Source organism: Gordonia araii NBRC 100433 (assembly GCF_000241265.1).
GTDB lineage: Bacteria > Actinomycetota > Actinomycetes > Mycobacteriales > Mycobacteriaceae > Gordonia > Gordonia araii.
In genome coordinates this window covers 57672-114140 of the sequence record NZ_BAEE01000068.1, presented here as the reverse complement: position 1 = coordinate 114140, position 56469 = coordinate 57672, and the positions used below count along the sequence as shown (strand labels likewise).

55 protein-coding genes (2 of these 55 running past the window's edge) are annotated in these 56469 nt (G+C 68.8%); 36 read left to right on the top strand and 19 right to left on the bottom strand.

Annotation, left to right across the window (positions count from 1 at the left end; translation table 11 throughout):
* Both GOARA_RS16325 and GOARA_RS16320 read right to left on the bottom strand, forming a co-directional pair.
* A protein-coding gene (locus GOARA_RS16325; protein ID WP_007323524.1) for a bile acid:sodium symporter family protein crosses the window boundary here: on the bottom strand, positions 1–531 show its 5' portion. The gene continues 459 nt to the left of window position 1, outside the view; the window shows 531 of its 990 coding nt (coding positions 1–531); its start codon is at positions 529–531; the stop codon falls past the left edge of the window.
* Positions 532–535: 4 nt separating this feature from the next.
* Entirely contained in the window at positions 536–1069 is a 534-nt protein-coding gene (locus tag GOARA_RS16320) for an SdpI family protein (RefSeq protein ID WP_050947323.1), read from the bottom strand.
* Positions 1070–1116: 47 nt separating this feature from the next.
* Here GOARA_RS16320 and leuS point away from each other — a divergent pair, with 47 nt between their 5' ends.
* Positions 1117–3990: a leucine--tRNA ligase gene (gene leuS, locus GOARA_RS16315; protein WP_007323522.1), complete on the top strand. Its 2874-nt coding sequence runs from the start codon at positions 1117–1119 to the stop codon at positions 3988–3990.
* Between the two features lie 178 nt (positions 3991–4168).
* The gene (locus GOARA_RS16310) at positions 4169–4552 is read left to right on the top strand and encodes a VOC family protein (protein WP_007323521.1); all 384 of its coding nucleotides are present in this window, start codon (positions 4169–4171) and stop codon (positions 4550–4552) included.
* A gap of 98 nt (positions 4553–4650) precedes the next feature.
* On the opposite strand, the gene GOARA_RS16305 is transcribed toward GOARA_RS16310, so the two are convergent.
* Positions 4651–5319, bottom strand: a complete 669-nt coding sequence (locus GOARA_RS16305; RefSeq protein WP_007323520.1) for a hypothetical protein — start codon at positions 5317–5319, stop codon at positions 4651–4653.
* Between the two features lie 47 nt (positions 5320–5366).
* Between GOARA_RS16305 and GOARA_RS16300 the strand changes: the two genes are divergently transcribed.
* On the top strand, positions 5367–6143 hold the full coding sequence (locus tag GOARA_RS16300) for a methyltransferase domain-containing protein (RefSeq protein WP_007323519.1): 777 nt from the start codon (positions 5367–5369) through the stop codon (positions 6141–6143).
* A 3-nt stretch (positions 6144–6146) separates the two neighbouring features.
* Here GOARA_RS16300 and rnhA read toward each other — a convergent pair whose 3' ends face one another.
* The gene (gene rnhA / locus GOARA_RS16295; protein ID WP_050947330.1) at positions 6147–6575 is read right to left on the bottom strand and encodes a ribonuclease HI; all 429 of its coding nucleotides are present in this window, start codon (positions 6573–6575) and stop codon (positions 6147–6149) included.
* 140 nt (positions 6576–6715) lie between these two features.
* Between rnhA and GOARA_RS16290 the strand changes: the two genes are divergently transcribed.
* Genes GOARA_RS16290 through GOARA_RS16270 form a run of 5 tightly spaced genes read left to right on the top strand, consistent with a single transcriptional unit; the run spans position 6716 to position 11467 of the window.
* Complete coding sequence (locus tag GOARA_RS16290; protein WP_007323517.1) at positions 6716–7978, top strand: glycoside hydrolase family 183 protein; 1263 nt, start codon at positions 6716–6718, stop codon at positions 7976–7978.
* Complete coding sequence (locus GOARA_RS16285) at positions 7975–8508, top strand: DUF1697 domain-containing protein (RefSeq protein ID WP_007323516.1); 534 nt, start codon at positions 7975–7977, stop codon at positions 8506–8508. Before GOARA_RS16290 ends, GOARA_RS16285 begins: the two co-directional genes overlap by 4 nt.
* A gap of 46 nt (positions 8509–8554) precedes the next feature.
* Complete coding sequence (locus GOARA_RS20305) at positions 8555–8872, top strand: hypothetical protein (RefSeq protein ID WP_007323515.1); 318 nt, start codon at positions 8555–8557, stop codon at positions 8870–8872.
* Complete coding sequence (locus GOARA_RS16275) at positions 8872–10419, top strand: alpha/beta hydrolase (RefSeq protein WP_007323514.1); 1548 nt, start codon at positions 8872–8874, stop codon at positions 10417–10419. Before GOARA_RS20305 ends, GOARA_RS16275 begins: the two co-directional genes overlap by 1 nt.
* Before the next feature lie 13 nt (positions 10420–10432).
* A complete protein-coding gene (locus GOARA_RS16270; protein ID WP_007323513.1) occupies positions 10433–11467 on the top strand; it encodes a DUF8017 domain-containing protein in 1035 nt (344 codons plus the stop codon).
* Here the strand turns inward: GOARA_RS16270 and GOARA_RS16265 are convergent.
* Positions 11453–12763, bottom strand: a complete 1311-nt coding sequence (locus tag GOARA_RS16265) for an MFS transporter (protein WP_007323512.1) — start codon at positions 12761–12763, stop codon at positions 11453–11455. The genes GOARA_RS16270 and GOARA_RS16265 overlap by 15 nt on opposite strands.
* A complete protein-coding gene (locus GOARA_RS16260) occupies positions 12760–13881 on the bottom strand; it encodes a PLP-dependent cysteine synthase family protein (protein ID WP_007323511.1) in 1122 nt (373 codons plus the stop codon). The genes GOARA_RS16265 and GOARA_RS16260 overlap by 4 nt, the downstream gene beginning before the upstream one ends.
* Positions 13882–13992: 111 nt before the next feature.
* Between GOARA_RS16260 and GOARA_RS16255 the strand changes: the two genes are divergently transcribed.
* Genes GOARA_RS16255 through GOARA_RS16245 form a run of 3 tightly spaced genes read left to right on the top strand, consistent with a single transcriptional unit; the run spans position 13993 to position 16480 of the window.
* Entirely contained in the window at positions 13993–14730 is a 738-nt protein-coding gene (locus tag GOARA_RS16255) for a response regulator transcription factor (RefSeq protein ID WP_007323510.1), read from the top strand.
* On the top strand, positions 14717–15847 hold the full coding sequence (locus GOARA_RS16250; protein ID WP_007323509.1) for a sensor histidine kinase: 1131 nt from the start codon (positions 14717–14719) through the stop codon (positions 15845–15847). The genes GOARA_RS16255 and GOARA_RS16250 overlap by 14 nt, the downstream gene beginning before the upstream one ends.
* A 30-nt stretch (positions 15848–15877) precedes the next feature.
* Entirely contained in the window at positions 15878–16480 is a 603-nt protein-coding gene (locus GOARA_RS16245; protein ID WP_007323508.1) for a class I SAM-dependent methyltransferase, read from the top strand.
* Here GOARA_RS16245 and GOARA_RS16240 read toward each other — a convergent pair whose 3' ends face one another.
* Together GOARA_RS16240 and GOARA_RS16235 are read right to left on the bottom strand one after the other, a co-directional pair.
* Complete coding sequence (locus GOARA_RS16240) at positions 16481–17338, bottom strand: alpha/beta fold hydrolase (RefSeq protein ID WP_040523809.1); 858 nt, start codon at positions 17336–17338, stop codon at positions 16481–16483. It abuts the gene before it with no gap.
* 71 nt (positions 17339–17409) lie between these two features.
* Positions 17410–19389 (bottom strand): M13 family metallopeptidase, encoded by a 1980-nt coding sequence (locus GOARA_RS16235; RefSeq protein ID WP_007323506.1) that lies wholly within the window; start codon positions 19387–19389, stop codon positions 17410–17412.
* 128 nt (positions 19390–19517) lie between these two features.
* On the opposite strand from GOARA_RS16235, the gene GOARA_RS16230 reads away from it, so the two are divergent.
* From GOARA_RS16230 to GOARA_RS16225, 3 genes are read left to right on the top strand one after another with little or no spacing between them, the layout of a single operon-like run.
* Positions 19518–20276: a pirin family protein gene (locus GOARA_RS16230; RefSeq protein WP_007323505.1), complete on the top strand. Its 759-nt coding sequence runs from the start codon at positions 19518–19520 to the stop codon at positions 20274–20276.
* Positions 20277–20300: 24 nt separating this feature from the next.
* A complete protein-coding gene (locus GOARA_RS20780) occupies positions 20301–20429 on the top strand; it encodes a hypothetical protein (protein ID WP_280985249.1) in 129 nt (42 codons plus the stop codon).
* A gap of 59 nt (positions 20430–20488) precedes the next feature.
* Positions 20489–22117, top strand: coding sequence for an NTF2-like N-terminal transpeptidase domain-containing protein (locus GOARA_RS16225; RefSeq protein WP_040523744.1), 1629 nt, complete (start codon positions 20489–20491; stop codon positions 22115–22117).
* Positions 22118–22247: 130 nt separating this feature from the next.
* On the opposite strand, the gene GOARA_RS16215 is transcribed toward GOARA_RS16225, so the two are convergent.
* Together GOARA_RS16215 and GOARA_RS16210 are read right to left on the bottom strand one after the other, a co-directional pair.
* Positions 22248–22685, bottom strand: coding sequence for a DUF3054 domain-containing protein (locus GOARA_RS16215; RefSeq protein ID WP_007323503.1), 438 nt, complete (start codon positions 22683–22685; stop codon positions 22248–22250).
* Between the two features lie 5 nt (positions 22686–22690).
* Positions 22691–23938, bottom strand: a complete 1248-nt coding sequence (locus GOARA_RS16210; RefSeq protein WP_083834905.1) for a lysylphosphatidylglycerol synthase transmembrane domain-containing protein — start codon at positions 23936–23938, stop codon at positions 22691–22693.
* 54 nt (positions 23939–23992) lie between these two features.
* Between GOARA_RS16210 and GOARA_RS16205 the strand changes: the two genes are divergently transcribed.
* Genes GOARA_RS16205 through GOARA_RS16195 form a run of 3 tightly spaced genes read left to right on the top strand, consistent with a single transcriptional unit; the run spans position 23993 to position 27062 of the window.
* Positions 23993–25147, top strand: a complete 1155-nt coding sequence (locus GOARA_RS16205; RefSeq protein WP_007323501.1) for an AI-2E family transporter — start codon at positions 23993–23995, stop codon at positions 25145–25147.
* Positions 25144–26412: a MacS family sensor histidine kinase gene (gene macS / locus GOARA_RS16200; protein ID WP_007323500.1), complete on the top strand. Its 1269-nt coding sequence runs from the start codon at positions 25144–25146 to the stop codon at positions 26410–26412. The genes GOARA_RS16205 and macS overlap by 4 nt, the downstream gene beginning before the upstream one ends.
* The gene (locus GOARA_RS16195) at positions 26409–27062 is read left to right on the top strand and encodes a response regulator (protein ID WP_007323499.1); all 654 of its coding nucleotides are present in this window, start codon (positions 26409–26411) and stop codon (positions 27060–27062) included. The genes macS and GOARA_RS16195 overlap by 4 nt, the downstream gene beginning before the upstream one ends.
* 12 nt (positions 27063–27074) lie before the next feature.
* On the opposite strand, the gene GOARA_RS16190 is transcribed toward GOARA_RS16195, so the two are convergent.
* From GOARA_RS16190 to trmB, 3 genes are all read right to left on the bottom strand, one after another.
* Positions 27075–30104, bottom strand: coding sequence for an MMPL family transporter (locus GOARA_RS16190; protein ID WP_007323498.1), 3030 nt, complete (start codon positions 30102–30104; stop codon positions 27075–27077).
* A gap of 156 nt (positions 30105–30260) precedes the next feature.
* Positions 30261–30950 carry an NYN domain-containing protein gene (locus GOARA_RS16185; protein ID WP_040523739.1) on the bottom strand — a complete coding sequence of 230 codons (690 nt, stop codon included), beginning with the start codon at positions 30948–30950 and terminating at the stop codon, positions 30261–30263.
* Positions 30947–31729 (bottom strand): tRNA (guanosine(46)-N7)-methyltransferase TrmB, encoded by a 783-nt coding sequence (trmB, locus tag GOARA_RS16180; RefSeq protein ID WP_007323496.1) that lies wholly within the window; start codon positions 31727–31729, stop codon positions 30947–30949. The genes GOARA_RS16185 and trmB overlap by 4 nt, the downstream gene beginning before the upstream one ends.
* 24 nt (positions 31730–31753) lie before the next feature.
* On the opposite strand from trmB, the gene GOARA_RS16175 reads away from it, so the two are divergent.
* The 7 genes from GOARA_RS16175 to GOARA_RS16145 all read left to right on the top strand — a co-directional run bounded on the left by GOARA_RS16175 (position 31754) and on the right by GOARA_RS16145 (position 39784).
* Entirely contained in the window at positions 31754–32905 is a 1152-nt protein-coding gene (locus tag GOARA_RS16175) for a hypothetical protein (protein WP_007323495.1), read from the top strand.
* Between the two features lie 52 nt (positions 32906–32957).
* Positions 32958–33269, top strand: coding sequence for a DUF6802 family protein (locus GOARA_RS16170; protein WP_007323494.1), 312 nt, complete (start codon positions 32958–32960; stop codon positions 33267–33269).
* Positions 33270–33391: 122 nt separating this feature from the next.
* Positions 33392–35221 carry a phosphoenolpyruvate carboxykinase (GTP) gene (locus tag GOARA_RS16165; RefSeq protein ID WP_007323493.1) on the top strand — a complete coding sequence of 610 codons (1830 nt, stop codon included), beginning with the start codon at positions 33392–33394 and terminating at the stop codon, positions 35219–35221.
* A 45-nt stretch (positions 35222–35266) separates the two neighbouring features.
* A complete protein-coding gene (locus GOARA_RS16160) occupies positions 35267–36172 on the top strand; it encodes an ABC transporter ATP-binding protein (protein WP_007323492.1) in 906 nt (301 codons plus the stop codon).
* Positions 36173–36186: 14 nt separating this feature from the next.
* A complete protein-coding gene (locus GOARA_RS16155) occupies positions 36187–38742 on the top strand; it encodes an ABC transporter permease (protein ID WP_040523800.1) in 2556 nt (851 codons plus the stop codon).
* A 52-nt stretch (positions 38743–38794) separates the two neighbouring features.
* Positions 38795–39442, top strand: a complete 648-nt coding sequence (locus GOARA_RS16150; RefSeq protein WP_007323490.1) for an MmpS family transport accessory protein — start codon at positions 38795–38797, stop codon at positions 39440–39442.
* A gap of 3 nt (positions 39443–39445) precedes the next feature.
* Positions 39446–39784 carry a hypothetical protein gene (locus GOARA_RS16145; RefSeq protein ID WP_007323489.1) on the top strand — a complete coding sequence of 113 codons (339 nt, stop codon included), beginning with the start codon at positions 39446–39448 and terminating at the stop codon, positions 39782–39784.
* A gap of 9 nt (positions 39785–39793) precedes the next feature.
* Here GOARA_RS16145 and GOARA_RS16140 read toward each other — a convergent pair whose 3' ends face one another.
* A complete protein-coding gene (locus tag GOARA_RS16140; RefSeq protein WP_007323488.1) occupies positions 39794–41107 on the bottom strand; it encodes an MFS transporter in 1314 nt (437 codons plus the stop codon).
* Positions 41108–41135: 28 nt separating this feature from the next.
* A complete protein-coding gene (locus tag GOARA_RS16135; protein ID WP_007323487.1) occupies positions 41136–41603 on the bottom strand; it encodes a MarR family winged helix-turn-helix transcriptional regulator in 468 nt (155 codons plus the stop codon).
* 956 nt (positions 41604–42559) lie between these two features.
* Between GOARA_RS16135 and GOARA_RS16125 the strand changes: the two genes are divergently transcribed.
* The 3 genes from GOARA_RS16125 to GOARA_RS16120 are packed head-to-tail and all read left to right on the top strand — an operon-like array spanning position 42560 to position 43488.
* A complete protein-coding gene (locus GOARA_RS16125) occupies positions 42560–42796 on the top strand; it encodes a hypothetical protein (RefSeq protein ID WP_007323485.1) in 237 nt (78 codons plus the stop codon).
* The gene (locus GOARA_RS20300) at positions 42793–42963 is read left to right on the top strand and encodes a hypothetical protein (RefSeq protein WP_170265466.1); all 171 of its coding nucleotides are present in this window, start codon (positions 42793–42795) and stop codon (positions 42961–42963) included. The genes GOARA_RS16125 and GOARA_RS20300 overlap by 4 nt, the downstream gene beginning before the upstream one ends.
* Positions 42964–42999: 36 nt before the next feature.
* Complete coding sequence (locus GOARA_RS16120; protein WP_007323484.1) at positions 43000–43488, top strand: hypothetical protein; 489 nt, start codon at positions 43000–43002, stop codon at positions 43486–43488.
* Between the two features lie 40 nt (positions 43489–43528).
* Here GOARA_RS16120 and GOARA_RS16115 read toward each other — a convergent pair whose 3' ends face one another.
* Positions 43529–43963 (bottom strand): hypothetical protein, encoded by a 435-nt coding sequence (locus GOARA_RS16115; protein WP_007323483.1) that lies wholly within the window; start codon positions 43961–43963, stop codon positions 43529–43531.
* Positions 43960–46854, bottom strand: coding sequence for a hypothetical protein (locus GOARA_RS16110; RefSeq protein ID WP_007323482.1), 2895 nt, complete (start codon positions 46852–46854; stop codon positions 43960–43962). The genes GOARA_RS16115 and GOARA_RS16110 overlap by 4 nt, the downstream gene beginning before the upstream one ends.
* 103 nt (positions 46855–46957) lie before the next feature.
* Between GOARA_RS16110 and GOARA_RS16105 the strand changes: the two genes are divergently transcribed.
* On the top strand, positions 46958–47641 hold the full coding sequence (locus GOARA_RS16105) for an SDR family oxidoreductase (RefSeq protein WP_007323481.1): 684 nt from the start codon (positions 46958–46960) through the stop codon (positions 47639–47641).
* 351 nt (positions 47642–47992) lie between these two features.
* Here the strand turns inward: GOARA_RS16105 and GOARA_RS16100 are convergent, their stop codons facing one another.
* On the bottom strand, positions 47993–48388 hold the full coding sequence (locus GOARA_RS16100) for a nuclear transport factor 2 family protein (protein WP_007323480.1): 396 nt from the start codon (positions 48386–48388) through the stop codon (positions 47993–47995).
* Positions 48389–48544: 156 nt separating this feature from the next.
* On the opposite strand from GOARA_RS16100, the gene GOARA_RS16095 reads away from it, so the two are divergent.
* The 8 genes from GOARA_RS16095 (at position 48545) to GOARA_RS19975 (ending at position 55668) form a co-directional block, all read left to right on the top strand.
* Positions 48545–49597: a hypothetical protein gene (locus tag GOARA_RS16095; protein ID WP_138947738.1), complete on the top strand. Its 1053-nt coding sequence runs from the start codon at positions 48545–48547 to the stop codon at positions 49595–49597.
* Complete coding sequence (locus tag GOARA_RS16090) at positions 49594–50280, top strand: DUF4129 domain-containing protein (RefSeq protein ID WP_007323478.1); 687 nt, start codon at positions 49594–49596, stop codon at positions 50278–50280. The genes GOARA_RS16095 and GOARA_RS16090 overlap by 4 nt, the downstream gene beginning before the upstream one ends.
* On the top strand, positions 50277–51548 hold the full coding sequence (locus GOARA_RS16085; RefSeq protein WP_138947737.1) for a DUF4350 domain-containing protein: 1272 nt from the start codon (positions 50277–50279) through the stop codon (positions 51546–51548). Before GOARA_RS16090 ends, GOARA_RS16085 begins: the two co-directional genes overlap by 4 nt.
* Entirely contained in the window at positions 51545–52525 is a 981-nt protein-coding gene (locus tag GOARA_RS16080; RefSeq protein ID WP_007323476.1) for an AAA family ATPase, read from the top strand. The genes GOARA_RS16085 and GOARA_RS16080 overlap by 4 nt, the downstream gene beginning before the upstream one ends.
* Positions 52525–53937 carry a DUF58 domain-containing protein gene (locus GOARA_RS16075; protein ID WP_007323475.1) on the top strand — a complete coding sequence of 471 codons (1413 nt, stop codon included), beginning with the start codon at positions 52525–52527 and terminating at the stop codon, positions 53935–53937. Before GOARA_RS16080 ends, GOARA_RS16075 begins: the two co-directional genes overlap by 1 nt.
* Positions 53938–54045: 108 nt before the next feature.
* Positions 54046–54372, top strand: a complete 327-nt coding sequence (locus GOARA_RS19985) for a hypothetical protein (RefSeq protein ID WP_007323474.1) — start codon at positions 54046–54048, stop codon at positions 54370–54372.
* 307 nt (positions 54373–54679) lie between these two features.
* Positions 54680–55189 (top strand): hypothetical protein, encoded by a 510-nt coding sequence (locus GOARA_RS19980; protein WP_007323472.1) that lies wholly within the window; start codon positions 54680–54682, stop codon positions 55187–55189.
* Positions 55186–55668 carry a hypothetical protein gene (locus GOARA_RS19975; protein ID WP_007323471.1) on the top strand — a complete coding sequence of 161 codons (483 nt, stop codon included), beginning with the start codon at positions 55186–55188 and terminating at the stop codon, positions 55666–55668. The genes GOARA_RS19980 and GOARA_RS19975 overlap by 4 nt, the downstream gene beginning before the upstream one ends.
* Before the next feature lie 35 nt (positions 55669–55703).
* Here GOARA_RS19975 and GOARA_RS16065 read toward each other — a convergent pair whose 3' ends face one another.
* Positions 55704–56469 carry the 3' portion of a stage II sporulation protein M gene (locus GOARA_RS16065; protein WP_040523787.1) on the bottom strand. It continues 230 nt past the right edge of the window, so 766 of the gene's 996 nt are visible here — the last part of the coding sequence; its start codon lies off the right edge, out of view; it ends in the stop codon at positions 55704–55706.

The following is a 56469-nucleotide window of genomic DNA, read 5'->3' as shown; positions in this document are numbered from 1 at the left end:
CGCCATGATCTTGAGGATCGCCGAACCGTCGATGTGCATCCCGGACTGCGTGCTCATCAGCGCCACGACCAGCACCGGAGTCAGAAACACTCCGAGCAGGTTCGAGAGCGAGGCGCTGACGATGGCTCCGGGAACGTTCCCCCGGGCAATCGAGGTGAACGCGATCGACGACTGGACCGTCGACGGGACGAGGCAGGTGAACAGCAGGCCCAGGTACAGGCTCTCTCCGACGAGGGGCTCGACGACCGGGCGCATGGCTACGCCCAAGATGGGGAAGACCACGAACGTGAAGGTCAGGATGATGAGGTGCAGACGCCAGTGGGTGAGACCCGCGAGCGCCTCGCGTGGATGCAGTCGCGCGCCGTAGAGGAAGAACAGCAGGGCGATGGCAGCGATGACCACCCAGTCCATGACCTCGGCGAAGGTGCCGCGGGCCGGAAGGAATGCGGCGACCACGACCGCCGCGAGAATCGCGAGGACGAAGCCGTCGATCGGGGATTTGGCGAGCAGAGCGCGCGGCGAGAAGCCCACGCCGTCAGGCCCTGGCGCGCTCGGCGTCGTCGAAACAGGCGTCGCGCATCTCACAACTCCCGCACGTCGTACCGGTGCCGCAGATGTCGGGCTCATCGTCGGCGCGTGCTTCGGTGTCGTCCGCGTCCGGACCGGATTGTCCGCCGCAGCCGCATTCGGAACCGCATCCCGCGGGCTGGTCGTCGTCGGGCACGGGGACGGCGGCCGCGGCCTTGATAGCCGTGCCGGAAAGGAGGCCGACGAGGGCCAGCGCGACGACCGTGCCGATCACACCGAGCACGATGCCGGCGAGACCGCGTTCGGAGACGGCGAGCCCGGCTGCGACGAGTGCCAACAGGCCGGTGGCGATGAGCCCGGGTGCGACGACCCGATTCGCCGTCGCGAAGGCCTGTTCGCTGCGCATGGTTTCGGCGCTGCGGATGCCGAAGTAGCGGTTGCGACGCAAGATTCCCGTCCAACCGGCGATGCCCAACACGATCCAGGCGAGGCCGCTCACGGCGGCGATCGTCGCCACGACGAGTGCGAAGACGTCAACCACGGCTACCACTCTACGTCGTGGTGCGGGCCACCATTTACGCTGGTCGGGTGACTGGATCGAAGCCCAATGCCGCCGAGCCCGCTGCCGCGCACCGCTATACCGCGCAGCTGGCGAACGAGATCGAGGCGCGCTGGCAATCGGAGTGGAATGAGCGCGGCGTCTACCAGGCGCCGAATCCGGTCGGACCGCTCGCCGGCGACGTGAGCGCCTACTCCCCCGACGACAAGCTGTTCATCCAGGACATGTTCCCCTACCCGTCGGGCGCGGGGCTGCACGTCGGTCACCCGCTGGGCTTCATCGCCAGCGACGTGTTCGCCCGGTTCTCCCGGATGTCGGGCCGCAACGTGCTGCACACGATGGGGTTCGACGCGTTCGGTCTGCCCGCCGAGCAGTACGCGGTGCAGACCGGAACGCATCCGCGCACCACGACCGAGGCCAACATCGAGCGGTACCTGAGTCAGATCCGGCGGCTCGGACTCGGGCACGACGAGCGTCGTCGCATCGCCACCACCGACGTCGAGTTCTACCGGTGGACGCAGTGGATCTTCCTGCAGATCTACAACGCCTGGTTCGACGAGGAGGCCGGCGAAGCGCGGCCCATCGCCGAGCTGATCACCGAATTCGATTCCGGCGCAAGGACTCTCGATGACGGGCGGTCGTGGGCGGAGCTGACCGCCGACGAGCGTCGCGCTGTCGTCGACGATCATCGTCTGGTCTACCTGAGCAACTCGCTGGTCAACTGGTGCCCCGGATTGGGCACCGTGCTGGCCAACGAGGAGGTCACCGCCGACGGGCGCAGCGAGCGCGGCAACTTCCCCGTGTTCCGCAAGAACCTGCGGCAGTGGATGATGCGGATCACCGCCTACTCCGACCGTCTGCTCGACGACCTCGAGTTGCTCGACTGGCCGGAGAAGGTCAAGACGATGCAGCGGAACTGGATCGGGCGGTCGCGCGGCGCGCACGTCGACTTCGCCCTGCCCGGGCAGAACGCGATCAAGGTGTTCACGACCCGTCCGGACACGCTGTTCGGGGCGTCGTACATGGTGCTGGCCCCCGAGCACGAGCTCGTCGATGAGATCGTCGCGGATGCGTGGCCCGCCGACGTCGACCCGCGGTGGACCGGTGGCGGAGACAACCCGGCCGAGGCTGTCGCCGACTACCGTGCGTCGATCGCGGCGAAATCCGATCTGGAACGCCAGGAGAACAAGGAGAAGACCGGTGTCTTCACCGGTGCCTACGCCACGAATCCGGTGAACGGCGAGCAGATCCCCGTCTTCATCGCCGACTACGTGCTCCTCGGCTACGGCACCGGCGCGATTATGGCGGTGCCCGCCCACGACACCCGCGACTACGAGTTCGCGACCGCGTTCGGGCTGCCGATCCGCGAGGTCATCGGCTCCGAGCAAGGCGTCGGCGAGGCTGCGTGGACCGGTGACGGACCGCTGGTGAACTCGGGGTTCCTCGACGGGCTCTCCGTCGACGACGCGAAGACGGCGATCATCGAGAAGCTGGAAGCCGACGGCACCGGCGTAGGCACGGTCCAGTACAAGCTGCGGGACTGGCTGTTCGCCCGCCAGCGGTACTGGGGCGAGCCCTTCCCGATCGTCTACGACGCCGACGGCAACGCGCATCCGCTGCCCGAGTCGATGCTGCCCGTCGAGCTACCCGAGGTGGAGGACTACGCACCGGTCGCCTTCGACCCCGACGACGCCGACTCCGAGCCGTCGCCGCCGCTGGCCAAGGCGACCGACTGGGTGACCGTCGAACTGGATCTGGGCGACGGTCCGCAGACCTACACGCGCGACGTGAACGTCATGCCGCAGTGGGCCGGATCGTCCTGGTACCAGCTGCGCTACATCGACCCGACGAACTCGGAAACGTTGTGCGCCAAGGAGAACGAGGCGTATTGGATGGGGCCGCGCCCGTCCGTTCACGGTGAGAACGACCCGGGCGGCCTCGACCTCTACATCGGCGGCGTCGAGCATGCTGTCCTGCACCTGCTGTACTCGCGGTTCTGGCACAAGGTGCTGTACGACCTGGGCTACGTGACGAGCCGCGAGCCGTATCGGAAGTTGTTCAACCAGGGCATGATCCAGGCCTACGCCTACACCGACGCGCGCGGGGTCTACGTGCCCGCCGAGGAGGTGGAGGAGCGCGACGGGAAGTACTTCTACGAGGGGGCCGAGGTCACCCAGGAGTACGGGAAGATGGGCAAGTCGCTCAAGAACTCCGTTGCGCCCGACGACATCGCGCGCGATTTCGGCGCCGACACCCTGCGCGTCTACGAGATGTCGATGGGTCCGCTGGACCAGTCACGACCGTGGGCGACGAAGGATGTCGTTGGCGCACAACGGTTCTTGCAGCGAGTCTGGCGGCTCGTCGTCGACGAGGAGTCCGGCGCGGTGCGGGTCACCGACGCCGATCCGACCGAGGATGATTTGCGCGCGCTGCACAAAGCGATCGACGGGGTGCGCGACGACTTCGCGAATCTGCGCACCAACACCGCCGGCGCCAAGCTCATCGAGTTGACCAACCATCTGACGAAGTCGTACTCGGCCGGGGGCGCGAGTGGGCCGGGTGCCATCGGGGCGCCGCGCGCGGTCGTTGAGCCGCTGGTGCTGATGCTGGCACCGCTGGCGCCGCACATCGCCGACGAGCTGTGGGAGCGCCTCGGGCACAGCGAGTCGTTGGCGCGCGGGCCGTTCCCGAAGGCCGACGAGAAGTGGCTGGTCGAGGACACCATAGAGATCCCGATCCAGGTGAAGGGCAAGGTGCGCAGCCGCATCACCGTCCCCGCCGACGCCGACGAGGACGCACTGCGCGAGGCGGCGCTGGCCGACGAGAAGATCGCCGCACTGCTCGACGGCGAGCCGCGCAAGGTGATCGTCGTGCCGGGTCGCATGGTGAACGTGGTCCCGTAACCGCCGAGTGGGCACCTCACCTACGCCGAGTGGGCACCTGACCTACGCCGAGTGGGCACCTCAGCCCCCGTCGTCGCGGTTGTCGACACTGGTCGCCGCGGAGTAGCGTGGCGGTCAGCGTCGCGTGTCGATGGCGGACTGCGCCAGGCATGGAGGCGCGGTATGTGAAAGCTCTACTGTGACAGTCACTTTCAACCACATCATTGTTGTTTCAGCGGACCGCGACGCCGCGGCCGACTTCTACCGGGATCTCTTCGAGCTCGACGAGGGACCTGCCTGGGGCCCGTTCCGCAACCTGCTGCTCGACGGTGGCACGGGGGCGATGCTGCAGTTCGCCTCTCCCCCGGTCGACCAAATCCAGCCGCAACATTTCGCGCTTCTGGTCGACGAGGGGCTCTTCGATCGCGCGATGGATCGTCTGCGCGCGCAGGAGGTCGAGTTCTGGGCAGATCCGCAGATGACCAAGCTCGGTGAAACGAACAGCGGGCACGGCGGCCGCGGCGTCTATCTGCGCGACCCCAGCGGCCACTTCTTGGAGTTCCTCACTGCGCCATATCTATAGGCCACTCGACGGGGTGGGGTGCCCACTCGGCGCAGGTGAGGTGCCCAGTCGGCGGGGGTGGGGTGCCCACTCGGCGTGGGTGGGGTGCCCACTCGGCGTTAGCCTTCGAGTTCCTTGGCGATCGAGTGCTCGAGCTGCTGGGCTCCCACGACCGGAATCTCGATCAGCCCGTCGAGTTCTTTGCGCGCCTTGCGGTAGGCGGCCTGACGCTCGGCGGGGGTGGCTGCCTCGTCAGCGGCGATCATCACCAGGCGCCGGGCGCGTTCCAGCGCCTCGCGCTCGATCGGCGAGAAGTCGGCCTGCTTGCGACGGCGCGCCTCGCGTTCGGCGGCATCGAAGGCTGCGGCGTACTCGACCACGGCGTCGCGGTATTCGACGAAGGCGACCGGATCGTCGACTTCCACGCCCGGCGGCGGCCGCAGCATATCGGCACGCCCCTTTGCCTTGTGGAATTCGCGGGTGAGCGGTTCGCGCACGTCGACGAGCATCGGATAGCTGATGATCGTGGCGAGGTCGATCTCGTAGTTCCACCAGCGCTCGTCCACGTCGTCGTGGGTGCGCAGCGCGGTGCGCAGTTGCTCGGCGTTGACCCGGGTCAACCGCCGTTCCTCGATCTGCGCCGCGGACTTCGCGCGGGCCATCTCCAGCTTGTACTGGCGTCGCTTCTCCACCTGGCGGTTGTAACGGTGCAGCCATGGGCCAGCGATGGCGCTGACCGGGAAGATCAGCCACCAGTAGTGTGCGACGAAGGTGAGAACCGGACCCACTCCTCGATCGTAGCCACGCGGCGACGGGCGGGACTACGCTCGCGACCGTGACCACCTGGGATCCGTCGACCTACCTCGCCTTCGCCGATCACCGGACCAGGCCGTTCGTGGAATTGACTAGCGCGGTGGACCGCGGTCCCGACGACGTGGCACGCCTCGTCGACCTCGGATGCGGACCCGGACATCTCACTTCGCTACTGCGCCGACGGTGGCCGCGCGCGGAGATCCTCGCGCTCGATTCGTCGCCGGAGATGATCGCCCGGGCCCGAAGCGGCAACGACGACGATCGAGTGCGCTACGAGGTCGCCGACGTGACGACGTGGATTCCGCCGGAGCCGCCCGACTTGATCGTCTCGAACGCGATGTTCCAGTGGGTCGACGATCAGTGGGCGGTGCTGGACCGGCTGATCCGGCACCTCTCCCCCGCTGGCGTTCTCGCCCTCAGCGTGCCGAACAACGCCGACCAGCCGTCGCATCGCCTGCTGTACGACCTCGCCGACCGCGACCCCTACCGAGCACATCTCGCCGACGCACGACGGCTGGCACCGCTCGGGCCGGAGCGCTACCTCGAATTCTTCACCGGCCTCGGGCTCACCGTCGACGCCTGGTCGACCACCTATCTGCAGGTGCTCGACGGCGACGACCCGGTGTTCGAGTGGGTATCGGGCACCGGCGCCCGGCCGTTCCTCCAGGGGCTCGACGACGGGTTGCGCGGCCGATTCGCCGACGAGTACCGGGCAGCGCTGCGCGATGCCTATCCGGTGCGCGAGTCCGGGACGGTCTTCCCGTTCACGCGCACGTTCGCCGTGGCCTCGCGAGCATGACGCCTACTGACCGTCGCGCAGCGCCTTCGCGGCCGAGGTGGCCAGTTCGTCGGCGATCTCGTTGTAGTAGTCGCCGTTGTGGCCCTTGACCCATCTCCACGTCACCCGGTGCCGGGACTCCTCCTCGATCAGGCGCTGCCACAGTTCGAGGTTCTTCACGGGCTTCTTGTCAGCCGTACGCCAGCCGTTGCGCTGCCAGCCGGTGACCCATTTGGTGATGCCGTTGCGGACATAGCTGGAATCCGTATAGAGGACGACGGTCGACGGCTTGGTCAACGCGGCCAAGCCCTCGATCGCTCCTGTGAGTTCCATCTGGTTGTTCGTCGTGTCTGGCGCCGCGCCGGAGATCCGCTTCTCGTGGCCGCGATAGCGCAACACCGCGCCCCAGCCTCCCGGGCCCGGGTTGCCCAGGCATGCCCCGTCGGTGGACATCTCCACGATGTCCTCGCCGTCGCCGTTCACGGGAAATGAGGGTACCGTCACGACGATGTTGCGATTCGGTCGCGGCCCTCGCGCCAGTGACGAACTCAAACAACAATTGTCACACCAGTAACATTTCGATAGGACTCATCATGCCCGCACGCCGCATTCTTGCCGCCGGACTTGCCGTCGGCATGGCCGTGACCGCGCTGACGATGGCGTCGCCGACCGCCGAGGCCTCGCCCTGCAACGCCCTCGGACCCGTCGGCCACGACGTCGGCAGCACCGGCAGCGCGGGTTCGTCGAGGATCGGGATGGGCAGCATCGACTTCGGCAGCTACTCGGCGCCGGGCAAGAAGCCGCAGATGCCGCTGAAGAAGCTCAAGGGCGGCCCGTCGCAGACGGTGCAGTGGGTGACCGGCCCGTTGAGTCCTAACCGCACCGACAAGCGGTTCGCCATCACGGCCACCGACGTCGGTGTTCCCTGGGACAACGGTTCCGGCCAGATCCTGATGGCCTTCGGCGACACCTGGGGCAAATGCAACGGTGCGATGGTGTGGCGGCACAACACCATGCTGCGGGCCAACGGGAACAGCGACGTGTCCAAGGGCATCACGTTCCCGAACGCGCGACCGGGCAACGCGCGCTCGGGCGCCTCGGTCACGGCGGCGCATCCGACGTTCGCCCAGCCGATCACCAACGCGGTCGGCGTGCGCAACGTCGAACTCGGCCGCATCCCGACGGCGGGCATCTCGATCAACGGCGTGCAGTACCTGTCGTTCATGTCGATCTACAAATGGGGCGGACCCGGCCGCTGGGTGACGCACTTCTCGGCCATCGCCACCTCGCGCAACAACGGCCAATCCTGGACGGTCGAACCGAACACCATCCGCTCCAACCACGAGGTGAACATCCCGGGTGTTCCGCACACCGCCACCGGCCAAGGTCGTTTCCAGGTGAGCGCGTTCATGCGCCGAGGCCCCTGGGTCTACCAGTACGGGACGCCGAACGGTCGGTACGGTGCGTTGTTCCTGGCCCGGGTTCCGGCCGGCCGCCTCCTCGACATGAACGCCTATCAGTACTACCGCGGCGGCGGGCGCTGGTCGGGCTACAGCGGCGACGCGGTGAAGATCGCGACGGAGCCGATCTCGGAAGTGTCGGTGCGCTACAACAACTACCTCAAACGATTCGTCCTGCTCGCCGCGCGCGGCGGCAACATCACCATGCGCACCGCCACCAAGCCGGAAGGACCGTGGAGCAGTCCGCGGGTGATCGTTCCCGCGAGGCAGATCAGCAAGCTCTACGCCCCCTACATCTGGCCGCGGGAGACGGGCAACGCCCTCTACTTCGTGGCGTCGCGCTGGGACGACTACAACGTGATGCTCATCCGCACGGACCTCTCGTCCTTCCGGTGAGTGAGCGCGTCGGACTGATCCGCGCCGTCAACGTCGGCGGTGCGAAACTGCCCATGGCGCGATTGCGCGACATCGCGGAAAGTCTTGGCGCGGTTGAGGTTTCGACGTACATCGCGTCGGGGAACCTGCTGTACACGCCGCCGGGCGAGCCGGCGGAGTTCGACGCGGCGCTGGAACGGGAGATCGAGGCGGAATTCGGCTACTACCGCGAGGTGATCAGCCGTACCCCCGACGAGTTGGCCGCCGCGCTCGCCGCGCACCCGTTCGAGGTCGTGGAACCCAAGTTCTCCTACGTCTACCCGCTCACCGGCGTTCCCACCCCCGACGACGCCGATGCGCTGGCCGAGCGCGCCGCCGCGACGGAGCACGTCGCGGTGATCGGTGCCGACCTCCACATCCGTTACGACGACGGGGCTGCCGGGACCAAGTTGACGCCCGCGGTCATCAAACGCACGCTCGGCCACACCGGCACCGGCCGCAATCTGAACACGGTCGCCAAGCTCATCGAACTCGCCCGCACCGGTTCCTGAACCCCGGCGAGGGAACCGCCCGGGCGCCGGCTGCGTCCAACTGTGCATGACCCCGCTACCGTTCCCTCGACTCACCCAACCCGCGTTCGGTGTCGACCGCGACGAGATCAAGGCCTTGGCCGGCGACTGGCGCCGCAGCGCTCGCGTCCTGGCCAACCTGGACGTCGGCGACCTCGAAGGCACACCGGGCAACGCTCAATGCATGACCGCGGTGCGCTCGGCCGCCGACGCCGCCAAATGTGCCGGGCTCGGCATCGCCGGCCGCCTCGACGTTCTCGGCCAGATCCTCGGTCAGTTCGAGGCCGCCGCCGTCGACGACGACGCGGCCGCCGGGCGCGCGCTGGCGAGCTTGGCGGACCGCTGATGCTCACCGTCGAGCAGGTCGCCGGCTGGCCCCCGCGGCCCCTGGACGAAGCGGCGCGCCAGGCGCGCGCCAACGGGCGAACGCTGCGGGCCGAAGTCCGCGGCGCGCAGGCGAAGCTGCGGGCTCTGCGGCGGTGGCACGGAGTGGCCGCGCGGGCCGCGGCGCGACGCGTCGCCCAGGAGGTCGACCACGCCGACGAGGTGGCGCGGGTGCTGTGCGCCTTCGCCGACGCGGCGCAGGACGCCGGGGCAGATCTCGCGCGTGGCCGCGACCGCGTCCTGCGGCTCGCGGCCGAGCAGGGATCGGAACGGGTGGACGCCCGACGCCGAGGCGTCGATGCACCGGGGGAGCGGACGGAACCCGACGACCGGGTCCGCTCGGCGCTGGCCGAACTCGACGAGACCGACCGCCGTCGGGCCACCGAACTGTCGCGGCTGGCCGGCGAGCTCGCGGCCATGAAAGCGGGCCACGTCGCTGTCGCCACCCCGCAGGGCCCGCGCGATCCCGACGACGTGGTGAATCGGCTGGTCGCGATGACCCCGGACCAGCAGCGCGAGTTCTTGGCGCGGATGAGCCCGGCCGACATCGATCGGCTCATCATCGCCAACCCGCAGGCGATGGGAAACCTGGAGGCGGTCGCGTTCCCCGCACGGATGGCGGCCAATCGGCGGGCGATCGAAGAGGCGCTGGAGGCCGAGATTCGCCGGGGCGCGGGCGATCAGGCGCGGGCGACCGAGTTGAGGTCGATGCTCGGGACCATCCCCGACCCACACGAGCCGGGCCGTCGTGTGCGACGCCGGTTCGTCTCCTTCGCAAACACCCCGAATGGGCGGTCGGTCGAGATGTTCGGTGAGTTGCACCCGGCCACCCGCGGGGTCGGCGTGTATGTGCCGGGCACCGGAACCACCATGGACGGTGCGGCATCCAATCGCGCCGCGGCGTGGCAACTCGCCCATCGCAGCGGAGCACCGGTCTTCCTCTTCATGGACGGGGACTTCCCGCCGGATCTGGCGAACGCCCTCTCGCCGAGGTTCGCCACGTCGATGGCTCCGAGCCTCGTCGGCTTCGGACGGGCGCTCGACGCGGAGATCGCCGCCCACGCGCCGGGCGCGGCGACCACCTATATCGGTCATTCCTACGGGGGAGCCGTCGTCGGGACCGCCGAGCAGCTGGGCCTCCGGGCGGACCGCGTGGTCTACGCGTCCGCGTCGGGCACCGGAGTGCTGCCCGGGGGAGCGGATGCGTGGACCAATCCCGCTGATCCCCACAGGTTTTCGATCACCGCACCGGGAGACCCGATCCATCCGTTCCAGGCCTCGGGACGTCACGGCGGCGATCCGGACGCTACGCCCGGAGTGGTCCGGATGGACACCGGCGACTTCTCCGACGGTCGACGCGTGCGCGGTGCTGCCGGGCACGGCGACTACTTCGACGACCCGGGCAGCGACGCGTTCAAGAACCTGGTGGCCGTGATCATGGGGGAGCCGGTGACCCCCTACGTCGATCGAGAGGCGGACGGCCCGTTGGTGCCGCGCCCACCCCGCTGAATACGCTGGGGTCATGCCTGCCGATTCCGGACCAGCCGAAGGGCGCGGGGACGAGCCCGGCTACATCGACGACTACGGTGACACCTGGCAGTCCGTGGCCGATTCGACCGACACGGCGCCCTGCCAGTACCCGGTGTCGCCGGCACCATCTCCGTCTCCGGCACCATCTCCGTCTTGGGCGCCGGTCGATCCGTCGCCGGCGCAGCCGTACCGGGGCCTGGACTCGTCGGCACCGACGCCTGAGTCATCGGGAGCGGGCCGGGGGTGGATCGCGGCAGCGATCGTCGGCGTGCTTTTCGTCGCCGGAGTCCTCTGGGCCGGGATCGCCGGAATGCTGCAAGACCGGGAGAGCAAAGTCGACGACCGGGCGAGTAGCGACTACTCGGTCACCGCGCCTCCGACGCCGCGGACGCCTCGTGTCCCGTCGGCCGCCTCGCGATGCGATCGGTACGCACCCCTCGCCAGTGCGGCGACTCCGCCCGGGTGGCAGACGATCGTCGGGCCGCGCGGCCTGACCTACGATGTCCCCGCCGAGTGGAAGGCGTTGACCTGCGGAACCATCGTCGGGTGGGAGACCAAGTGTGAGAATGGCCCCTTCGGGGTTTGTATCGTCCGGGCGATGAACAGTGCCGCCGAGTCGACGATGCCCGAACCGGCCGAGTGCCGCGAGGAGTCGGTCGCGCTGACCGGCCTCGCCGGCTCGTCGGACGCCCCGACGGTCGAGGACGCGATACGGCTGGAGAAGCGCACGGTCAAGCGGGTCTACACAACCGACGACGAGGTCACGCCGGTCGTCGAGTTCTCCGTTCCGCAAGCGCTGACCGTCAAAGGCCGGCCCGCGCTGCGCGTCGACGCCGACGTGACCCAGATCGGGAAGGAGAAGTGTGGGGCGCCCTCGGCCAAGCACATCATGGTCGCCACGACCATCCTGGGCCAGCCGGGATCGGTGGTGCTGATCATCTCGCTGAAGCAGGGCGTCGCCGGTGCGGTCGATCCCGCGATCGCCGACCGGATCGTCGCGTCGTTGCGGCCGTCAGCGCGCAAATGACCGGGCGGCGCCGTCCCGGCTTTCCCGTTCCTCCTCGGCCGGGCCGACCCGGGTCTCGCCGCGCCGCCAGCGCGCCAGCAGCGCCGCGGTGACGAGGCCGACGGCCGCCAGGACGACGGGGATGACGGCGGGAACACCGTGCCCCACCGCCCAGCCGAACAGCGCACCCGTCGAGATGTTCCCGACGAGGATGCCAACGCCGACGATCGTGTTGTACATGCCGTAGTGGGTGGCGACGAGCTTGTCGCCGGCCAGGCCGACGATCGTGTCCATCTCGAACGGGAAGATCATGATCGTCGCGATCGCGAGTCCGACGGCCGTCAACGTCAACGCACCGGCGAGGACCGCCGTGCCGCCGCCGAAGGCGGGGGCGAGAAGCGGCAGGAAGGCACATCCCATGACGACCATGCCGACGACGAGTGCCCGGGTCGCGCCGAAACGTCTTGCCGCCCAAGCGGTCACGCCCATCTGACCGGCGATCGCGACGATGCCGGTCACGACGAAGACGCCGGACGTGATGATCGAGGCCAGCCGGGGGGAGGAGCTCCACCGCTGCGCCATCATCGGAAGGATGAGATAGACCTGGAAACTGAGCACGTAGCTGCCGATCATCGCGGCCGAGAAACCCAGGAACCGCCGATTGCTCATCACCGAGGCCCAGTTCTCCAGTACGGAGGCGCGGCGCTGGCCGTCGTGGACCGGGTCGGCCGGCAAGGCGAGCAACTGCGCGACCGTCAGCACGGCGAACACCCCCGTCGCCACCCAGGCGGCGACACGGAAATCGACGCTCACCAAAACGGCCCCGACGAGCGGGCCGAGCAGGATCCCCGCCTGGTAGAAGGTGTTGAACACCGCGAAGGCTTCGACGCGACGCTCACCGGCGTCGGCGGCCAGATAGGCGCGGACCGCGGGGTTGAACAGCGCCCCGGCGAACCCGGTTGCGGCGGCCGCGACCAGGATCCCCGGGACCGACTCGACGGTCGCGAGCAACGCGAACCCGCCGGTGCGCAGCAGGCAGCCGGCCACGATGAGCTTCTTGTAACCCAGGCGGTCGGCCAGTGTGCCACCGACCAGGAACATGCCCTGCTGGGAGAAGTTGCGCACGCCCAGCACGAATCCGACCAGCCATGCCGCCAGGCCGAGCGTGCCGCCCAGGTAGGCGGCGAGATACGGCACCAGCATGTAGAAGCCCAGGTTGATGGTGAACTGGTTGACCATCAGCACCTTGCTGGGCCGGTCGAAGGACCGGAACGTCGTCCACCACGTCGGCCGGGCCGGTGCCGTCGGCCCGCTCATGCTGTCGCCTCGTCGACCGGAGCCGGCAACGACCGGGGATTGCGCGGCTTGGCGCAGCGCGTCCACGAACGCACCGTCGTCGCGAACGGGTCGTCGATGGTCGAGGGGGACTGCGCCGGAGGCCCGCCGAGCAACCGGTGTTCGGTGCAGTACTCGTCGTCGTAGATGCTGCCGAAGTAGCGCTGCATCCCGTCGGGGAAGATCGCGGCGACGCGGGCGCCGGAACCGCGCGTGCGGGCCACCCACCCGGCGACGAGGGCCACCGCGCCGACGCTCCACCCGCCCGACGCGTAGTGGTTGGCGGCGAGCGCGCGGCACGCCCACACCGCTTCGTGCGGGGCCACCCAGTGGACCTCGGTGAACATGTCGTAGTCGACGTTGGCGGGGTAGATGCTGGAACCGAGGCCGCGCATGATCCGCGGCAGGGCGGGCTGGCCGAAGATGGTCGACCCGACCGTGTCGACGCCGATGATCTCGATGTCGGGGTTGGCGCGTTGCAGCACCCGGCCCACCCCCTTCGAGTGCCCTCCGGTGCCGACCGAGCAGACCAGGACGTCGATGTCGCCGAGCTGCGCCGACAGTTCGAGTGCGAGCGACTCGTAGCCGGCGACGTTGTCGGGATTGTTGTACTGGTCCGGGCACCACGCGGTCGGATCGTCGGCGAGCAGCTCGGCGACCCGTTCCCGCCTGGCCTGCTGCCATCCGCCGGTCGGCGAGGGCTGTTCGACGACGTCGATCGTCGCGCCGTAGGCGGTGAGCATCTGCACGACGATGGGCTCCAGTCCGGGATCGGTGACGACGGTGAGCGGATGGCCGTGGACGATGCCGGCCAGCGCCAACCCCATCCCCAGCGTGCCACTGGTGGACTCGACGATCCGCGCGCCCGGTCGCAGCTCGCCCCGGTCGCGGGCGCGCGCCACCATGTGGAGCGCGGGGCGGTCCTTCATGCCTCCGCCAGGATTGAAGCATTCGAGCTTGGCCCAGAACCCCGAGCCGTCGGAGGCGAAGGGTTCGTCGATGCGGGCGACCGGCGTGTTGCCGACGAGACCGGCCAGGCCGGTCGCGGGTACTCGGGAATCGGGCTCGGGGGCAAGGGATCCGTTCACGCGAAGGGGCATGCGACCACGGTGCCCGGCGACGCTCAAGGTTCCCCGGGACGCGACCTCAAGATCTCGTCAAGATCGACCCCCGGGGCGGCCGTCGGGCCCGTGACCGGTCACGATGGAGTCGTGAGCAATCCCGAACCCCGGCGCGGCGCCCTCGGACTGCGGGCGCTCGTCGTGGAGGACGAGCGAGACCTGCGCGACCTGCTGCGCGAGTATCTCGCGAGCGGCGGGTTCGACGTCGAGGTGTGCGGTGACGGCGAGGAAGCGGTGCGGAAGGCGCAGGCCACCCCGCCGGACGTCGTGATCCTCGATCTCGGGCTGCCGTCGATGGACGGCGTCGAGGTGTGCCGCCGTCTGCGCACGTTCACCGATGCGTACATCGTCATGGTGACGGCGCGGGCCGACGAGGTGGACAAGCTGATCGGGCTGTCGGTGGGTGCCGACGACTACGTGACCAAGCCGTTCAGTCCGCGCGAACTGCTGGCCAGGGTCGATGCGATGCTGCGCCGGCCACGGTCGCCGAGTGCCGAGCCGGGCGCCGGGGACCGGCGCGTGGTCGGCGATCTGGTCGTCGATCCGCTGGGGCGGGAGGTGACGGTGGACGGACGAGCCGTGGGACTGACCCGCACGGAGTTCGACCTCCTCGACGCGCTGTCGAGCAACCCTCGCATCGTCTTTCGGCGGGCCGACCTGATCGGCCGCGTCTGGGGCGAGGACTGGGTCGCCGACGACCACCTCATCGACGTCCACATCGCCAGCCTCCGTCGCAAGCTCGGCGATTCCGCGTCGACGGGGAGATACGTGCGGACGGTCCGGGGCGTCGGCTACCGGATGGGAGCGGGTACCGATGACGGCGACTGAGGATGGTGTTCGTCAGTCGCGTTCGCCGCGCGGGGTCGCGGGGCGGCTGCTGGCCTTGCTCGGCCTGCTCATCGCGGTGTGCGCCGGGACGGCGGGGATCGTCGCCTATCTCATCGCTCCGACCGTGTTCCACAGCCATCTCGAACACGCACATCTGGAACCGGGGTCGGAGCAGGCCGCGCACGTGGAGCACGCGTTCGCGCTCGCCATGGTCATCGCGATCGCCGTCGGCGTGGGCGTGTCGGTGGTGCTGGCCGCCGGCGTCAGCTGGGTGATATCGCGCCGGGTGCAGCGATCGGTGTCGCAGGTCGCGACCTCGACCGCGCGGATCGGGGCGGGCGACTACCGCGTGCGCGTCGCGCCCTCCGGGGTGGCCGAGGAATTCGACGAACTCACCGCGACGGTCAACGCGCTCGCCGAGCGACTGCAGCACGTCGACGACACCCGCAGGCGCATGCTGTCCGATCTCGCCCATGAGATCCGCACCCCGCTGGCGACCATCACGGCGACGCTCGAGGCGATCGAGGACGGGATCCGCGAGCCCGACGAGCGGACGCTGGGCGTCGTGCGTGGAGCCGCAGTGCGGTTGCAGCGCCTCGCCGACGACATCGCCGAGGTCTCCGACGTGACCGAGGGCGTGCCGTCGCTGCGGCTGGAGCGGATGCGGGCCGACGAGCTGGTGGACGCCGCGGTCGGCGAGGCGCGCGCCCGATTCGCCGACGACGGAGTGGACCTGGTGGTCGGGCCGACCGTCGCGGCGCCGATCGACGTCGATCCGCAGCGGATCTCCCAGGTGCTGCAGAACCTGCTCAACAATGCCGCGCGGCACACTCCGCGCGGCGGCCGGGTGACCGTGGCCGCTCGGCTCGCCGGCCCCGACCACGTTGCCGTGACCGTCGCCGACACCGGTGACGGGATCGCCGCGGAGCACCTGCCGCACGTGTTCGACCGCTTCTATCGCACCGATGCGTCGCGCACCCGCGAGGCGGGCGGAACCGGCATCGGGCTGACGATCGCCCGCGCGATCGTCGAGGCGCATGACGGCACCCTCACCGCCACCAGCGACGGACCCGGTCGAGGCGCCCGGTTCCGGGTCCTGCTGCGCACGGTCGAATAGAGCGCTCGGGCCGAGGCCTAGGCTGGTCTCATGCCGACGCCGCAACCCCGCTGGATCACCGAAACCCAACCAGGCCACAGCGAGTGGTACATCGAGCGGTTCCGCACGATGGCCGCCGAAGGGGCCGATCTGGTGGGCGAGGCGCGGTTGATCGACGCGATGGTTCCGCGCGGCTCACGCATCCTCGACGCGGGCTGCGGACCGGGCCGGATCGGCGGATACCTTCACGAAGTCGGTCACCGGGCGGTCGGCGTCGACGTCGATCCGGCGCTGATCGCCGCGGCCGAACAGGATCATCCGGGGCCGACGTGGCTGGTCGGTGACCTCGCCGAGCTCGACTTGGCGGCCCGCGGTATTACCGAGCCGTTCGACGCGATCGTGTGCGCGGGCAACGTCATGGTCTTCCTCGCGCCCGGCACCGAAGCGTTGGTGTTGCAGCGGTTGGCGGCGCACCTGGCCGACGACGGCGTTCTCGTCGTCGGATTCCACACCAACCGCGACCTCGCACTGGCGGATTTCGACGCCGCTGTCGCCGAGGCGGGCCTCCGGTTGGATCTGCGGTTGTCGACCTGGGATGTCCGGCCCTGGCACGACGGCGCGGACTTCGCCGTTTCGATCCTGCGAAAGGCCTGATCAGCGCGCGAGGAAAGCGGCGGCGGTCGTCTCGAAGGCCTGCTTCGCCTCGATCATGACCCAGTGACCGCACCGGGGGAAGACGTGTAGCTCGGCGTCGGGGATGAGGCGCATCGGCACCATCGCCATGTCGGGCGGGGAGACGCGGTCGTCGCGGCCCCAGGTCAGCAGCGTCGGGCAGGCGACCTTGTGCATCATCGACCAGTAGGGCGGGGTGTCGGAAGCGGCCATGAACTGCTGCTGCATCTCGAAGGCCTTCGATCCGTACATCATCGCGGCGGTCTGGCGGGCGTCCGGATTGGTAGCCGCCTCCCACCGCTCCTCGATGAGCTGGTCGGTGACGATCGAGCGGTCGTAGACCATCGAGTTGAGCCAGCGGATCAGCTTGTCGCGGTCGGGGGCGTCGGTGAACTCCTGCAGTAGTCGCAGGCCTTCGCTGGGGGAGGGGCTGAAGACGTTGGGCCCGACGCCGCCGATGGTCACGAGCTTCTCGACGCGGTCGGGCTTCTTGATCGCCAGGTTGATGCCGACGACGCCGCCCATCGAGTTCCCGATCATCGGTGCCGACTCGATGCCCAGGCCGTCCATGAATCGCGTGACCGAGCTGCCCGCGGTCAGCACCGGGTGGCCCTCGACCGGATCGCTCACACCGAAACCGGGGAACTCGACGATGAACGTGTGATGGGTCTGCGCGAAGAAGCCCAGGTTTCCGCGATAGTTGCGCCAGCCGGTCACCCCGGGGCCGGATCCGTGCAGCAAGATCAGCGGGGGAGCGTCGGGGTCGCCGGCCTCGTGGTACTGGATCGTGCCCTTGTCGGTCGCCAGTTCGCGCTTGGTCGCGTCGTAGGAAACATCCACGTCCGCCATACTAGAACACGTTCTAGTTTCGTGTGTCTCGATGTGCCGGGTCGGGTGCGGCGACCGCCGGGCTACCAGATGCGGACGCGTTGAGCCGGCTCGAGGTAGAGCCGGTCACCGGGCTGGACGTCGAAGGCGTCGTAGAACGCGTCGATGTTGCGGATGACGCCGTTGCAGCGGAACTCCGGCGGCGAGTGCGGGTCGATGGCGAGCCGCTTGATCGCCTCCTCGTCCCGCGTCTTGCTGCGCCAGATCTGCGCCCAGCTGTAGAACAGCCGCTGCTGCCCGGTCATGCCGTCGATCACCGGCGGCTCGGCGTCGGCGATCCGGTAGGCGACGAGCGCGATCGAAAGACCGCCGAGGTCGCCGATGTTCTCACCGATCGTGAAGTCCCCGTTGACCTTGTGCTCGGGGTCCAGCCCGGTCGGTGTGAATTCGCTGTACTGATCGATGAGGGCGCGCGTGCGGGAAGCGAACTCGGTGCGATCCTCGTCGGTCCACCAGTCGACCAGGTTGCCCTCCCCGTCGTACTTGGCGCCCTGATCGTCGAAGCCGTGCCCGATCTCGTGCCCGATCACCGCGCCGATGCCGCCGTAGTTGACCGCGTCGTCGGCCTCGGCGTCGAAGAACGGCGGCTGCAGGATCGCGGCGGGGAAGACGATCTCGTTCATGCCCGGGTTGTAGTAGGCGTTGACCGTCTGCGGCGTCATGAACCACTCGTCGCGGTCGACGGGCTGGCCGATCTTGCCGAACTCCCGGTTGTGCTCGAAGGCGGATGCGCGGGCGACGTTGCCGATCAGGTCGCCGCGGTCGACGAGCAGCGCCGAGTAGTCGCGCCAGTGCTTCGGGTAGCCGATCTTCGGGTTGAAGGATTCAAGCTTCGCCAGCGCCTTGGCGCGCGTGGTCGGCGTCATCCACTCCAATTCGGAGATGTTGCGGCGGTAGGCCTCGATGAGATTGGCGATGAGCTCGTCCATGCGGGCCTTCGCCGACGCGGGGAAATGCTCGTCGACGTAACGCCGCCCGACGGCGAAACCCATTGCCCCTTCGACGAACCCGACGCCGCGCTTCCAGCGTTCGCGCAGCTCCGGGGCTCCGGAGAGCGTCCGCCCGTAGAAGGCGAAGTTCTCGTCGACGAAGCGCTGCGGCAGATAGGGCGCGGCGGAGTGGAGGAGTTTCCAGCGCAGCCAGGTCTTCCACTCGTCGAGGGAGCGGTCGGCGACGAGTTCGCCCACGCCCGAGAGGAAGTCGGGCTGACCGACGACCGTCTCGGCGAAAACCGGGTCGTGGGTGGTGCCGAGTCCGGCGATCCACTGGTCGACGTCGAAGCCGCCCGCGGCCGAGGCGAGGTCGGCGTAGGTGCGCAGGTTGTAGCTGCGCTCGGCGTCGCGGCGCGCCACGACGTCCCAGTGGCGGGCGGCGATGGCCGTCTCGAGGTCGAGGACGGTCGACGCCGAGCCGGCCGGATCGGGGAGGTCGGCGAGGGCGAACATCCTCTCGACGTGAGCCCGGTAGGCATCGCGGGTCTGCGCGTGCTTCTCCTCGCGGTAGTAGCTCTCGTCGGGCAGGCCGAGTCCCGACTGAGTGAGGTGCACGAGGTAGCGCGACGAATCCTTCGCGTCGGTGTCGACGTAGAGGCCGATCAGGCCGGCAACGCCGTGGCGCTGCAGCCGGCCGACCCGGCGGGCGAACTCTGCCGTCGTGGAGATGGTGTCGATCCCCGACAGCTCGTCGCTGATGGGTCCGATGCCGAGCGCCTCGATGTGGTCGGTGTCCATGAACGAGGCGTAGAGGTCGCCGATCTTGCATTCGTCGGTGCCCGACTCCGCGGCGGACTCCGATGCGGCGATGATGAGGTCGCGGACGTTCTCCTCGGCCCGGTCGCGCAGGACGATGAACGAACCGTCGATGCTGCGGTCGGCGGGGATCTCGTGGGTGGCGAGCCATTTGCCGTTGAAATGGGCGTAAAGGTCGTCCTGGGCGCGCACCGCGTCGTCGGTGTAGGAGAAGTCGATGCCGGAATGGGGAGTCGTCGCAGTCACGGCTTCCATCCTGCCCGAAATCCCGTGAGCCCTCATCCCGTCGCCGACCGTGCCCACTTTTCCGCCGATCGTGCCCAGTTTCTCGCCGAGCGTGCCCAGTTTCGCGCCGATCGTGCCCGCGGTGCCACACTGGACGGATGAGCTACACGGTGCACCGCGCCGTCGATCGGTTCACCACGACGACGGGCTGGTTGTCGTCGGCGCACAGTTTTTCCTTCGGCGATCACTACGACCCGGAGAACACCCACCACGGCGTTCTACTGGTCCACAACGACGAGGTATTGCGGCCGGGACAAGGCTTCGATACTCACCCGCACCGTGAAACCGAGATCATTACATGGGTCCGTTCCGGCAGCCTCGTGCATCAGGATTCGCACGGGCACAGCGGCATCGTGTACCCGGGTCTGGCGCAGCGGATGAGCGCCGGAACCGGGATCGAGCACTCGGAACGAAACGACACGTGGTCCGCCACGGATGGGGTGCGCGTCGAGGGCGCCGGCACGGTCGACGTCAGCTATGTCCAGATGTGGGTGATGCCCGACGAGTTCGGGCGCGATCCCGGCTACGACCAGGCCGACGTTTCGGCCGAACTCGAACGAGGTGGGCTCATCCCGATCGCGTCGGGGGATCCTGCGCTCGATTCGGCAATCCGGATCGCGAGTCGGTCGGCAACGTTTTGGGTCGCGCGGCTCAAGCGCGGCGAACGAGCGCGGATTCCGGCGGGGCGGTTCGCACACATCTTCGTCAGCGACGGGCGTCTGCGGTTCGACGAGGTGGAGTTGGCCGCAGGAGATGCTGCGCGCGGTGGGGACCTGGGCGGCGGTGAGCTCGTCGGTGACGCCGAAGGGGCGTCCGAAGCACTCATTTGGGTGATGGGGAAGACCATCGGGGAGTAGCCCGAGGGCACAATCGGCGCGAAAGTGGGCACGGTCGGCGCGAAAGTGGGCACGATCGGCGGGAAGGTGGGCACGATCGGCGCGAAACTGGGCACGGTCGGCGGGAAAGTGGGCACGGTCGGCGGGTGTTATGGCGGCGTGACGGTGTTGTGACGGAGCCGGTGCGCGCTCAGGTCGACGCAGTGGTGTGACAGATGTGAAAATTGTGACTTATGAGGATCTGGGCACCGAGAGCTGTTTTGGCCGTCACCGCCACAGCGGCGTGCGCCGTCGCACTCGTGTCGTGCTCGTCGTCGCCGGCCGGTGCCGCGGCGGTGATACACGACTACGCCAACGCGGTGTCGCAGCAGAACATCCAGCGTGCGGCATCGCTGACCACCGCACCCGGTCAAGCGAGTGACGCGTTGACGGCGACGATGGACGGCATGCACGCGATGCGCGTCGAGACCGAAGTCGTCAGGACCGTCGACTACAGCGACGGCACCGCCGGCTTCGAACTCAAGACGACCTACCGCTGGGAGGGCGGCCGCCAGTTCGTCACCGCGACGCAGGGCACGGCGCGCAACCTCTCCTCGGGATGGCGAGTCCAATGGGAGCCCTCGGTCATCTACTCCGGTCTACGGCCGGGCGGCCGGATTCAGCAGGTCCGCACCGACGCGCGCCCCGCGCCGCGCGTGCTGTCGCGCAGCGGGAAACCGTTCATGGTGATGCAACCCGTCAACGAAGTCATCATCAACCCCGACCAGACCAACGATCTCGGCCGCACCGTGCAAGCGGTCGCGCGAGCCATCGCTCCGATGGCCCCGCAGATCACCTCCGACGTCATCCTGAAGAAGATCTCCGGTCAGCCGGGCGAACCCGTCGTCGCCGTCACGCTCCGGGATCCGGACATGAAGGTCCTCACCACCGATCCCGGCAAGATCCGGGGAGTCACCGTGCACAAGTCCGAGCGACTCGTCATGACCAACCGCCAGCTCAGCTCACCGCTCGAGGACGGGCTGACGAACTACTGGCAGGCGATCCGCGACGTCACCGCCGGGTGGAAAATCGTGGTCGCGCAGCCGGGGGAGGCCCCCCAGCGTCTCGACGGCGAGCAGGGCCCGGCCGGACCGAACATCGCCACGACGATCGACCCGCGCGTGCAGCGCGCCGTGGGCGACGCCGCCATCGAGGTGGCTCAGCCGACGACGATCCTCGCACTCGACGGCAAGACCGGCGGAATCCTCGGCATGGGCCGCAACAAGGCCGCCACCGATCGCGGCATCAGCATCGACGGCGAGTACACGACGGGATCGTCGCTCGCGCCGGTCTTCGACGCGGTGACCGCTTACGCGAGCAAGAACGAGGTCGATACCGCCGAGCTACTCGACCGGCTCGGCCTCGGCGTCGTCTTCACCGTGCCCGGCGCATCGTCGCCGCAGCGGAACGGGATCGGCGTCGAGCGGGTCGACTTCCGCCCGGGCGAGGTGCGTGCGTCGATGCTGAACGTCGGTGCGCTCGGAGTCGCCCTGGCGCGCGCGACGAATGGTGAGAAGACGTCGGTGCCGCCCTTCGTCATCAAGGGGCAGCAGACCCGTGTTCACGAAGGGAAGCTGGGACCGGTGCAGGGCGAGTTGGTGCGTCCTATCCTCGACGCGATGGCTCGTACCGCCCGACGTGGAGACGCGAGTGATCTCACCGACGCCAAGGGGCTGCGCGCCCTCGTCGGCACCAATGGCCCGGATGGGCCCGGATGGTTCTTGGGAATCGTCGACAAGAAGGTGATCGTCATCTACACCGAGGGCAGCCGGTCGGGGACGGCAGCGTTGCAGGCGGCGCAGAAGTACCTGAAGATCCGGTAGGTCGAATCCCGGGCACGCTCGGCGAGAATCTGGGCACGGTCGGCGGGAATGTGGGCACGGTCGGCGGGAATGTGGGCACGGTCGGCGAGAAACTGGGCACGGTCGGCGGGAATGTGGGCACGGTCGGCGGTTAGCGCGCGAACATGCGATAGACGCGGTCGGCCACGGCACGCCAGCCGAGCAGCAGGACGCACAGCGACAGCGTCGCCACGCCGATGAACTGCGGCGCGGTACCGGTGTGGAACAGGGCGCGCAGCAGCATGCCGACGACGACCGCGCTGATCCAGACGACGATCCCGAACGGCAGAATGCGCTCGGGTCGGAATTCCTCGGCCCGCAGCCAGGAGGGCGTTTCGATGCGCACCAGGACGTAGGCCAGCACCCAGCCGAGCGCCGCGCCGACGAGGAAGGGCGCGGCGGTTTGAACGACTCCGACCGCGCTCAGCGCCTTCTCGTGGCTCTCCCGACCGCCGGTGGAGAAGACGAGAATCATGACCGCGTCGAGCACCGCTGTTGCCAGCAACGGCAGGTGCAGTCGCCGACGCTGTGGTCGAAGCTGTGAGGTCATTGTTCCTACGGTAGCTTCCAGGCGTTGTCCTCCACCGGAGGCCCATCGTCGGGCCCGTCGTCGGGCCCATCGTCGGTGTCGCTGTCGGCGTCCGCGTCGAGTTCGCGCTCCCCGTCGGGCAGCGGGTGCCCGAGGATCAGCCGGCGCTGGTCGTCGGTGAAGTCGAGGAGCGGGCGGTCCGGGCCGGCCGGGGCGGCGGTGCGCAGTCCCTCCTCGAAGTCGTCGGTCTCGTCGTCGTCGCTGCGGATGCGGCTGCGGTACATCACCAGCACGACCACCCAGCCGATCAGCGAGACGAGCGCCCAGCTGACGAGCCGGTAGAGGATGACCGCGACGACCGCGTCACCCGTGGTCATCCCGGCCGGGACGAGGGCGGCGACCATGGCCGCGTCGACGACGCCGAGTCCGCCGGGCAGCAGCGGAATTGCCGTGCCCACCGCCTTCGACGCCGCGTAGGCCACGGCGATGCCGGCGATCGACGGGTGCGATCCGATGGCCCAGCAGGCGAACATCAGGCAGCAGACATCGGCGATCCAGTTGAAGAGGCTCCAACCGAAAGCGACGCCCGCGTCGCGCCGGGTGAGCGCGACGGCGCCGAGCTGGTCGATCAGCCGGCTCAACCGCTCCTGGCCGGCGTCCTCGGGACGGTTGCGCACCTCGTTGTACCAGGTGAGGATCCGCTGGCCCCACGCGTGCACCGTCGCGGGGTGGGCGGAGAGGTACTGCAGCACGGCGACGAAAGCGATGAAGCCGAGAATCGAGAACATCGTCGAGTACGGGTTGGTGCGTGCGCCCGCCATGACCGCGCCGCCGATGCCCAGTGTGGCCAGACCGACGCCGGCGATCAGGCCCGACATCACCACCTGCCACGACGCGACCACCGGATTGGCCCCCCAGCGACGGGTCTCGCGGTAGGTGAAGGCCGGTGCCAGCACCTGGCCCCCCGGCATCGTCTGGCTCAGCGAGTTCGCGGCGAGGATCACCGACAGCGACCGCCACTGGGAGACGAGCACGCCCGCCGAACGCAACAGTGCGCGCTGCACCCGCGCGAAACTGTCGAGGTTCGCCATCGACGCCACGAAACACGCGGCCAGCCAGCCCCAATGAATATCGCCGATGCGGCTCCACGCTGCGGAGAACTGGTCGCGGACCAGGTAGCCCTCGATCGCGAGCACCGCGATGATCCCGACCAGCATGATCCAGCGGAGCCATCCCTTGCTCTTGTGCCAGATCGCGCGCGGCGATTTTGCCATGCCGGTCAGGGTACCTAACCCCGAAATGCCCGCGACCTGCCTAGTCTTGGTCCCGTGGCAACGACGTCGAATCCCGACGAGCATCCCGTCCCGCCCGGAGTCCGGGCGGCAGCGGCGTGGTCGTGGCGGCTGCTGGTGATCGGGGCGCTCGTCGTCGCGCTTTTCACGGGCTTCATGCACTTCAAGACCGTCTTGGTTCCGGTGGCGATCGCGGTGCTCGGCACGGCGATGCTCGTGCCGATCGTCGACTTCCTGAATCGTCACGGGGTCCCGCGGGCATTAGCCGTCGTCGCCTCGATGGTCACCGTCCTCGGCGTCCTCGGGCTGGTGCTCGCCTTCGTCATCCGCGAATTCATCCGGGGCTTTCCCGAGTTGACCCAGCAGGTGACCGGCACGGTCAACTCGGTGAAGAAGTGGCTGGTCGAAGGACCGTTCTCCCTCGACGCGAAGCAGGTCGACAACGTCGGAGCCGACATCGTCGACTTTCTCAACCACAACCAGGAGCGGGTTACCAGCGGGGCGCTCGCCACGGCGACGACCGCCACCGAGATCATCACCGGAGCGCTGCTGGCCCTGTTCCTGATGATCTTCTTCCTGTACGGCGGCGGCCAGATCTGGGCGTTCCTGACCAACCTCGTCCCCGCCGCCAACCGGGAGCGGGTGTTCGCCGCGGGCCACGCCGGATTCGGCACCCTCGTCGGCTACGTCCGCGCGACCGTCGCGGTGGCGCTGGTCGACGCGGTCGGCATCGGCGTCGGTCTGGCCATCATCGGCGTGCCGCTCGCCCTGCCCCTCGGCTCGCTGGTCTTCCTGGGTGCCTTCATCCCGATCGTCGGCGCCCTGGTCACCGGCGGCGTCGCGGTACTCGTCGCGCTGATCACCAACGGCTGGCTGGCCGCACTGATCGCGCTGGCGATCGTCGTCGCCGTCATGCAGCTGGAAAGCCATGTGCTGCAGCCGTTCCTGCTGGGCCGGTCGGTGCGACTGCATCCGGTGGCGGTCGTGCTGGGCATCGCCGGGGGCATCGTGCTCGCGGGCATCATCGGGGGTCTGCTGTCGGTGCCGCTGATCGCTTTCGCCAATACGGCGATCAGGGAGCTGCGGCGGTGGCCGGAAGCGCAGCGGCAGGTCGACGACGGTGAGGCGGACGCGGTGCGCGGCGTGGTGCTCGCCGCCGATCCGGATCCGCCGACCTGGGACAGTCGATGACGCCGCGGGAGGAGACGGGCTCTTCGCGCGCCGCGGTGCGCCGCGCCTGGCTGGCGCAGGTGCGGACGCGCGTCGACGAGGACGCCTCGGCTCCGCTGTGGCGGGCGGCGCAGGTGTTCCGCGCGCTGTCGGTCGTGTACACCGTCGGCTTCCAGCTCGCCGTCAACGACGACCTGGACCGCCGGCGCACGGTCGCGCTGCTCTTCGCCGTCCTCCTCGGGTGGACGGTCGCGTGCGGAGTCGCCTACCTGGTGGGTTTCGGCCGCAACTGGAAGTGGGTCGGTGCCGAGATCGCGATCACCTGCGCGCTGATGCTGTCGACCTCGTACGTCGCCTCGTCGGAGTGGATCGCCGAGAACCAGCCCTGGCCGACGACGCTGTGGGCCTGCAACGCGGTGATCTCCGCGGCGATCCTGGGCGGCGCGAGCGGCGGCGGTCTGATCGGGCTGCTGGTGTGGGGTTCCTCGGTCGTGGTCAAGGGCAGCGCCTCGCTGAACCTCGGGCGCAACGCACTGCTGATCCAACTGCTGTTCCTCGGTCTGGTGGTGGGCTGGGCGGCGACCAGCGCCCGCCGCAACCACGAGCTGCTCACCCAGGCCGCGCGCTATGCCGCGGCCGCCGAGGAACGCGAGCGACTGGCCCGCCACGTCCACGACGGCGTGCTGCAGGCGCTGGCACTCATTTCCCGGCGCGGCCGCGAGATCGGCGGGGACACCGCCACACTGGCCGACCTTGCCGGCGAACAAGAGCAGGAACTGCGCCGCTTCCTCACCGATACGGCCGAGGAGGACCGCACCTACCGGGAGCGGATCGCGGCCACCGCGGCCGGCGACGTCGACCTCGTTCAGCTGTTGCGCAAGCACGCCGGGTCCGCGGTCCTGGTCAGCACCCCGCGCGACGCGGTTCGGGTGGCCGGCCAGGTGGGTGCCGAGATCGACGCGGCGGTCCGCAACGCGCTGGACAACGTCGAGCGGCACGCCGGCCCGCAGGCGCGGGCGTTCGTGCTGCTGGAGGATCTCGGCGACGAGCTGGTGATCAGCATCCGCGACGACGGTGTCGGGATCGAGCCGGGCCGGCTCGAGGCCGCCGCCGACGAGGGGCGGCTGGGTGTCGCGCAGGCCATCATCGGGCGCATCGAGGCGCTCGGCGGCCGCACCGAACTGGATTCGCGGCCGGGCGCGGGAACCGAATGGGAGCTGATCGTGCCGCGATCGCTCCCGGCCGGTACGGAGAACTTCGACCGGGGAAACCAGGAGGACCGATGACGATCCGAGTCATGGTCGTCGACGACCACCCGATGTGGCGCGACGGCATCGAGCGCGACCTCACCGACGAGGGATTCGAGGTGGTCGCCACCGCAGACAGCGTCGGGTCCGCTGTGCGCCGGGCCGGCGCCGTGCGGCCCGACGTCGTGCTGATGGACATGCAGCTGCCCGACGGGAACGGCGCAGAGGCGACGGCACAGGTACTGGCCGTCTCGCCGTCGTCGCATGTCCTGGTGCTGTCAGCGTCCGACGAGCGTGACGACGTGCTGGAGGCGGTGAAGGCCGGCGCCACCGGATACCTGGTCAAGAGCGCGTCGCGGGACGAGATGATCGCCGGTGTGCGGGCGACCGCCGACGGGCAGGCCGTGTTCACCCCGGGACTGGCCGGATTGGTCCTGGGCGAATTCCGCCGGATGTCGGCCGGGGGAGAGGACCCGGAGAAGCCGGCACTGTCACCCCGGGAGACCGAGGTGCTGCGGTATGTGGCCAAGGGGATGACCGCCAAGCAGATCGCGGCCAAGCTGTTCCTCAGTCACCGCACGGTCGAGAACCACGTGCAGTCCTCGCTGCGCAAACTGCAGCTGGCGAACCGGGTCGAACTCGCCCGCTACGCGATCGAGCACGGGCTCGACGAGCCCGAAGAGGAGTGACCGGCCCGACCGCTACTCGTCCGCGCCCTTGTCGCGGGCGCGGCGCAGCAGATCCTGCACGCTGATCTCCTGATCGCCGCGATTGCCCGCCGCGCGCTTGCCGTCCTGATCGTCGTCGTCGAACTCCGCCTCGGCCTGGCCGAATCCCGACGCGGGCGTGATCGGCGGGGTGACCGGCGACGGCGGTGCCGCGGGCACCGTGGCGTCCTCGAAGCGGATGCCGCCTTCGCCCAGGCGCCAAGCGCCGGTGTCGGGGGTGTCCTCCGAGGTCGGGGTCGGGGTCACCGGCCGACGGGAGACACGCGGAGTCGGCGGCGGCGTCACTGGTTGAGACTGCGCCGGTGCTTGGCGCGGGGAGACCGGCTGGTCGCCGACGGCCGGGCTCGGTCGCGGCGTCACCGGTTGCTGCGGAACGGCAGGGTTCGCTCGCGGGGTGACCGGCGGCGTCGCCGGACGCTGCCGGGGGGTCACCGGCTGCTGCTGCGGCTGTCCCGGGGGTCCGGCCGGCGGTTGTTGCGCCGCGGGACCGCTCGGCCGCTGCGGTGGCGCCGGGACCGCCTGCGGTTGCTGAGGGGCCGGACCCGGCCGGGGACTCTCCCCGGTCGGGGCGGCCGGAGCCACCCGCCGCGAACGGCGGGACGTCGAGTTCGCGCTGGGGATCGCCGAGGTCGGCGCGCTGGCGATATAGGTGCCCGCCGACATCGACCGTGAGGCTGCGACGTTCGCGTCGACCATCTGATCCGGTTCGACGTCGAGGATGGTCTCGCCGAGGCCCAGTTTGCGCTGCAGCGTCTGCATCCACTGCGGCGCCCACCAGCAATCGTCGCCCAGCAGTTTCATGGTCGACGGCACCAGCAACATGCGGATGATCGTCGCGTCCAGGATCAGCGCCGCGATCATGCCGAAGGCGATGTACTTCATCATCACGATCTCCGACAGGGCGAATGCCCCGGTCACAACGACGAGGATCGCGGCGGCGGCGGTGATGATGCGGCCGGTGTGCGCGGTACCGACACGGATCGCCTCGGTGGTCGACGCCCCCTTCTGCCGCGCCTCGACCATCCGGGACAGCAGGAATATCTCGTAGTCGGTGGAGAGGCCGTACACGATCGCGATGATCAGCACGAGCACCGGCGCGAACAGCGCGCCCGGCGTGAAGTTCAGCAGGCTGGAGCCGTGGCCCTCGACGAACATCCACGTCAGGATGCCCAGCGTCGCACCCAGACCGAGCGCCGAGACGAGTGCGGCCTTGATCGGCAGCACGATCGACCCGAATGCGAGGAACATCAAGAAGCCGGTGACGAGCACCAGGATCACCGTCATCAGCGGCAATCGGGCCATCATCGCGTCCATCGAGTCCTGCGTCAGCGTCGGCGTCCCGGCGATGTACATGCGCATGCCGTCGGGTTGCTTGAGCGAGCGCAGGTACTTCACCGCTTCCGCCGTCACGTCGGTTTGCGAGGGGTCCCGCAAACCGGCGGCCATCTGCGAGACCACATAGCTGGAATCGCCCCAGGACGCGGAGCTGCCGCCGCCGCCAGCGTTGTCGGGCGACATCGTGAACTCTTTGGTGAAGTATTTCTGGTCGTCCGGAACCCCGCGGTCGTGGGCATTCGCCTCGGCGGCCAGCGTGTTCAGCGCCTCGGTGTCGGCGGTGTCGCCGTCGTAGAGGACGATGATCTTGACTTCCTCGGTACGTGCGGCGGGGAAGGCCTTGTCAAAGGCCTCCTGCGCTTGGCGCGTCGGGTTGTCCGGCGGCAGGTACCGCTCGCTGATACCGCCGAACGCGATGTTGCCGAATGGAATGATCAATGCGAGCAACAGCAGCACGGTGGGAACCGCGGTCTTGAGCGGGTGCTTCATCACCCAGCCCGACAGCTTGCCCCAGAAGCCGTCTTCGACTTCCTGTTTGGTCTTGGTCCGGCGCAGGAACGAGAAGCTGAAGGCGTCGATGCGGCGGCCGAGGATCGACAGGATCGCCGGCAGCACCGTGATCGACAGGAAAGCGGCAAGGGCCACCGACGCGATCGCGCCGTACGCCACCGACTTGAGGAAGCCCTGCGGGAAGATCAGCAGACAGGCGATCGCCGCGATGATGATCGTCGCCGAGAACCACACGGTTTGGCCGGCGGTCATCACGGTTCTTCGGACCGCGGCTTTCGTCGTATAGCCCTCGGCCAATTCTTCGCGGAACCGGCTGACGATGAACAGGCCGTAGTCGATCGCGATACCCAGCCCGATCAGCGTGACCACCGATTGGGCGAAAATGTTCAGCTCGGTCACCGTCGCCAGGAATTTCATGATGCCCAGCGATCCGGCGATGGTGAGACCACCGATCAACACGGGCAGCGCGGCCGCCACGACGCCGCCGAAAACGAAGAAGAGCATGATCGCGACGACGGGCAGCGCGATGACCTCGGCGCGATGAATGTCGCGCGCCATGCCCTCGCTCATCGAGTTGGCGATGGGTTGGAGGCCGGCCAGGTCGAACCTCGCGCCGGGTAAGTCGAAACGCTCGCCGATGTTGTCGAAAGCCGGTTTGAGTTCTTTGAAGTTGTTGAGGATCGACGTGTCGTCGTGCCCGACGACGCCGATGCTGACGAACGCCTTGTTCTCGTCCAGATTGAACATGCGTTCTTGCATCTGACGCTGGGATTCCCGCGCCAGTGGACTGCCGTCACCGGCGTTGAACGGGTCATAGATACCGGGATCGTCGCGGCCGACGAGGTGCTTGGTCTTCTCGCCCGTCACGAGATCCTGAACGAAGTTCTCCATCTTCGTCTGGAACTCGATATCGGTGATCTTCTGCCCCTCCGGGGGAGTCACCATCAGAACGATGTCGGATTTGTGGTCGCGGCCCAGCGCCTTATCGGCGATGATCGAGCCCTTCACGGACTCCGATCCCGGGTCGAACCAGCCGCTCTGCGACAGGTGATTGGGCAGATCAAGGCCGTAGAGGCCGAGACCGGCCATCATCGCCACCATGACGGCGATGACGGTGTACCGCATTCGATGAACAAACGCGCCGATCCATCCGAACACCTTCGGTTCCTTTCGTTACCCGGCAGGCTCCGACCGCGTACCGGCTGAACCCACGTCGGCCCATTCTTCCAGGAAACGCCTGAATGCAAACTGAGCAGGCCGGAAATTCGGCGCCTTTCTATGACTAGGGCAACACTGCTCCGCGCAGGGTGAGGGCTATCGCAACAGCGAGCTGAGCGGCCGGAACGGCGGCAGCCAGGCGCCGTCGTCGGGCAGCGCGTCGAGGGAGATCCGCGGTAGCGGCTCCCGGAACACGTTGGGGATGTCTTCGAGGTCGACGAAGGTCAGGTTGTCGACCCCTTGCGCCCAGCTGGCGTGCTCGCGGAATCCGATCACGGTCACCGGCACGCCGTCGTCGGCGAGTTCGAGCAGCGGTTCGCGGAACGCCTGACCGTCGGCGGAGGCGACGATCAGACCGGCCAGCCCGGTGGTGTGGTGGCGTAGGGCGATGTGGTCGAGCATGTCCTGGTCGACATCGGTGTCGTCGGCGAGTTTCGGCTTGGCGAACACCGCGAACCCGACGTTGCGCAACGCGTCGACCCACGGCCGGACCACCTCGGCGCTACCCGGACTGATGTTGGTGAACACCGTCGCCTCGGGCTCGATCGCGGTCGATACCCCCTCGGGCAGGGGCGGGGAATCGCCGGCGGAGCGCAGCGCCTCGGTCCGGCCGAGCAACCACCGGCCGACCGCGTCGAAGCGCGGCCGGTGAGCGGCATTCGGCCGGCCGCCGATGATGGCGCCGAGACCCATGTCCATGTTCGGCGCGTCCCAGACGAGCAACACGCGACGGGCGCGGGACTGACCGGAGATGATCTCGCCCACCGAACCTTCTGTACTGCTCATTTCTCCCCCTCGGCCCGCGTGTAGATGAACTCCGTGACGACGCGGCCCTCGTCGGCCGCACGTCCCTCGAACTTGGTGGTCGGACGCGCCAGCGAGATCGGACTCTCGGTGGCCAGCGCGTGATCGGCCCCGCTCGCGCTGCTCCCGGCGGCCAGCGGAACCAGGTGGGTACGGCTGGTGTCCTGGTTGTCGAGCAGCTCCCGAATCCACTCGGTGTAGTCGGCGTGATCGGTCGCGATGTGCAGCACCCCGCCGTCGACGAGCCGTTCGGCCATCATCGCCAGCGTCCCCGACTGCAGCAGCCGCCGCTTGTGGTGACGGGCCTTGGGCCACGGGTCGGGGAAGAAGACGCGGATGCCCAGCAGGCTCTTCGGTTCGATCAGCTCGTCGAGCACGACGACCGCGTCACCGCGGATCATCCGGACATTGGTGAGTCCGCCGCGGTCGACGAGTCCGACCAGCTGCGCGAGACCCGGTTGGTAGACCTCGACGGCGATCACGTCGAACTCCGGTTCCTCGGCCGCCATCGCTGCCGTCGAGATGCCGGTGCCCGAGCCGATCTCCAGGATCAGCGGTGCGTCGCGGCCAAACCATTCCGCCGCGTTCAGGGGCGGTTCGGTCACCGTCCCGTCCGGGTCGCGGCCGATGCGCAGGTCGCGACCCAGCTCCGGCCAGAGGTTCTCCCAGTTCCGGCGCTGGCCGGGCGTCAGGGTGCCGCGCCGGAACCGGAAGCTGGTCACGCGCGGATAGAGCCGGGACTGATCGACGGTATCGCTCACCCGACCATCGTCTCACCTGATTACATGGTGGTCGTCGACTACCGGGGAGGTCGGCCGGATCGGGGGAGCTACCAGACCATGGGGGAATCGGCACGGCGCGAGCGCAGGCACGCGCGTTTCGGCCGGATCGCGGTGACGATGCCGGATCCGGTGCTGGCCGCCGCGTTGACGGCGGAAGGGTTCACGCTCGACGTCGAGGCGCCGGGGGCCGTCGGATTGTGCTGTGTCGACGTCGGCGAGGACGTGCACGGCGGTGAATTCGACGCCGAGGGGGTGGCGGCACAGCTGCGCGCGATCGGGCAGCGCGCTTACGAGGTGGCGCTGGTCGGCGTGGGGATCGAAGCCTGTCCCGATTGGCCGGCCCGGATGGCGCGGCTGGCGTCGGCGGTGGACCCGGACGGATCGCTGCCGGTGTTCGCCGTCGCCCTGGACATCGCCGCCGACGGGAATGTCGAGGCGTCCGGGCTCGGCGAACTCGTCGCGTGGGCCGTTGCGGAGGCCGACGCGATCGCCGGCGCGGAGTTGGCCCGTCGCGATGCCGCGGACCGGCTCACCGGGTTGCGCGTCGGGTCGGCCGCCGTGCGCAGCTGGGCCGGCGCGCGGATTCACAGCGGCTTTCGCGAGGTGGCTTCGGCCGCGCAGCGCGAGGCGGCGTCGCTGCGGGCCGCCGATACCGCCGCGTTCGTCCGATGGGTGCGCTGGTCCGCCGCCGATTTCGAGGAGCGCATGGTGGCGGCGGTCGCCGAGCAGGCCGCGCACCTGCGGGCGACGGCGCTGGTCGGGCTGCCCGCCGACGACCCGTCCGGCGAGCCGGTTCCGCCTCCCACCGCGCCGCCCGCCCATGGCTGGCCCCGCCGGACGTGGGGCGCGGAGGACGCGGTGATCGTGCTGATCGGGGCTTCGAGCGGGTTCGGCGTCGGGCGTCTGGCCGCGGGTTCGTTGTCGGGGTGGATGACGGGCTGGACCGCCGTGGTGCTCGCGGTGCTGGTCGGCGTCGCGGTGGCGGCCGGCGCGGTCGCGCTGCGTCGGCGCGTCCTGCTGCGCGGGCAAGCGCACGCGTGGGTAAGCGAGGTCGTGGCGGATGCTCGGGCGCGGACCGAGTGGCGGGCCGCCGCGCTGCTGAACGGAGTCGAGCCGGCGACCACCGCGCGCGTGCGACGGGCGGCATCGGCGTGACGGCCACCCGATCGGAGGGAACCGAACGGCGCGCCGCTGCGTCTAAGTACTGATGGACGGTGACTGGACGGATGGTGCGACTCCCGAGGACGGCGCGGCCGGTGGAGTCGCCGAGCACCTGTGGCTGGCCGAGTCCGGACGGCTGTGGGATCTCGGTCCGGCGACCGCCGACACCGATGCCGACGGCGTCCACGACAGCCTCGCCCGCAACGACCGAGACGGATTGACCGTCTTCACCGACACCGATCGGGACGGCCGGGTGGACCTCATCACCCGCGTCGGCGCGGACGGCTCGGTGGCGTCGTCGGTCTACGACGAGAAGACCGGGCGCTGGAGCGCGGCGAAGCCCGGCCGGCTGCGGTAGAACCGCATGCCCACCCAATCCGCCGATGCTCAACCCAGCTCCCGATCGACCAGGTAGATCGCGTATCCTGAGGGGCGGATCGACCGCGTTGCAGGCGGTCGTCGACTTCAGGAGACGCTTCAATGACCTCTGCCACGATTCCCGGTCTGGACGCCGCCAGCGCGCCCACGAAACACGCTGACCTGCTCGCTTGGGTCGCCGAGGTTGCCGAGCTGACCCAGCCGGAACGCGTCGTGTGGTCCGACGGCAGCGACGAGGAGTGGGACCGGCTGAGCGCGCAGCTCGTCGAGGCCGGCACCATGGTCAAGCTCAACGAGGAGAAGAAGCCCAACTCGTTCCTGGCCCTGTCCGACCCCGCCGACGTCGCTCGCGTCGAGTCGCGCACCTACATCTGCAGCAAGACCGAAGAGGGTGCCGGCCCGACCAACAACTGGATGGACCCAGACGAGATGCGGGCCACCATGACGGAGCTGTACCGCGGCAGCATGCGCGGGCGCACCATGTACGTCATCCCGTTCTGCATGGGCCCGCTCGGCAGCGACGACCCGAAGCTGGGCATCGAGATCACCGACTCGGAGTACGTCGTGCTGTCGATGCGCGTCATGACCCGCGTCGGCCCGAAGGTGCTGGAGGCACTCGGCGACGACGGGTTCTTCGTCAAGGGCCTACACTCGGTCGGCGCGCCGCTGGAGCCCGGCCAGGAGGACGTGCCGTGGCCGTGCAACACCGAGAAGTACATCACCCACTTCCCCGAGACCCGTGAGATCTGGTCCTACGGCTCGGGCTACGGCGGCAACGCGCTGCTCGGCAAGAAGTGCTACTCGCTGCGCATCGCGTCGGCGATGGCCCACGACGAGGGCTGGCTCGCCGAGCACATGCTGATCCTCAAGCTGATCTCCCCGGAGGACAAGGCCTACTACGTCGCCGCCGCCTTCCCGAGTGCCTGCGGTAAGACCAACCTCGCGATGATCCAGCCGACCATCCCCGGGTGGCGCGCCGAAACCGTCGGCGACGACATCGCCTGGATGCGCTTCGGCGAGGACGGTCGCCTCTACGCGGTGAACCCCGAGTTCGGGTTCTTCGGCGTCGCGCCCGGCACCAACCACAGCTCCAACCCGAACGCGATGAAGACAATCGAGGCGGGTAACACGATCTACACGAACGTCGCGCGCACCGACGACGACGACGTGTGGTGGGAAGGTCTCGAAGGCGAGCCCGACCACCTGATCGACTGGAAGGGCAATGACTGGTTCCTGCGGGAGACCGAGACGCTCGCCGCGCACCCGAACTCGCGTTACTGCACGCCGCTGTCGCAGTGCCCCTCGGTCGCCCCGGAGTGGGACGATCCGCAGGGCGTGCCGATCTCGGCCATCCTGTTCGGCGGTCGCCGCAAGACCACCATTCCGCTCGTCACCGAGGCCCGCGACTGGGCACACGGTGTGTTCATGGGTGCCACCGTCGGCTCCGAGCAGACCGCGGCGGCCGAAGGGACCGTCGGCAAGGTGCGCCGCGACCCGATGGCGATGCTGCCGTTCATCGGCTACCACGTCGGCGACTACCTGCAGCACTGGCTCGACATCGGCGAGAAGGCCGACGCCGACAAGCTCCCGAAGATCTACTACGTCAACTGGTTCCGCCGCGGTGCCGACAAGCGCTTCCTGTGGCCGGGCTTCGGTGAGAACAGCCGTGTACTGGAATGGATCGTCGACCGCATCGAAGGTCGCGCAGACGGTCAGGAGACTCCGATCGGCATCGTCGCCACCCCGGAGGCTCTCGATCTCGACGGGCTCGACGTCGACCCGGCCGACGTCGCCGAGGCGCTCAACGTCGACAAGGCGGAGTGGCGGGACGAGCTGCCGTCGATCAACGAGTGGTTCGACTTCATCGGCGACAAGCTGCCCGCACAGCTGGCTGACGAGCTCGACGCGCTGACGAAGCGGCTCGCCGACTAGGAGCCTCACCCGCGAGCGACGGCAACTTGTGGCACCGTGGAACCCATGTCTGCCACCTCAGTCGACGCGGCCCCCACCTCCACCGCGGCCAGCGCCGCCGAACTGACCAAGGTCTACGGATCCGGCGACACGGCGGTCCACGCGCTGCGCGGAGTGAGCGTGGACTTTCCGGCCGGCGAGTTCACCGCGATCATGGGACCGTCCGGCTCGGGCAAGTCCACGCTCATGCACTGCCTCGCGGGCCTGGACACCCCGTCGTCGGGAAGGGTCCGCATCGGTGACACCGACCTCACCGGTCTCGGCGACAAGGCGATGACCGTGCTGCGGCGCGACCGCATCGGATTCGTCTTCCAATCGTTCAACCTCGTCCCGACTCTCACCGCGCGGGAGAACATCACCCTGCCGTGCGATATCGCCGGTCGGGACGTCGATCAGGGGTGGATGGACACCGTCGTTTCGCGGCTCGGGATCGGCGAGCGGCTGGAGCACCGGCCCAGCGAATTGTCCGGCGGGCAGCAGCAGCGCGTCGCGTGCGCCCGGGCCCTCGTCGGCCGGCCGGCGATCATCTTCGGCGACGAGCCCACCGGCAACCTCGACTCCCGGTCGTCGGGCGAAGTCATGTCCATCCTGCGGGCGGCGACCGACGAGTTCGGCCAGACCGTCGTCATCGTCACCCACGATCCGCGCGCGGCGTCCTACGCCGACCGCGTCGTCTTCCTCGCCGACGGCCAGATCGTCAACGAGCTGCGCAACCCGGACGCCGACGGGGTCTTCGAGGTCATGCGCCACCTCGACGACAAGACCGGCCCGGGCAGCGACCTGACGGCCGCCGGCTCGAGCGGTTCGACGGCGGCGACGCCCAACGTCGTACCGAACGTGGTGCGCTCGGCGAGGGCGGCGACCGACGATCCCGGGGGGACCGGTACCGCGGCGACCGGGGCGGACAAGTAGCCGTGGCATCGGTCATGCGCCGCGTGTCGGTGCGCAACCTCGGTGCCCACAAGGTCAGGCTGTTCCTGACTGTCTTCTCCGTCGTGCTGGGGACATCTTTCGTCGCCGGCTCGATGATCTTCACTTCAAGCATCTCGCACGCGTTCACCAGCATCTTCGACAACACCGCCCAGGGCGTCGCTGTACAGGTCGCACCGCGCAACCCCTCGGAGATGGCCGCGTCGGGCGCCCAGGCGAGTCCCGGCGTGCCCAACGCGATCGTCGACAAACTGCGCGCCAACCGCGACCAGCTCGGGTACGACCGGCTGGCCGTGAACTACAACGGGCTGGTGGCCGTCGCCACCGCCGACGGCAAGGCGCTGCAGACCGGCAACGCCCCGAGCGTCGGCACCACCTACCTCCCGCCCGACCGTGCGGTGGCGCTGGAGGAGAGCAGGATCCTGCCGGGTGGACGCGGTCCGGAACGGGCCGGCGAGATCGCCATCAACTCCACGGCCGCCGAGAAGGCCGGTCTGCGCGTCGGGTCGAAGACCAAGATCGTCACCGGCCAGGGCCGGTCCGAGCCGCAGGACGTCACGGTCGTCGGGCTGCTCGACTGGCCGTTCGAGGTCGGCGGCTTCGTCAACGTCGCCTTCGACGAGGAGACCGCCAGCCGGATCTTCTCCGACGGCGGGCACGCCGGCACCGTCTCCCTCTCGGCGCGCCCGGGGGTCTCCGACGCCGAACTGGCCGAACGCGTCCGAAACCTCATCGGTCCGACTCCGCTCAAGATCCAAACCGGCGACGAGGTGCGGCAGGAGGCCAAGGACGCGATCAACACGTTCCTGCAGATCTTCACCTACATCCTGCTGGCCTTCGCCGGCATCGGGATCATCGTCGGGACGTTCATCATCTACAACACGTTCGCGATGATCGTCGCGCAGCGCAACCGCGAACTGGCGCTGCTGCGCGCGGTAGGGGCCAGTCGACGTCAGGTTTCGCGGTCGGTGCTGACCGAGGCCTTCATCGTCGGTCTGCTCGGCGCGGCGACGGGACTGGCCGCCGGGATCGGCTTGGCCGCTGGCCTGCGGGCCATCGCGATCGCCACCACCGGATTGCCCGACGGCGGGTTGCGGATCACCCCGTCGGCGGTGATCGCGACCCTCGTCGTCGGTGTCGTGGTGACGATGCTCAGCGCGTGGCTGCCGGCACGGCGGGCCGCACGCGTCGCGCCGGTGGAGGCGATGCGCGCGACGATGGCCGAGCCGCGGTCGCTGCGGATCCGCACCATCGCCGGGCTGGTCGTCGGCGCGGCCGGTATCGCGGTCACCGTCGCGGCCGCCCTGCGCCAAGGCGTCGGCCCTGCGCTGGCGGTGGGACTCGGCGCCATTCTGCTCATCGTCGCGGTCGTGCTGGTCGCACCGGCGCTCTCGCGGCCCGTGATCGCCGCGCTGGGTCTGATCACCCGGCCGTTCGGCAAGATCGGGCAGTTGGCCCGTACGAACGCCGTCCGCAATCCGCGTCGCACCGCCGCCACCGCGTTCGCCCTGACGATCGGGCTGATGCTCGTCGCGGTGATCGGCACCCTCGGCTCGACCTTCAAGGCGACCATCGACGAGTCGCTGGACAGCAACGTCGCCGCCGACTTCTTCGTCACCGGCCTCAACAACGCCCCGGTTCCACCGCCGGTGCTGCAGGCCGCCCGGGATGCGGATGGGGTCGCCGAAGCGGTCGGCGCCGGAATGGTCGTCAGCACGGTCGGCGGCAAACAGGTGATGGGCAACGCGGTCGTCGGCGGCCGCCTCAGCGACCTGGTGCGCTACACGGTCGTCGAGGGCACGGACGTGACGCCCGACGGGATGCTCGTGGACGAGCCGACCTCGCGCGCACAGGGGTGGACGGTGGGCAAGACGGTCACGTTCACCCGCGCCGACGGCGCGACGGTCGATGTGCCCGTGGTCGGGACCTTCGAGCGCAACGACGCGCTGGGCGCCTGGCTGGTCGGGAGCGACGCGTACGACCGGATCATGCCGCCGTCGACCCAGCTGCTGATGGGCGTCTTCGTGCGGGCCGACCCGAACGCCGACCCCGAAGCGGTGAAGCAGGCTCTCACCGACGCCACGGCGAAGTACCTGACGGTGCAGGTGCAGACGAACGAGGAGTTCAAGAGTTCGGTCTCGTCGATGATCGACCAGATGCTCGGTGTGCTCTACGCGATGCTCGGGTTGGCGCTGCTGGTCGCCGTGCTCGGCATCATCAACACGCTGGCGCTGTCGGTGGTGGAGCGCCGCCAGGAGATCGGAATGCAGCGCGCCATCGGCATGGTCCGCGGTCAGGTGCGCCGGATGATCTACCTGGAGTCGGTGCTGATCGCGGTCTTCGGCGCACTCCTGGGTGTCGCGCTGGGCACCGGGTTGGCCGTCGCCGTCGTGCGCACGCTGCGCGAATGGGGCATCGGCAACCCGGTGCTGCCGTGGCCGCTGATCGTGCAAACCCTCGTCGGGGCGGCCGTCGTCGGCGTGATCGCCGCGGTGTGGCCGGCGATCCGGGCGGCGCGCACCAAGCCGCTCGAAGCGATCGCCGACGAGTGAGCGCCCCCACGGATTGGGGCGCCTCTCAGGTGTGTGGTGCCACAATGGCTGCATGACCCAACCGCAGAATCCGCAGGATCCGTTCGCATCGTCGACGCGACGGTTCGATCCGGACCAGCCGACGAGCGCGTACCCGTCGGAGCCCTACCCGGATGCCGGGCAGCAGTACGGGACCGCCCAGTACGGGGCTGAACAGTACGGTCAGGACTACAACGGCGGGGGCGGCTCCAGGCGCACCAAGGTCCTCATCGGGTCCATCGTCGCCGCACTCCTGGCGATCCTGCTCGTCGCCTTCCTCATCTCCGTGACGGGAGGCAAGGGATCCGACGAGCCCGTCCCCGTGACGTCGGAGACGACCTCGTCGACGACCACCGAGGAGACCACGACCTCGGAGACGACGACCAGCGAGGAGACGAGCACCGAGACGTCCCCGCCGGCACCGGCCGGACAGGTCGTCTACCGCCTCGTCGGCGACGGCGACCTGATCGTCGTGCGCTACAACCAGGGTGCTGGGCAGCAGACGCTGGCGACGGTGCGCTCCCCGTGGTCGGTGACGGCCAACGTGCCCGACGGAGCGGCGAGTTTCGACGCGATCGTCGTGCGGGGCTCGGTGACCTGCCAGATCCTCGTCGGCGGCGCGGTGGTCACCGAGGGCACCAGCTCGGGCGGCCCGCTGAACTGCTCGGCGACGGTGGAGTAGACGATGAACGCATTCCAACGTGCGGCCAAGCTCGCGAACACGGTGTTCGCACCACTGCTGTCGGCACCGGTGCTGGGCCCCGTGCTCAGCCGCTCGATGGCGGAGATCTCCTATGTCGGGCGCAAGAGCGGGCGACCGATCACGTTGATCGTCTCCTACCGTCGCAAGGGCGACGACGTGGTGCTCATCGGCGTGGCAGCGGCGGATCAGAAGACGTGGTGGCGCAACTTCTATCCCGACGGCGCTCCGATCACCGTGCACCTCGACGGCCGTGACCGCACCGGATTCGCGGTCGCGCGCCGCGACGAGCGCGGCACGTCGGTCAAGGTCACCCTCGACTGACCGGCGTCGTCACATCTCCTCGGCGCCGATGAGCGCGGCGTCCGGCGCGACAGGTTCGTCGTCGGCTTTGCCCAGGCGTACCAGCGAGACGACCGCGATCGCGATGACGCAGTAGGCCGCGGCGAACCAGTAGGGGGCGGGAGCTCCGAAGCTCGACGCGATGAAGGCGACGACCATCGCCGACGCCGCGCCGCCCATCCAGCGCAGGAAGCTGTAGCCGGCGCTGGAGACCGAGCGGGGCGTGTCGGCCGAGCCGCTGGACATCGCGACGCTGGTGAACAGGCTGTTCAGCACACCACCGGGGATGCCCGAGGCGATCACCGCGGCGCCGATCAGTTCGACGGAGTGGATACCGACGCCGATGGCCGCGACGCCCATGATCATCGCGTACAGGGCGATGCTGACGATGACTCCGGCCTTCTGGCCGAGCGCGTCGGCGATGCGCGGGGCCAGGAACACGCCGGTGACCGCGGTGAGAGCGCCCCAGCCGAAGAACACGAGTCCGACACCGATCGGGCCGACGCCGCCGTGACCGCTGGCCTTGCTCGCCGCGGAGAGCGCCAGCGGCGACCATGCCACCACGGTGAACAGGGCACCCATGTAGAAGGCAGCGCCGACGCCGGTGATGGCCAGCGTCGGGTTGCGCAGCGCCTTGAGCGGGGCGGTGAACCCTACCGCGGGGCGCGCGGCCCGTGGCTTGTCGGTGGGCAGCATGATCGCGCACAGGATCGCGCCGATCAGCATGAGCAGCGCGGTTCCGGCGAACGGTGCCTGCCAGGCGAAGGTGCCGAGCAACGCGCCCAGCAGCGGTCCGACGGCCAGGCCGGCGCCCAGGGCGGCCTCGTAGAGGAGGATCGCTCCGCGCTCGCCTCCCTTGGCCTCGCCGACGATGAACGCCAGGGCGGTGGCCATGAACAACGCGTTGCCCAGGCCCCAGAACACCCGCAGGGCGATGAGCTGGTCGATGTTGGTGCCGAGGACGCTGACGCCGGCGGCGAAGACGATCAGCAGCAGGCCGACCGTCAGCGTCTTCTTCGGTCCGAAGCGGTAGGAGGCCCAGCCGGTGATCAGCATGGCGAAGACCTGGATGCCGAGGTAGACGCCGAACAGCAGGGTCAGTTTCGACTCGGGGGCGCCGAGTGCCTCGGCGATGGTGTTGAGGATCGGGTCGACCAGACCGATGCCCATGAACGAGATGACCGCGGCGAATGCCGTGACCCAGACGGCTTTGGGCTGCTGGCGGAAGGTGTCCATGAGCGACGGGTGCGCCCCGCTCGGCTCGGTGGGTGCGGTGCGCTGGTCGCGGTCGATCGTTGCGGTCACTGAATCCTTCTTCACTGGTGCTGTTCGGCTACTCGTCGGTCGACGCGGCTTCGGGGATGATCGGGATGTCGTCGAGCCGGCGCTGTAGTTCGGCGAGGGCATCGGCGCTGGCGGCCAGCGCGTCGCGATGGTCGTCGGAGAGCTGGGCCAGCGCTTGGGCGAGGGCGTCGTCCCGCCGGCGCCGGACCTGTTCGACGGTCGTGCGGCCCTGCGCGGTGAGTTCGACGACGACGGCACGACGGTCGTCGGCGTCGGGGCGTCGGGTCACCAGGCCGAGCTTGGCCAGACCGTCGACCAGAGCCGTTGCGGTCGGCATCCGGATGCCCTCGCGCTCGGCGAGCGCGCCCATCCGCAGCGGGCCGTGGAAGAGCAGGGTCGACAACGCCGAGGACTGGGCGGCGCTCAGACCCGCGATCGGGGCGCGGCGGCGCAACGCCAGGTAGAGACGAGTGATCGCCGGACGCAGGTCGCGGGCCAGATCATCGTTCGAACTCACCAGGTCAGAATATTACTTAGGCTTACGAAATAAAAGTGGAGACGGCGTGATCCGTGCCACCCGCGTGCGGCTGGTCGCACCAGGCGCTGATAATCGCCTCCATGGGCGGGTACCAGCACGCGTGCCGATGCGTGATCGCGCATTTCGTCATGCATGATCATGAACTATGCGCTACTCTTCGACACAATATGTGATTTGTCCAACAGGGGGAGCAAGATGACGACGCCCAGACCCGCGCGCGCTACTGGCTCGCGGCAGCCGCAGCGGTGATGCTTGGAGTCGGCCTAGTGACGGCTGTGACGGCGACGAACGCGCCGCCCACCGCCAACGCCGATGCGCTGTGCGACCAGATGCGCCGCGAGCACGGACCGTACTGGCCGTGCATCAACGTGCCGACCTACACCCCGCAGCCGACGCAGAACACCCCGCCGCCGACGGCGCCGACTCCCGGCGGACCCGGCTCAGGGCCGAACGCGGGCGGTTCCCCCGGCCCTGGCCCTGGTACCGGCAATGGCACCCCGATCATCCCGGTCCCTGGCTACCGTGCGCCGGGACTCCCCGGGCAGACACGGCCCCCGGCGCAGACCACAGGCCAACAGCGGCCAGCGCCGCAGAACCCGGCACCGCAGGCGCCAGCGCCCACTCCGGCGGCGAGAGTCGACCCAGGCAAGGTTACTGGCACGATCTACTTCAACAAGGAGGAGACGGATGAGGTTGCGAATGGCGACCTCACCGCGTTGAGTACGTGCGGACTGCTCTGGTCAAAACCCACCGGGGCAGCGTTGTGCGGTATCGCGGCATCGGCCATCATCACGCAGGCCGGGCGCGCCCAGAGGCGGCAGATGTGCTTGAAGATCAAATACACACAAACGTGGCCATGGACTCCCTTACCTCCATCGGCGCAAGCCGCCTGGCCGGACATCTACAGCGGCCCCGACTGCAAGTAGGAGCATCAGATGACCAAACGGCAGCCATTGCTCCGAACGTATCGCACCCCGTGGAAGACGCCGATTCGGATACTCGTACTAGTTCTGGCAATCGTCGCCATTCTCGTCGCCAGCGTGCTGACCGCCCACGTGGACCGCTGGGTGCAAGCGATCACTCTCGCGTCGATTTTCCTGGGCTACAACCTGCTGGTATTCGTCTGGTGGCGCCGGGATCGGCGCGCGGCCGAGAGCGAGGAACACCGATGACCGCAACACGCCTTCCCGTTCGGTCGCGGGCGCTGGCCACCGTCGCAGCGGTTGCGGCGATCGCCCTGTTACCTGCCTGCTCGCCAGACGACGACACTCGCAGCACGGTCACGGTGCCCAGCGGCCTGGAGCAGCCCAGCGGTCAACTGAACGAACTCCTCCTGTAACCGGCAGACTTCGGGTCCGGAGCTAAGGAGGTCCGGGTGCCGAAGAAGCTGGCCGACCATGTGCTCAGCACCATGAACTCGATCAAAGTCGAGCCCAAAGAGTGCAACGAGAAGGACTGGACCGCCCAGCTCAACAACGCCGGCAAACAACCGCAGATCGTGGTGAGCATCCGGCAGCCTGGCGCGCGGCAGGTCATCGCCTCCAACATCGTGATGCCTGCTCCCGAACATCACACCACCCTGCGCAATCAAGTCACCAAGTGCGCCAAGATCGACATGACCGCCGGAACGCAGAAGGCCACCACCACATTTGAAGAGGTCGACCTCGGCATATCGGGAGACGTCGAGACGTTCGCGACTCGCTCCGTCACCACGGGCTTCGACGGCGCGAAGGAAACCGCCTTCGAGGCGCACGTGAACGTCCGACACCGCGCGCTGTACTACCGGGTGGCCGGCACCGACGACGAGCAACTATTCCGCACGATCGTGGAACGCGGCGTCACGCGAGCCGCGGCCGTCAGGTGAGCTGATCACGGTCGAACTCGCGGGGATGTAGAACGTCCCTCTAGGCGCTGATGATCGCTTCCACCGAGGTGAGGAAGTCGCGGGTCGTCTCGGCGTCGGCGCCGGGGAAGTGGTGCGCGAGTCGTTCGACGCTGGTCGGCGAGAACGGATGCGCGACCAGCTCGTCGAGGTCGTCGCGGCGGATGGCCACGTCCATCGCGCGTTCTTCGAGATAGCGCTCGACCCAGGCGGTGACCGCGCGCCGCGCGGCGAGATCGCTCGACCACGGCGCCGGGAGTTCGTCCGGCCGGTCGTCCTGCTGCTCTCGGGACGGGCTCTCGAACGTGTCGTGATCGTCGAGGACGAACCGGACCGTGCGGCCGGCACCGTCGTCGACGAGGAGGTCGTGGCCGTCGAGGGTCACGAGGTCGTCGGATCCGGTCAGACGGGTGATCGCTCCGTAAGCGGCGAGCCGGCGGAAGGCAGCGGCGGTCATGTGTCCTTTGTACTCAGCGCCTCGGTCGCGGCGGCACCGAGGTGGCGGCCGAGTTCGGTGTAGGCCGCGAACTGGCCTTCGTTGAACCACTGGTCCGAGGTGGAATCGTGGGGGAAGACCGGATTGTTGTCGGCGTAGGTGAGCAGCCACGGCGGCAGGTCCGGGGTGAGCACCGCTTTGGCCAGAAGGAGGGTGCCGGACTTGCCGCCGGCGACGTCGGGGTAGGTGAACCGCACCCGGACGATCGACGAGTCGGCCAGGCGACGCTGCAGTTCCGGGGTGATGCCGGTGTCGTCGACGGGCGACGCGGAGCCGGGCACGAGTTGAGTGGGGGAGTGCCGTTCGTCGACGTCGAATCGCACGCCGAGTTCGGATTCGGCCAGGCGCATCGCATCGGCGAAGGTCGTGAGGCTGGGCGGGGCGTCACCGCTGGCGTCGATCGCGATGATCGTCGTGCATCGTCGGCGCAGGGCCTCGACGAGGCCGAGGTTCTCGTAGTGTCCGCCGTCGGTGAGCTGCACCAGCCGGCCGCGGCCGGAGTTCAGACCGAAGACCTCTCGTGCCAGGTAGCTGATCCCGCGGAAGCTGGGCAGCCCGTGCGGCCAGGCCGGGTTGTCGCGTTCGAACCGGGACTGGTGGAGGAACCGCGGATTCGGCAGCCAGCTCCCCAGCCGCGCACCGGAGATCGCGAGCAGCGTTTGGTAGCCGCGCGCGGCCCGGCCCATGGCCGACGCGAAGGCCGCGCCGCTGATCGCCACGGCCGCCTGCACGGTGAGGTCGCGCCGGATGCGCGTCGGCACGACGCGCGAGAGCGCTTCGGTCTCCAGCCAGCCCAGGTCGGGGCTGCCGACATAGTCCGCGGTGAAGACGAAGGACGCGGCGTTCTGCCCGCTGGCCGGTTTGTCTTCCCCCGACAGTGCGGTCGCCGCGGCGAAGACGAAGGCCGGTGTCGAGATGCCCGCTGCCGAGGACTCGGGGGGTACGGGCCACGCGAGCCGCGTGCGACGCGGTTCGCCGAACAGAGACAGCTCGGTCGACTCGGACGGCGGGTAGGCGACCGCGCGCCGTTCCCCGTCGGGCAGTCGTACCCGGCGCATGGCGAAGGCGCCCGCCAGCCGCCGGCGGTAGAACGGATGCAGACTCATCGATGTCACGTCGAACAGGGCGAGGACCGCGAGCACGGCGATCGCGACGAGTCCGACCGCGGCGACGCGGACGGTATCGGGAGAACCGGGCGTCGCGCCGCGCACCGCCCAGGCCGCGACACCGGCGACGGTGAGCAGCCAGGTGGCGAGCAGAACCACCAGGGTGAACAAGACGAGTGCCAGCTGGAGCGCGCCCTGCGGGACGGCGCGCCGCTGCGGCGCCGACCTGCCGCGCAGTCGAGCGACGAGCGCCGCGAGCATGCCGCGGTTGCGCCAGAGGATCGCGGCCAGCACGGCCGCATAGTTCAGCGCGAGGACCGAGGACACCGGTGCGGCGATCCCGCCCGGGCCCGATTCGCCGGTCGCGGACCACACGACGCGCATCCCCCACGGGATGGCGAAGGTCGCGAGGGCGACGATCGCGGTACCGGCCGCGGCGACCTGCGCGACGCGTGTCAGCGTCGCGTTGAGATCGAGGGCCCAGCGCCGCGTCGATACCGCCTCCGCCAGGTTCGCCGCGACGAGGGCGAGCACGGTGATGGCCGCGAGCACGCCGAGCAGAATGAGCGAGGGCCTGGTGTTCGCCGTCGTCGTGGACCCCGCGTCGTCGAGTTCGACGGCGGAGAGCGGAATCTGTGCGTACAGCACCCCGAGCAGTACTCCGAGGATGACCGCGGGGGTGAACACGACCGCCAACGACAGCAGCATGTTCTTGGCGACGACCGCCAGCGCAACGGCGAGTTCGCGCGGCGAATCCGCGATGTAGCTGGCGCGGCGGCGCACGCGGTCGTACTCGACCGAGCCGCGCTTGAAGGACTCGTCGATCGGCAGTGCCTCGACCGGGACATCGGCGGGGTTCTCGCCACCGAGCGCCTCGCACAGCTCGTCGGGCCAGACCGACTCCGACGACGGCCGGTGAGCGGCTTGCAGGAACGCCCCGGCGAGGTATCCGCCGCCGGACACCGAAATCACGTAATCGGCGTCGCGCAGCACGTTGCGGCCGGACGAGTCGGCGTTCGCGTCCGTGCTGCCCGACAGCGATTGCAGCGCGCCCAGTGCGACACTGCCGGCGCGGATCCCGCCGCCGGACAGGCAGACCGCCGTCGTATCGGTGTGTACCGGATCGGCGACGGTCGGCACCCAGTACGCGCGGCGCCAGCGGTATTGCTCGGGTAGCTCGTCGTGACCAGCGCCGCGGAACACGTGCGCCGCCACGCCGGGTTCGCCGCGTTTCAGCCATCTCCGCGAGAAGAGGGCGCGCCCCGCATACGCGATGAAGCCGGGGATGAGGAACAGCACCGGCACCACCGCGACGAATTTGAGCGTCGCGAACGGAGCCGACCATGCGCCGTTGTGCGCGAGCAGGGCGATGTTCTCGCCGACGTCGGCGAGGGCCGCGACGACGAGCATGGCGAGCAGGACGGTGATGGTGCCGCGGAACGCGCCGGTGAAGGCGCGTGAACGGAGGAACCGTCCTATCGCGCCGAGGGCGAGGGTGTACCCGACGATGAATCCGAAGTCGTTCCAGACGGCACGGTCGAGTTCTGCCGCACGTGCACCCGGATCGCCGGTGAATTCGTAGACCAGGATGTCGGGGTCGTAGGCGCGCAGACCGAACCAGATGCTGAGCGCGAGACCGACCAGGAAGGCGAGTGCCAGCGCCGCGTCGACCTCCGGCCGACGCCGGCGGCCGGCCGCCGAGAAACCGCTGGTGTCAACGGGATGGGCCGATGGTGTGGCGCGCACGGGTTCATCATCCGCCAACGGCGTCTGGAATAGGGGCGGACCGAGGGAAGACGCCCTGGGAACACCGCTGTCTCGGGCGATCGCGGCCCAGTAGGGTCGAGTCGTGCCCACCGCTCTCATCACCGGCGCGAGTCGCGGCCTCGGCGCCGCCATTGCGAATGCCTTGGCGCCCACCCATGACCTCATCCTCGGCGGACGGCCGTCGGCCGAACTCGACGCCCTCGCGACGTCCCTCGACGGTGCGACGACGTTCGACGTCGAGCTGACCGATTACGACGCGGTCGCCGCGGCGACCGAGGCGATCAGCGAACTCGACGTGCTGGTCCACAACGCGGGGGTGGCATCGAATCTGGGGCGCGTCGCCGATACCCCGGTCGAGGAATGGCAGCACGTCCTGGAGGTGAACCTGGTCGCCGCCGCCGAGTTGACCCGCCTGCTCCTGCCGGCGCTGCGCGCGGCCGGCGGACACGTCGTCTTCATCAACTCGGGCGCGGGCATGCGGGCCAACCCCGGGTGGGCACCGTACGCGGCGAGCAAATTCGGTTTGCGGGCCCTCGCCGACGCGCTGCGGCTGGAGGAGCCCGGCCTGCGGGTCACCTCGATCTACCCGGGCCGGATCGACACGGATATGCAGCGCGACATCGTCGCCATCGAGGGCGACGAATACAACCCGGACAGATTCCTGAATCCCATGACGGTCGCGGCGGCGGTGGCGTCGGCGATCCACACGCCCGCCGACGCGCACCCTGTCGAGGTGGTGCTGCGTCCGACCGGGCGCGGTGCTTAAATTCTGGCCGGTGGCTTATCGCGGTGTTGAGTGCCCGACGACCCGCTAGGCGGTCGGTGTACCGCGATGGTTGAGTGCCTACGGCCGCAGGTGGGTCGGTGTATCGCGATGGTTGAGCCCGACGGCCGCAGGTGGGTCGGTGTATCGCGATGGTTGAGTGCCTACGGCCGCAGGTGGGTCGGTGTATCGCGATGGTTGAGCCCGACGGCCGCAGGTGGGTCGGTGTATCGCGGTGGTTGAGTGCCTACGGCCGCAGGTGGGTCGGTGTATCGCGGTGGTTGAGTGCCCGACGAGGCGCCAGCCGAGTCGGGTGTATCGAAACCCTCGTGAGGCGGCCTGCCAACCAGGGCGTCAGACCTGTTTGAGGTCGGTGGCCGGGTCCCAGACCGCGCGCATCGATGCGATCTTGCCGTTCTCGTCGAACGTCATGATGTCGATCGGCTGGATCTCGAAGCCGGAGTCACCGGCCTTGGTGAAGAGGTGGAACTCGAAGACCGCGGTGTCGCCGACGACCTTCTTCCACTTCAGGGTCGCGACGTGCTCGTCGAGATTGCAGATCAGGCCGTAGAACTCCACCAGCTCGTCGCGAGTCGTGCGCAGCGGTGCGCCGATCGGGTCTTCGACGCTGGCGCCTTCGGCGTACAGATCGGCGATCTGTTCTGCCGTTCCGCTGGTCAGCAGTTCGATGTATCGGTCGACGACACCGTTGATCGTCGCGGTCAGGTCCGTGGTGGCGGCGTCGGCCATCTGGTGCTCTCCTCGAATGACAAACTAGAACGTGTTCTAGTCACCGTAGCAGCCGGATGGTGTTTGCTTTGGTAGGTTCGCGGTTCTAGAGAGCAGTTGGAACTCTCGCCGGAGCCATCCGGTTGACCCGGGGATTCGCAGACGAGGGGAGTGGTCGTGATGCCGGTCGATGACAACCCCTCGTCCGACCCCGGCTGGACGGCCCCGAACGTCGAACCGGCCGCCCCCGCGGCGATACCCGCCGGCGACGAGTGGCAGCAGGCCTCGCCCTGGCCGTCCGCGGATGCCCAGCCCCGCGCGTACGCGAGTCCTGAGCCGACGACCCAGATCCCCTCGCTGCCCGGTGTCGACCTGCCCGTGACGCTCCCGGAACCGCAACCCGCTCCGACCGCAGGCCTCGCCGCCCACAAGCCCGGGACCACACCGTTGCGACCGTTGGGGCTGGCCGACATCCTCAGCGGCGCCGTCAGCGCCAGCCGGGGCAACGCCGGGATCCTCGCCATCGCCGTGTCCGCGCTCTGGGTTCCGGCGATCGCCGTCGGCATCGTGGCCAACAGCGTCGACGACCGACTAGGGCTGATCGTCGCGAGCATCGCCGCTTTCGTTCTGCCGGTGGTCCTGACCGCGGTGCTTGCCGGTCCGCTGCACGCATCGGCCACCGGCCGGCCGTGGCCGACGCGGACCGCGCTGCGCGCCGTGACGAACCGATTGGGGGCGCTGGGCGCGCTCGGTGTCGCCGACCTGTGCATCCTTTCCGCCCCCGCGATCGCCGCGGGGTTCGCGGTCGTGGCCGTCACCGAGTGGGTGATCGGATCGTTCTCGGCCATCGTGCTCCTGCCCCTGGCCGTGGCGGTGCCGGTGATGCTGTACTCGACCCTCGCAGCGCCCGTGCAGATGGTGCAGACGGTGGTGGCCGTCGAGGGCCGCGCGATCGGTGACGCGGTGCCCAGGGCGTTGCGACTCGTCGGCCGCGGCGCGCTTCGCCAGTTCGGCGCCTGTGCGCTGTTCGGCTTGCTGTACGCCACCATCGGAGTCGCCCTCGTCAGCGGCATACTCATGTTCCGGTCGTTCGGAGCGCCGGTGGTCGTCCTGGCGACCGGTGTGGCGGTGACGCCGATCGTCGCCGGCGCCGCGGTGATGGCCTATATAGACGCTCGGATCCGCCAGGAGGCATACGACGTGGAGCTGCTCGCCGGGGAGGAACAGTGATTCTCGCGCTGGACCCGGACAATGACACCGCACGCCGCTGGGTGCTCGACGAATTGTCCAAGCCGCGATACGACGAGCAGGCCCCGTCGTCCAAGCCGAAGTCTGACGAGCCCGGCTTCATCGAACGGCTGGGCGACTGGATCTCCGGCTTGTTCGACTCCTCGCTGCCCAAGATCATCGGGTTGATCGTGCTGGTGCTGCTGATCGCCGGTGCCGCCTACGTGGCGTACCGAGTGTGGTCGGAATCGCAGTCGCGTACCCAGCAGGCGGACGACGCCGAACCGGGGGCGGTTCTCGGCGGGATCGTCGGCACGCAGGACCAGTTCCGGTCGGCCGCCGAGGCCGCGCTGGCGGCTGGCAGCTTCGACGAAGCCGTGCTGAACGCGATGCGCTCGATCGCGCAGACGGCGTCGGATCGGTCGTTGCTATTGGGTGCTCGATCGGCGACCGCACACGACATCGCCCGTCGCCTGCGCCATGTGTTCCCCGCGCACGCCGAGTCGTTGCACGCAGCCGCGGATGTCTTCGACGCGGTCGCCTACGGCGGTCGCCACGCCGACGCGAACTCGGCGGCCGCGATGGTGGCGCTCGACGCCGACCTGCGCGATTCCAAACCGACCGGCTATGTCGACGACGAGTCCGCCGAGATGTCCCTGCCCCTGCTGCCCCCGGTGCACCGATGAGCGCCCCGGCCGCACCCGCACCGGCGACGTCCGCTGTGCCCGCCGCCGGACCGGCGACGGGCAGGTCTCCGCGAAAGACCGGCACGATCGTGGCCGTCGTGATCGTGGTGGTCGTCGGACTCGCCTGCGCGCTGGGACTGGTCGCGCTCATCGTCAGCGGTGCCTCCAAGTCGCCGAAGCAGGGGCAGCACACGACCCTCGGCGATCCGGGGAACTACCGGGCACTGGGCGGCGCCGCTCTCGCTGAAACACTGCGGACCCATGGTGTGCGAGTCGACGTCGTCCGGGAGCAAGCCCAGTTGCGCAAGCTGGGGCGCGCCTCGTCGTCGACCGTCGTCGTCGTCTCCAACGCGCAGCTCTCCGCCAAGAGCAGTGCCCGTATCGTGCGGCAGCAGTCGCGCGACGCGCGGCGGGTCGTCCTTCTCGATCCCAGTAACGAGATTCTCGATCAGTGGGGCATCGACGTCGCCGTCTCGCAGGGTTCAGGCGGCCAGTCGACCGCGGCGCAGTGCTCGGCTGCCGGGATAGCGCCGACGGACACCGCCGGCTACTTCCGGCTGGGCTACGTTTCGACCGTCGGCGAAACCCTCACCGGATGCTTCCCGGGCGGCGACGGAGCGGACGGCGGACGGTGGTACGCGGTCGTCGTCATTCCCGCGACCGCGACGCGCCCGGAGATCGTGCTGGCACCGACGTCCTGGTTCAGCAACGCCGAGATTCGCGAGCAGGACCACGCCGGTATCGGGATCCGGATGATCGGTGCCGGCACTCAAGTGCACTGGTTCGCACCGGGTTACGGCGACAAGGCGAACGACAACGAGCAGAAGCCGCAACCGCAGGCCAAGTCGGGGCCCGACGTCCCGCGCTGGTTCTGGCGGGCCTTCGGCCTCGGCGTATTCGTGCTGTTCGCGGTGATGTTGTGGCGCGGGCGACGTTTCGGGCAGCTGGTGGCCGAGCCGCTGCCCGCCGTCGTGAAGGCCGCCGAGACCACCGAGGCGCGCGGCCGCCTCTACGAGGCGTCCGGTGATGCGCCGCGCGCCGCGGCCCAGCTGCGCGAACACGCCCTGCGGACCATCCCGCGTCGCCTGGGCGTCTCGCGGCATGCTCCGGTCGACGACGTCATCGCCGCTGTTTCCCGGGCCACCGGGCGCAACCCCGCCGAAGTGGCGGCGTTGCTGGCCGGGCCGCTGCCGCACGACAACGCCGGCCTCGTCCAATTCGCCACCGACCTGTCCACCCTTGAAGAGGAAGTCCGACCCGTACTATGACGACACCAACCGAAGTCCGATCCAACTCCGACCGGGCCCGCGCCGCACTGTCCGCGGTGCGCGGCGAGGTCGCGAAGACGGTCGTGGGGCAAGACTCCGCCGTCGCCGGTATCCTCATCGCGCTGCTGTGCCGCGGTCACATCCTCCTCGAGGGCGTGCCGGGCGTCGCGAAGACGCTTCTGGTTCGTTCGGTGGCCGCCGCCCTCGATGTGGACACCAAGCGTGTGCAGTTCACCCCCGACCTCATGCCCGGTGACGTGACCGGTTCGCTCGTCTTCGACAACGCGACGTCGGAGTTCACCTTCCGCGAGGGCCCCGTGTTCACCAACCTGCTGCTCGCCGACGAGATCAACCGCACGCCGCCCAAGACGCAGGCGTCGCTGCTGGAGGCGATGGAGGAGCACCAGGTGTCGATCGACGGGCACCCGCACGAGCTGCCCGCGCCGTTCGTCGTCGCCGCGACGCAGAACCCGGTCGAGTACGAGGGCACCTATCCGCTGCCCGAGGCCCAGCTGGACCGCTTCCTGCTGAAGGTGACCCTGCCGTTACCGCCGCGCGAGGACGAAATCTCGATCCTGTCCCGTCACGCCGCCGGATTCGATCCTCGTGACCTGGCCGGCGCCGGGATCAGCGCGGTAGCCAGCCCCGACGACATCGCCGCCGGCGTCGCCGCGGTCCGCGCCGTGTCGGTCGCGCCGGCCGTCCTCGCCTACATCGTCGACATCGCCCGCGCGACGCGCATGTCGCCGTCGCTGTCGCTGGGCGTGAGCCCCCGCGGCGCCACCGCCCTGCTGGCGACCAGCCGGGCATGGGCGTGGCTCTCCGGCCGCGACTTCGTGACCCCCGACGACGTGAAGGCGCTCGCCCAGTCCACGTTGGCGCACCGCCTCGGCATGCGCCCGGAGGCCGAGCTGGAAGGCGTGTCCGTTTCGGCGGTCCTCGACGCCGCGATCAACTCCGTTCCCGTGCCGCGCTGATGTTCGTCACCGGGCGCTTCGCGCTGCTCATGGCGCTGGGGGTGATCCCCGTGGTGATCTGGCCGTCGTGGTGGGTCGTGTTCGGGTGGGTCTGCTTCGTCTTGCTGGCCGCCGCCATCGATCTTTCGCTGACCGGCTCGACGTCGGCGATCGCGGTGACCCGTGCGAAGACCGCGCCGATCCGCCTCGGCGAGCACACCACGACGCAGTTGTCGCTCGTGAACACGTCCGGTCGGCGCTACCGGGGCCGGATCCGCGACGCCTGGCAGCCTTCGGCCGGAGCCGGTGCCTCGGCGCAGCCGAACCGGCGAGTCGCGCGCGACCCCGGTCTCCTCACGACGCTGCTGAACTGGTGGGAGGATGCCAGGTGGCAGTTGGCCGGCGACCCGGGTCCGCCCGGACCGCTGGCGAATCGGCAGGACCTGGACCTGGCGCCGGGCGAGCGCCAGTTCATCGACGTCGGCCTGCGCCCGACGCGTCGTGGTGACCGTCTCGCCATCCGAGTCACTTTGCGCCGCAACGGCCCGCTCGGGCTGGCGGGAACCCAGCGATCGGATTTCCATCCCGGCTCGGTGCGCGCGCTGCCGGCCTTCGACTCGCGCAAGCATCTGCCGTCGCGGCTGGCGTCGCTGCGGCAGCTCGACGGTCGTTCGGCGGTCCGGACCCGCGGGCAGGGCACCGAGTTCGACTCGCTGCGCGACTACGTCGAGGGCGACGACGTGCGGTCCATCGACTGGCGCGCGACCGCGCGGCGGCGTTCGACGGTGGTGCGAACGTGGCAGCCCGAGCGCGACCGCCACGTGGTGCTGGTGCTCGACACGTCGCGCACGTCCGCCGGTCGAATCGGCGATCAGCCCCGCCTCGACGCAGCGATGGATGCCGCCCTGCTGCTGGCGGCGCTCGCGTCGCACGCGGGTGACCGCATCGACTTCATCGCCGGCGATCGGGCGATTCACAAGAAGGTGCGCGCCACTCGCCGCGTGAATCTCCTCAACGAGATGGTGACCGCGATGGCGCCCCTGCAATCAGCGCTGCTGGAAGCCGATTGGGGATTGCTCGGAGCGGAAGTCGCGCGGACCGTCGGGCAGCGCGCGCTCGTCGTGCTGCTGACGCCGCTGGAGCCGTCGGCGATCGCCGAGTCGTTGCTGCCGACGCTGGCGGTGCTGGCGCAGCGCTACCAGGTGGTGATCGCCTCGGTCTCCGATCCGGAGCTCGACGACATGCTGGCCGACCGTGCGGATTCCTCCGCGGCGTATCGCGCCGCGGCGTCGGCGCGGACCCTGACCCAGCGCGAGGAGACCGCGGCCGTGCTGGCGAGGCTGGGAGTCATGGTCATCGACCGCGGGCCGGAGGATCTGCCTCCCGCGCTGGCCGACCACTACCTCTCGCTGAAGTCGCGCGGCCTCCTGTAGCCGAAACCCATTGGAACAAGCGTGCGGGCTGTCGCACCTACTTGGCTTCTGTACCTATCGCTCGTCGTCCCAGGTCCGGCAAAGCCGGATACAAGTTAGCATCGCCTGATGAATCAGAACGCAAGCGGGGAGTTCTTTCTCGACCCCGATGATGTGACGGAATTCGGTCGTAGGATCTGGCGGGTGGCCGACGATGTCGACAACGTGCGAGTCGATCAGGTCTTCGCGGCGGGCAGTACAGCACTGGGGACGTCCGGCTTTGGTAAGAACCTCGCACGTCACTCGGTGGAGCAGCGAGATGTAGTGTCCCGTGTCGTAGCCGACCTCGAAGCCCTCGGCGTAGATGTCAAGAAGGCGGTGCGGGACTTCCAACGTGTTGAGGACGAGACGGCATCACGCATCGCTCAATCGGGCCGACCTCAAGGGCAGGCATGACGACCACAATCTCGGAGGTGGAGGGCTGGCGACTAAGTGAGCTGGAGCAGACTGCGGCAGATCTGAAATCGGGGTCGAAGCGGCTTAACGATGGGGCGACACAGATCCTCAATTCGGTCACCGGCGTCCGCAATCATTGGCACGGCGAGGCTGCCACAGCTGGCCTAGTTAGGGCGATGGATCATTACGGAATTCTAGGTGAGCGTGCGAAGTGCTGGGATGCCGCGGCCACCATCTTAGAAAAGGCTGCTCAACAGCTGGGGCTGGCAGCAAAGAGGAGCGCGAGTTTCTCGATCGGACATATCGAATGGGCTGGGAAGGTGCGAGCGCGGCCAAGCAGGCGGGTTTGAAGATTTCCCCGGAGATGCTGTTTCACTATCTTAGGGGGACCGGCACAGACTTCCGCGTGGATGTCAACAGAATGAAGCAGCGATTGCCGCACTTTGCGGCTAGTTCGAACGAGTCAGCAATGACTGGTCTCGCGGCAGCTCGCGCAGCGATGCCGGCGGGGTACGAAGGTCCGGTGGCATTCCAGACCGATTGGCAGGTCAACCGTCTTAATCCTGTCAGCGACGCCGACTACAGAAACGGCTTGGGTGCTTTCAGCTCTCAGGAGAGCGGCGTCTGCTATACCGATGTGAACGGCAATCTCGTCGTGAAAGCCCAAACGTCGATATCTGACTACTACAACTGGGACTCGACGGATCCGAAACGGGTGCCCCAACCGTCGGATCTGGGTCACTTGCACAGAGCCGGTATGGCACAGAATTTCGTCAGTCATGGAACAGAGACGCCGAGGGTGGTGCCGCAGGGATGAAGAAGCTCGTCAAGTGGATCATTCTGAGCTTGGTTCTCCTACTCGTCGTATTCGCGGCGGCGGCTTTCCTTCTCGCGAGGGAATGGGGACTGATTCCGCGCGGCATCGAACCCGACGATGCGGCCGCGAAGCTAGGTATACAAATCCCGACGTCAGCGACCGAAGTGCATGCCAGCCACGATGATTGGCAAGGGACGTGCACGTCGGTCGAATTTCTGCTTCCGAACGATCAATGGCGGCGATTCGTAGAGTCCAACCACCCGGTCCCCGTGCAACCGAGCGCCAGTTCGGGCGGCTACACGTGCGGACCGTCGAAGGTATCGTGCGAGGGAGACGCTGCGCCGCTTGATCTCAATGCAGCGTTGCGTGCGTTCGAGATCAGATCGACCGGGGATGATGGCGTAGAGACTTCGATTCACGTGACACCAAATTGCCGGCCCGGCTCGACGAGGGTCACCTGGTGGCGCGCAAGCATTTGACGTCAGAGATACGGCCGTTAATGGCGGTAAGCAGTTCAGGCCGCGACGGGTGCCTCGTACCCGCGGTCGGATTCGCGCTCCAGGTCGCCAGTGGCTCCGTCGCGGTAGGCCTTGCGGCCCAGGATGAAGACGTAGGCGAGAAAGCCGAGCCACGCGGCTAGTCCGATGCCGACGCGAACGAACGTCGGCAACGGCGACGGGGTCACCACGGCCTCGATTATGCCGCAGATCAGCAGCAGGCCGATGAGCCCGATCCCGATGGAGATGGCGGTGCGGCCCTCCTCGGCGAGCGCCCGCGACCGTGTGCGGTGGCCGGGGGACACCCAGGTCCAGAACAGCTTCAGGCCGATGCCCGACGACACGAACAGGCAGGTCATCTCCAGCATCCCGTGCGGGAGGATCAAGCCGAAGAACACGTCACCACGGTCATTGCCGATCATCAGCGCTGCGACCTGCCCGAGCGACACCACGTTCTCGTACAGCACGTAGAGCACGGGGACGAGGAAAACGCCGAACGCGATCGCCAGCAGCGCCAGGCGGAAGTTGTGGACCCACACCTGGAACGCGAAGTACTGGGCCTCGTGGTCGGAGTAGTAGTTGGCGAACGAGCTGTCGATGTACTTCTGGCCGTACTTGTTCAGGAGCCAAGCCATGGTGTCGGGGTGGTTGAGGCACCACGCGACGATGACGGCCATCGCGAACACCGAACCGATCATGATCGGCAACCACCACCAGCGGAGCCGGTAGAGGCCCGCGGGCAGCGTGCGTGTCAAATAGTCGGTGACGATCGACCAGGAGAAC

What these genes read in the sequence shown, in the direction of transcription:
- rnhA (WP_050947330.1), bottom strand. Translation starts at nt 6,575, where the DNA reads ATGTCCACCGACGGGGCATGCCTGGGCAACCCGGGCCCGGGAGGCTGG.
- GOARA_RS16290 (WP_007323517.1), top strand. Translation starts at nt 6,716, where the DNA reads ATGCCCGCACGCCGCATTCTTGCCGCCGGACTTGCCGTCGGCATGGCC.
- GOARA_RS20305 (WP_007323515.1), top strand. Translation starts at nt 8,555, where the DNA reads ATGACCCCGCTACCGTTCCCTCGACTCACCCAACCCGCGTTCGGTGTC.
- GOARA_RS16275 (WP_007323514.1), top strand. Translation starts at nt 8,872, where the DNA reads ATGCTCACCGTCGAGCAGGTCGCCGGCTGGCCCCCGCGGCCCCTGGAC.
- GOARA_RS16270 (WP_007323513.1), top strand. Translation starts at nt 10,433, where the DNA reads ATGCCTGCCGATTCCGGACCAGCCGAAGGGCGCGGGGACGAGCCCGGC.
- GOARA_RS16265 (WP_007323512.1), bottom strand. Translation starts at nt 12,763, where the DNA reads ATGAGCGGGCCGACGGCACCGGCCCGGCCGACGTGGTGGACGACGTTC.
- GOARA_RS16260 (WP_007323511.1), bottom strand. Translation starts at nt 13,881, where the DNA reads ATGCCCCTTCGCGTGAACGGATCCCTTGCCCCCGAGCCCGATTCCCGA.
- GOARA_RS16250 (WP_007323509.1), top strand. Translation starts at nt 14,717, where the DNA reads ATGACGGCGACTGAGGATGGTGTTCGTCAGTCGCGTTCGCCGCGCGGG.
- GOARA_RS16245 (WP_007323508.1), top strand. Translation starts at nt 15,878, where the DNA reads ATGCCGACGCCGCAACCCCGCTGGATCACCGAAACCCAACCAGGCCAC.
- GOARA_RS16235 (WP_007323506.1), bottom strand. Translation starts at nt 19,389, where the DNA reads ATGGAAGCCGTGACTGCGACGACTCCCCATTCCGGCATCGACTTCTCC.
- GOARA_RS16230 (WP_007323505.1), top strand. Translation starts at nt 19,518, where the DNA reads ATGAGCTACACGGTGCACCGCGCCGTCGATCGGTTCACCACGACGACG.
- GOARA_RS16225 (WP_040523744.1), top strand. Translation starts at nt 20,489, where the DNA reads ATGAGGATCTGGGCACCGAGAGCTGTTTTGGCCGTCACCGCCACAGCG.
- GOARA_RS16215 (WP_007323503.1), bottom strand. Translation starts at nt 22,685, where the DNA reads ATGACCTCACAGCTTCGACCACAGCGTCGGCGACTGCACCTGCCGTTG.
- GOARA_RS16210 (WP_083834905.1), bottom strand. Translation starts at nt 23,938, where the DNA reads ATGGCAAAATCGCCGCGCGCGATCTGGCACAAGAGCAAGGGATGGCTC.
- macS (WP_007323500.1), top strand. Translation starts at nt 25,144, where the DNA reads ATGACGCCGCGGGAGGAGACGGGCTCTTCGCGCGCCGCGGTGCGCCGC.
- GOARA_RS16195 (WP_007323499.1), top strand. Translation starts at nt 26,409, where the DNA reads ATGACGATCCGAGTCATGGTCGTCGACGACCACCCGATGTGGCGCGAC.
- GOARA_RS16185 (WP_040523739.1), bottom strand. Translation starts at nt 30,950, where the DNA reads ATGAGCAGTACAGAAGGTTCGGTGGGCGAGATCATCTCCGGTCAGTCC.
- GOARA_RS16175 (WP_007323495.1), top strand. Translation starts at nt 31,754, where the DNA reads ATGGTGGTCGTCGACTACCGGGGAGGTCGGCCGGATCGGGGGAGCTAC.
- GOARA_RS16170 (WP_007323494.1), top strand. Translation starts at nt 32,958, where the DNA reads ATGGACGGTGACTGGACGGATGGTGCGACTCCCGAGGACGGCGCGGCC.
- GOARA_RS16165 (WP_007323493.1), top strand. Translation starts at nt 33,392, where the DNA reads ATGACCTCTGCCACGATTCCCGGTCTGGACGCCGCCAGCGCGCCCACG.
- GOARA_RS16160 (WP_007323492.1), top strand. Translation starts at nt 35,267, where the DNA reads ATGTCTGCCACCTCAGTCGACGCGGCCCCCACCTCCACCGCGGCCAGC.
- GOARA_RS16155 (WP_040523800.1), top strand. Translation starts at nt 36,187, where the DNA reads ATGCGCCGCGTGTCGGTGCGCAACCTCGGTGCCCACAAGGTCAGGCTG.
- GOARA_RS16150 (WP_007323490.1), top strand. Translation starts at nt 38,795, where the DNA reads ATGACCCAACCGCAGAATCCGCAGGATCCGTTCGCATCGTCGACGCGA.
- GOARA_RS16145 (WP_007323489.1), top strand. Translation starts at nt 39,446, where the DNA reads ATGAACGCATTCCAACGTGCGGCCAAGCTCGCGAACACGGTGTTCGCA.
- GOARA_RS16125 (WP_007323485.1), top strand. Translation starts at nt 42,560, where the DNA reads ATGACCAAACGGCAGCCATTGCTCCGAACGTATCGCACCCCGTGGAAG.
- GOARA_RS20300 (WP_170265466.1), top strand. Translation starts at nt 42,793, where the DNA reads ATGACCGCAACACGCCTTCCCGTTCGGTCGCGGGCGCTGGCCACCGTC.
- GOARA_RS16115 (WP_007323483.1), bottom strand. Translation starts at nt 43,963, where the DNA reads ATGACCGCCGCTGCCTTCCGCCGGCTCGCCGCTTACGGAGCGATCACC.
- GOARA_RS16100 (WP_007323480.1), bottom strand. Translation starts at nt 48,388, where the DNA reads ATGGCCGACGCCGCCACCACGGACCTGACCGCGACGATCAACGGTGTC.
- GOARA_RS16085 (WP_138947737.1), top strand. Translation starts at nt 50,277, where the DNA reads ATGAGCGCCCCGGCCGCACCCGCACCGGCGACGTCCGCTGTGCCCGCC.
- GOARA_RS16080 (WP_007323476.1), top strand. Translation starts at nt 51,545, where the DNA reads ATGACGACACCAACCGAAGTCCGATCCAACTCCGACCGGGCCCGCGCC.
- GOARA_RS16075 (WP_007323475.1), top strand. Translation starts at nt 52,525, where the DNA reads ATGTTCGTCACCGGGCGCTTCGCGCTGCTCATGGCGCTGGGGGTGATC.
- GOARA_RS19985 (WP_007323474.1), top strand. Translation starts at nt 54,046, where the DNA reads ATGAATCAGAACGCAAGCGGGGAGTTCTTTCTCGACCCCGATGATGTG.
- GOARA_RS19980 (WP_007323472.1), top strand. Translation starts at nt 54,680, where the DNA reads ATGGGCTGGGAAGGTGCGAGCGCGGCCAAGCAGGCGGGTTTGAAGATT.
- GOARA_RS19975 (WP_007323471.1), top strand. Translation starts at nt 55,186, where the DNA reads ATGAAGAAGCTCGTCAAGTGGATCATTCTGAGCTTGGTTCTCCTACTC.